The following is a 45,868-nucleotide window of genomic DNA, read 5'->3' as shown; positions in this document are numbered from 1 at the left end:
CGCAATACGTGTCGATCCGTTATACCGAACGTCTGGCACAAGCCGGTATTGAACCGTCTGTCGGCAGTCGCGGTGACAGTTACGATAATGCGCTGGCTGAAACGATCAATGGCCTGTACAAGGCTGAACTGATACACAGGAGAGCTCCCTGGAAAACCAGGGCTGCTGTGGAGCTGGCAACTTTGGAATGGGTTGCCTGGTATAACCATCAACGCCTGCTTGGATCTATCGGGTATATTCCTCCAGCTCAGGCTGAAGAAAACTACCGACAAACCCAGGATAATAAGACATTGATGGATATTTTACTTTAACCAAATAGCCTCCTCGATTGTCGGGACGGTTCAGAAGTGAGTGTGAAGCAGTAAGTGCCCAGTCAGGCAGAGTACATTTGGAAAATTAGAAATGCAGGATGGCACTGCCCGAAAGCAGTATTTGGTCATTGTCTGTGCCATCCCTGAATATGTCATGATGAACTGCCAGATCGTAGCGAACTTCAGAACGTAACGTGATTCCGGCGATGGGTTTGTAGTTTAATCCTGCTGTAACACCGATGAAATCCTCATCGTTGCCATCACCCATTACACGGGTTCCGTTCTGGTCGTGGAACCATTCAAAACGCAATCCTGCCCCAAGCTGGTTTGAAATATCGTACAGAAGGTACTGATTGATTCCATACCATGTAGCGGAGGAAGAATTCGGTGTTCCCGCTTCAATTCCGAAGTCATGTTGTACCACGTAATGCAGTTTATCAGTGATACTTCGTTCCAGCTCGATGCTGTACATCGTACGATTATGGTCATGGTTCAGAGGGCCGGTTTTTACATCACCCGTGATCAGTGATGCGGAAAGCATGGTTTTTCTGTCATCGGTGATGTAATTCAGCCCTCCCAGATAGTCAGGAGAGTGCCTGGAAAAGGCATCCCATCGGGTAACAACTCCGCTCTTGATGGTGAGATTGTCATTGACCGGATAGGAAAGCATGATACCCATGTGTGTAAAAGGTTCAGCGTACCGCATGGTGTAGGCGTGTGAGAAAAAGAAATTGTTGGGTGACATCGGAGACTCATACCCGATAATCGTATAAAAATGACCGATCGACATGCTCACACCATTCCCGATCGGTGCATACAGGTTGACATACAGTTGAGGAAATACCAGTTGATGTTTCGGGTTATCTCCCAGAATGGTTGAGTCGAAACTGGAAGTTTTGACAAATTTTGCATCTGTACCGTACAAAAGGTCGGCGCGCATGCCGATATCCCACGAATTTCTGCCGGGATCTATTTCTTTTTCGATATAGGCATAAACCTGGTGGAGATTGAACTGGTTGGCACCATCATTGAATGCCACCGGGAAGTTCGAACGATTATGTGGATCCCCGGGATTGCCGGTAAAGCCGGCTTCCACCCATCCTCTAAATTTCAGTTTGATTGATGGGGCAGGCGTGATTTCATTGATGTTGTAGCCGGTCAGCGTGTTGATTAACCCGGTTTCTTCGGCAGAAGCTGAAGTGGCAGCGAGCAGGCTGAATATCAGGAATAGTGAGGTGCCGGTTCTGTTGTATCGAGATGGATGCATAGAGTGATCTCCTGCTGGTTGTTCTATCGATCAGGAAGACATGAACTTTTTATTCAGATTTACGATGTTTGGATAAAAATGCTGCCATTTGTCGCAGATAGGATCAGGATCCGGATTCGTCAGGGCTGGTTATTCTGAAGCGGCAATATTTTCCATTTCTGACGATACATTCCGTATGTTCGATATCGGCTTTCAGCAGATGCTTCAGGAAACTGATGTCGAGCTTGCAAAATTCCTGATGCTGCTGGGCGAGTTCCTGAAAAACACAATTATTTGCAACGATTTCTGCCTGATTTTCTGATATCCGATATATTTCGGTATCGTAACCAAGCTCGCTCATGATGGTAATGGCTTCCTGAAGTTTGTCGCTGCGGGAGGTATGCTGCGTAAGGCGATGTTCCAGCCCGCTTGCCATTTCTTTGCCAAGCTCGGTCAAACAAACATCAAGCTCATGTTCGCCCATGTTTTTGTCTATCCAGGAAAGCAGCAGCTTTGCCAGAAATGAGTATCGTCGCTGGAACAGCTCCAGGCCATTGGGTGTCAGCGTGTATACCCGGCCCGGCCTGCCGCCAGTGCTTTCCTGCAAGGCACTCTGAATGAAACCGCTGCTGCCCAGATGAGTAAGATGCTGGTTGACGGCATTACGGGAAATAGTCAGCAGACTGGATAATTCTTCTACCGTTAGCCCTTTACGATGATGCAGCAGGGCGGTGAGCAGGGATTGCTGGCGTTCTCCCAGCAACGACAAGGCAGATTTCATGACTTATGATGAACCGTTATTCCAAGTTTTGACATATTTATATTGCGAAAGTATTTTAACTTGCAGTATAGTGGAATCCTCTCGGTAAAAAAAGAGGAGGAGACTGAGATGTTGAATATTTCAATTCTGATTTTTGCAATTGCTGCATTAGGGGGGGTATTTCTGGCTTCCAAGGTGCTTGCTGGTAAGCTGGCTCCATGGCCTGTTTCCATCGTACATGCTTTGCTGGGTGCAGCAGGATTGGTAACACTGATACTGGTGATAATGGAAGGACCGGAAAACAATCGTCTGACTGCTGCACTGGCTCTGCTGGTCGTGGCTGCATTGGGGGGATTTTATCTTGCTTCACTCCATGCAAAATCAGCGATAGCGCCTAAGGGCGTCGTCTTCATTCATGCTGGTGTGGCAGTTGCGGGCTTTCTCACGCTGTTGAGCGTATTGTTGTAAGTTCCGAAAAGGAGAGATTGATATGAGACACCCCATTCATCCGATGCTGGTTCATTTTCCTGTTGCGACCTTGTTTCTTGCAACGCTGGGAGATATTGCCAGCTTGTTCATGGACGAGCAAGTCAGTCGGGTGGCTGGGGTGCTGCTCGTTATCGGTACGATCACCACATTGCTTGCCATGGTGGCGGGTCTGATGGAACTTGGAAAAATTGATCAGCAGAGTCCGGCCATGAAGGTTGCCAATCAACACATGATGCTGATGATGGCCAGCTGGTCGTTTTATGCAGTCAGTCTGTTTCTGAGACTGGATGGAACCCGTTTGGGTCAGCCGGGCATGGTTGCCGTTGCCATGTCTGTTGCAGGGTTGATCGTTCTCTGTATCGGGGGCTGGCTGGGAGGCAAGCTTGTTTATGAATATGGCGTGGGTACCCGTTCCAGTCAACCCTGACTGAGTCAGGTAATAATAATTTTGTATTGGCGCTGGTGTGCTGAATGAACGGCTGAGGGAAGGTGCTGAACCCGTTCTTCGGGTTTTTGTAGTATGTTTTCAGGTGATCGTACTGTCCAGGCCATTCTCGGCAATTTCTGCCGCTCGCAGGACAGCCCTCGCTTTGTTGCAGGTTTCGGTCCACTCACTTTGTGGAACAGAGTCAGCTACGATACCAGCTCCCGCCTGCACATGCAGTATGCCGTCCTTGATCAGGCCGGTACGGATTGCGATGGCCAAGTCCATGTCGCCATTGAATTCGAGATAACCGACTGCGCCAGCATAAATACCGCGCTTGGAGATTTCCAGCTCATCGATGATTTCCATTGCTCTGACTTTGGGTGCGCCGCTGACGGTACCCGCAGGGAAGGTGGCGCGTAGTACGTCGATCGCATTCAAACCCGATTTGAGCTTTCCTTCAACATTGGAAACAATGTGCATGACATGCGAATAATATTCTATCTGCATGTTCTCAGTGACTTTTACGCTACCGGTCTGGGCAACCCGGCCGATATCGTTGCGTCCCAGATCCATCAGCATGATATGTTCCGCCCGCTCCTTGGGATCGGCCAGCAAATCTGCCGCCAGTGCCAGGTCAGCCTGGGTATCCTGGCCACGTGGTCGGGTACCGGCAATTGGACGGACGGTAACTGTATCCTTTTCCAGTCTGACCAGAATTTCCGGTGAGGCGCCAACGATATGAAAATTTCCCAGATGATAATTGAACATATAGGGTGATGGGTTGAGGCTGCGCAGCGCACGATACAGTGCCAATGGTGAAGCAGAGTAGGGTTTGCTGGTACGCTGCGAGAGGACAACCTGCATGATGTCGCCCTCCAGGATGTAATGCTTGGCTTTTTCCACTGCGGCAATGAAGTCGGCTTCGGGAAATTCACTCACAGCTACTTTGGAGGAAGTAGATTTCTCGACTGGTATCGAGAGCGGCTCTCGCAGTTTGTGCAGCAATTCCCGGAGCCGATTTTTGCTGGTCTGATAGGCATTTTCCAGTGTCGGGTCGGTATAGATGATCAGGTAAAGCTTGCCGGAGAGATTGTCCATGACAACCAGTTCTTCCGACAGCAGTAACAGAATATCCGGTGTTTGTATCGTATCCGGCCGTGCATGCCCTGCTAGTTTTGGCTCGATGTAACGAATGGTATCGTAGGAAAAATACCCGGCCAGTCCTCCGCTGAAACGAGGCAATTCCGCATGGGGTGCTACCTTGAACCGGTTCAGGAAGGTGCCAATGAAACCCAGCACGTCGCTGGTATCGATTTCTTCCTTCGTTTCATTGCCACTGATGACGCGAACACGGCTGGAACATGCTTCCAGCCGTATTTCTGCAGGTAATCCGATGACCGAGTAACGCCCGAACCGCTCCCCTCCCAGGATCGATTCCAGTAAATAGGAATAAGGCTGGTTCGCCAGCTTGAGGTAAATGGAGAGGGGCGTATCCAGATCAGCGAATGTTTCCAGCACCAGAGGTATCCGGTTATAGCCTTGTGCTGCCAGATCGTTGAATTCACTTTCAGTTATGCAATGATTCATGGAAAACAAGGTATTGCTGAAATGGTCGGGTTAATGAGATGAAGCTTTACCGGTCGATAAAAATCGAGGTTGCTGCGGCCAGCGAAAGTCTGCCGTAAGCTGATCAAGTGTCGTGCTGGTAGGTGATCAACCGGGTGGCATCCACGATGGTATCGACTACTGCATCGCAATCGAGCTCACGCACATCATGCCCTTCGTTATAGCCATAAGGTACACAAAAAATATGGCAACCCGCTGCACGTGCAGCAATGGCGTCGTTTGATGAATCACCGATCAGCAATGCGGCTTTGGGCAATATGTCGAAGTGTTTGCAGGCATGCAGCAATGGCAGTGGATCCGGTTTTCTCTTCGGCAGGCTGTCGCCCGATAATACCAGTTCGAAATAATCCAGCAGGCCGGTTTTGTGCAGCAACGGCAGGGTGAAAATTTCGGTTTTGTTGGTAATGCAGACCAGGCGGAATCCACTCTGCTTGAGTTGTTCGAGTCCTTCGACGACACCGGGATAAGGGCGTGTATGTACATGCAGATTTTCCGCATAACAACGTTCATAAATCGGTAGCGCTTGTTCGAAGAGTTCGGGATCCGGTTCGCCATCCGGGCTGTTGGTGAGTGTGCGCTTGACGAGCTTGGGAACGCCCTTGCCAATGAAAGTTTGGATGGTCGATGATGGCAGTTCCGCCATACGCAGCTCACGCAACATTTCATTGGCGGCCAGTGCCAGATCTTGTGCAGTGTCGAGCAGGGTGCCATCCAGATCGATGATGATGGCTTTGAGTGGTAACGGGAACAAGCCTGAGTCAGATGGTTGTGTATTGAGTTGAGTCATGAGAGTAACTGGTTCCTGATCAGGCGACTTTTGCCAACTCGGCGCGCATGGCGGCAATGATGCTGTCGTAGCGGTGGGGATCACTTTCTTTACCCGCACCATAAATGGCAGAACCAGCCACGAAAGTATCTGCGCCGGCGCGGGCGATTTCCGCAATGTTATCCACTTTTACACCACCATCGATTTCCAGCAGAATGTCACGGCTGCTTGCAGTGATACGTTCCCTGGTCAGGCGTAATTTATTCAGTGCTTCAGGAATGAAAGTCTGTCCGCCAAAACCGGGGTTGACTGACATGATCAGGATCAGGTCGAGTTTGTCCAGGACGTGGTCGAGATACGAAAGAGGGGTGGCCGGATTGAAAACCAGTCCTGCCTTGCATCCCTGCTCCTTGATGAGTCCGATCGTACGATCGATGTGCCGCGAGGCTTCCGGATGGAATGAAATGATGTTGGCGCCTGCCTTTGCGAAATCCGGAATGATGCGATCAACCGGTTCCACCATCAGGTGCACATCGATCATCGCTTGGGTTAAGGGGCGGATTGCCTCACACACCAGTGGACCGATCGTCAGATTGGGAACGTAATGGTTATCCATGACATCGAAGTGAATGATGTCTGCGCCGGAATCCAGGACTTGCGTGATTTCTTCACCCAGTCTGGCAAAATTGGCGGAAAGAATACTCGGGGCAATACGATACATGATTGGACCTCATAAGGAAATGTCACATTTTAACCATAAATGGAAACGGGGAGTTAATAATGCTTTTGAATGGATATCTGTGTTCACGGGGTTGGCAAGATGTGCAGCTGTTTCTTTGCTTTCTTCCATGATTCCTGCAAGAATCTGACGATATGACTCCGATCCAGACCTTCATCGACCGCAGAAAGCATCTGCTGTCAAAAATACAGCATGGCGTTGCGGTAATTGCTACTTCGCCGGAAAGATACCGTAACCGGGATACACATTATCCTTATCGTTTCGACAGTTATTTTTATTATCTGACAGGTTTTCGCGAACCCGAAGCAGTGCTGGTACTGGTTGCAACCGGCGACGCAAGTACTTCGCAGCAGATTTTATTTTGCCGTGACAAGGATATCGAGCGTGAAATCTGGGATGGATTTCGTTATGGGCCGGAGGCTGCACGGGAGGTTTTCGGTTTCGATGCAGCATATTCCATTGCCCGGCTGGATGAGCTGGCCGGTGAGCTTCTGGCGGATCAGCCCGTAGTATTTCATGCCTTCGGTCATGATACTTCCTGGGATCAGCGTGTGGTAGGGTGGATCAGCCGGGTACGGGAACAGGTCAGAAAGGGGGTATCGGCGCCTGCTGAAATTCGGGATATCCGCCATTTACTCGATGAAATGCGTCTGATCAAGGATGAAAATGAATTGGCGGTAATGCGTGAAGCAGCCGGAATTTCAGCTGAGGCACACAAGCGTGCCATGCAGGCGACCCGCCCCGGCAGATATGAGTATGAAATAGAAGCCGAACTGCTGTATGAATTTCGCCGGCAGGGCGCTGAAGCCCCCGCCTATACATCAATCGTGGCAGGCGGTGCAAATGCATGTGTACTGCATTACATCCAGAACGATGCGCAACTGCAGGCGGGTGATTTGCTGCTGATCGATGCAGCTTGTGAACTGCACGGCTATGCGGCGGACATCACACGTACCTTTCCGGTGAATGGCAGATTCTCCGCTGTACAAAAAGATGTCTATCAGCTAGTACTTTCTGCGCAATCCGCTGCAATTGACGCGGTTCGGCCCGGCAGCAACTGGGATTCACCGCATCAGGCTGCTTTGCGGGTACTGGTGCAAGGCTTCATCGATTTGAATTTGTGCCAGGGTAGTCCGGATGCCGTCATCGAAACGGAATCCTATAAACGTTTTTATATGCACCGGACCGGGCACTGGCTGGGATTGGATGTACATGATGCCGGAGAATATAAACAGACTGGCCAGTGGCGTGAATTGGTACCGGGAATGACGTTGACGGTCGAACCGGGCTGTTACATTCGTCCGGCCGAAGATGTTCCGAAACATTTCTGGAATATAGGCATAAGAATCGAGGATGACGTGGCAGTTACACCGGCCGGACATGAAGTGCTTACCGGAGCGGTGCCTAAAAGTGTGGCTGAAATAGAGGAGTGGATGCAATGTACGACGATTTCAGAAAGATAATCATCAGGCGGATCGTATACCGTGGACAGACCGGCCCGGAGGGCGATCCCCTGAAAACACCACCGGCCAATAAATGGTTGTTTTATCTGACACTCATACCGGCAGTGGTCGTAGTAGTAGTGCTGGGTGCATTCTTCTTTTCAATCGTGCTGGCACTGTTTGTCGCCGTGGCTGGTGTGATTGGTGCACGGTTCTGGTGGTTGCGGCGTAAATTCCGGAAGTCGATGTCTGCTGCGGCCGAGCAAAAAAATAGCATGATTGAAGATGCTGAAATCATTGAAATCCGGGAAAACGATAAAAGCGACCGTGGGCACCATTAATTATTTTCAATCGTTATTGACGGGGCAGCCATGCGTAAGTTTGCAGCGTTCATCCTGTTTTCAGTAGTTGGCACATCCGGCTGGTGTGGAGATACCATTCGGCCCGGGTTATGGGAAGTCACGACTCGATCGGATTTGCTCGGGCTGATTGCACATGTTCCATCCGAGCAAATGCAGCAGATCACCAGTCTGGCCAGGCAATATGGATTGAAAGTGCCTCGCATTCAGGAGGGTGCTGCCATTTCGAAGGTATGTATCACCCCGGAGATGGCAGAACAGGATATTCCCTCGCATTTTTACGAGAATCAGTCCGGATGTTCGGTCGTAAATGCCAGCCGGTCCGGAAATCGCTATCAGGTGGAACTTGTCTGCGACAATCCCCGTTTCAAAGGGAACGGTCACGCTGAAGGTATTTTTTCCACTCCCGAGCGTTTTACCGGAAAAACGGAATTCAACAGTACGGTCCAGGGTACACCGCTGTATGTCTATGCCGAAACGAGTGGCCGGTGGATTGGCGCGCAGTGTGAGCCGATGCGTTGAGCGATACAACATAATCAAGAGAGCCTGAATACGCTGACGAAGCGTTACGCCATCAACCCCAAGACAGTGGCAAAGTGGAAAAAGCGCAGTTTTACGCACGATCTTACTGAGGGAGATAAAAGGCAGGCCACGCGTATTAGTAAGGACGCACTCCAAGAAGCAGAGCTACCTAGGTGTTTAGTCCCACTTTGTGAGGAGATGACAATGAAAAAGATTCTGGGTATTTATGATGCACCGCCTCTTCATTGGGTGGGTGATGGTTTCCCGGTGCGCTCGCTGTTTTCTTATAGCAATCATGGAAAACTGCTGAGTCCATTTCTGCTGCTGGATTATGCTGGCCCGGTTGACTTTGCTCCAGCAGAGCGACCGCGTGGAGTGGGGCAGCATCCGCACCGCGGGTTTGAAACGGTAACGATTGTTTACCATGGCGAAGTGGCCCATCGGGATTCGACTGGTCAAGGAGGGGTGATCGGCCCGGGTGATGTGCAGTGGATGACTGCAGGTGCGGGCATTCTGCACGAGGAATTCCACTCGGAGTCCTTTACACGCTCGGGTGGTCAGCTTGAGATGGTGCAGTTATGGGTCAATCTGCCTGCTAAGGATAAGATGATTGCTCCGCATTATCAGGCCATCCTTTCTGCGGATATTCCGGTAGTTGCTTTGCCGGATGATGCTGGCAGTATCCGGGTAATTGCAGGTTGTTATCAGGATCATACGGGACCAGCCCGTACTTATACACCGATGAATGTCTGGGATGTGCGGCTGAAACGAGGGAAAGTCACTGAGTTACCGTTACCGGAGGGATGGAATACGGCACTCGCCGTTTTGCATGGCAAAATATCAGTCAATGGCAGCCCGCTTGTCCAGGCTGCACAACTGGTATCGCTCGATCGTGCAGGTGATACGGTATCACTCGATGTTCGGGAAGATGCCACAGTACTGTTGCTCAGCGGTGAGCCCATCGATGAACCAGTCGTCGGATACGGGCCTTTTGTCATGAACAGTCAGACAGAAATCGATCAGGCAATCGCAGACTTTAACAGCGGGCATTTTGGGCAGTTGTCCCGCTAATCTCTACCGGTAGGTAACAAAGAGATCGAGCTACCAGCCGAGAGTATGTTGAGATGACCAGGCCAGGCGATTGGATGGTAAGCATTCCTGAGCGCTGGTCAAATACATGAAACTACATCCGGTTGGCGTAATATTCCACGACCTGCTGTACATCGATAGGAAACGGAACATCTTCGGCAGTAGGCAGGTGGGTAATTTTGCCGGTTTTATCTTTTTCATCCCAGAGCAGCCATTCAGGGCGGCTTAGTGGTAAGTCCTGCAATGTTCCCAGTACGATGGGCAGATTCAGGCTTTCCGGTTTGATGGTGATTTCATCACCTACATTCAGACGGATGGACGGAATGTTAACAGGTTTGCCATTCAGACGGACATGGCGGTGTGATACCAGTTGCCGTGCTGCTATGACGGTCGGTGCGAACCCGGCGCGAAACACTACATTATCGAGCCGGCGTTCCAACAGCTGCAATAAAGTTTCGCCTGTCGGTTCGGTGCTTTTGCGCGCGTTCAGCATCAGATGACGCAACTGGCGTTCAGACAGCCCGTAATTGAAACGCAATTTCTGTTTTTCCTGCAGTTTGATACCGAAATCCGATTTTCTGCGGCGTACCAGCTTGGCGCCATGCTGACCCGGTGGAGTCGGCCTGCTTGCGATGGTTTTGCGCGATAAACCAGGCAGATCGACACCCAGTGCTCGCATGATTTTCAATCTTGGTCCTGTAAACCGTGACATAACTGCTCCAGCGTTAATTGATGAATCGGTTGCCCGGTATGATCATACCGGCAGCCCTTGCTTGTACCTGTTGATATAAAACCTGTTTCCACTGCCTGACCAGTTGCTGTGCCACTTCAGTGATCAGCTCCGATTCCGCATACTGCGGTGCGGTCAGCTTATACGCAAGATCCAGCGCCAACTTTGCCAACTCCGTCGACGGCCTGCTTGCATACTGTGCTGCCACGCAGCACAACGATGCCATGACGGCATTCGCTGTAGGTAAATCCGGATCGAATTGTGCATCTGTTTCAGATTGCTGATTCATACGAATGACCCTGTCAGACATTTATTTCGAGCAATGGTAATAATTCGTATTTATTAAGTCAACTTCTAATCCTCGATCAAATCAAACAAAATACAATGTTGTGGTATATATTCGGCTGTTTGCTGGTATATCCTGGCTCGGGTACAAAAAATTGCCAGCTTGTTCTGCGTTATCATCCTAAGCAAAGTTCTTTTTCATCCATTTATCCATGATGACGACAGCAGTCAGATCACCAGTAACGTTGATGGTCGTGCGACACATATCGAGAATGCGATCGACGCCGAAAATGATGCCGATTCCGGCAGGTGGCACACCGATGCCCGATAAAATGGTAGCCAGTACGGCAATACCGACACCCGGCGTGGCCGGTGTGCCGATCGAAGCACCAACCGTGGTGCATAACAGCAGGATCATTTCTGTGAAACTCAGATCCACTTTGAAGATCTGGCACAGGAAAACAGCGGCTACTGCCTGGTAAAGTCCGGTACCGTCCATATTGATCGTCGTCCCGACAGGAATGACAAAACGACTGATATCTTCACTGACACCAAGATTTTCTTCTGCTGCACGAATGGATAAAGGCATGACGGCAGCTGAACTGGAGGTGGAGAAAGCCAGCAGTTGCACATCACGTATGGCGCGCAAAAATTCGAATGGCGGACGATGGCCGAAAACGGCTGCTCCGAACAGATACAAGCCGAGAATGATCACGAGTCCCAGCAATACACAACCCATATACCAGCCGATCGCTGTCAGTATATCGAAGCCCAGCCGAACCATGGCATCGACCATCAGACCGAATACAGCATAAGGGGCCAGTGCCATGGCCCAGCTGATGATCTTCATTGCGGCCACTTGTCCGAACAGGCATAAATCCTCGAATGGTTTTGCGATTTCACGTGGAATGGTCAACGCGGCTACACCGAGAAAAATCGCACCAATTACGACTTTGAGCATGTCGGTTTGCATGGCTGCTTCGACGAAATTGGAAGGGATGAGGTTAACGATGCGTTGCGGGACAGTCAGATCGTCAAATGTTTTTATACCACCATCAGCCGTCATGGCAGCCGCCAGCGTATCGATACTGGTGCCGACCGTATGCCCGGGCTGAATGATGAGCGTGATGGCAAGGCCGATTCCTACGGCAACGAAAGAAGTGATGATGAAGTACGGCACGATGAATGCTCCCATTCGCTTCAACTGGTGCGGAGAGCCACTGGTCAGAATACCGAGTGCAATGGAGCAGATGATCAGCGGAATCACTACCATTTTGAGCATTTCCAGAAAAATGACTCCGGGCAGCGCAATCCATTCCGCTGCCATGAGCACAGTATCGTTTTCCAGTAATGCCAGACCGCCAGGAGATAGTACAAGGCCTGTGAGGGTGCCCAGTACCATCCCCAACAGAATTTTTGCCCATAAATGCTGGGCGATCAGGGCGCCGATGGATTGGCTTAAAGATTGTTCACGTCGGGAAAATGCCATGGGCGCCAGCATATCATCGTTCTCACACTGACAGGTTCCAGAAAATAGCTGGGAGATGCCTCTCGATTGTTTTCACCAGTTGAATCGTATACCACCATAAATTGCCCGGCCGTAGCCGGAGTTGAAGAGTGCCGAAGTGGCATCGGCCGTACCGGAGGTGATCGTGGTCGAGATGTAGCGGGTATCGAGCAGATTACGTCCTTCGAGGTAGCCGGACCATCCTTTACCCGGGTCATAGCCGATTCTGAAGTTCAGGAGCGCGTATGAGCCGATGGTGAGACTGTTGGCGTTATCGGCGTAATAGGCTCGTGGCATCCATTCGACATTCGGGCCGGCGTGGAATCCATTCGGGTATTTGTAGAGCACTTCTGCGCGCAGGTAGTGGGGTGGTACGCCGGGCAGCTTGTTGTTTCCATAAAGGGTGTCATTGTCAAAAAAGAAATCGTTGTAGGTGTAGGCTACGTCGAGCCAGAGAAGATCTTTCCGGGTGGCGATTCCCTTGAGAAATGCGGCACCAAATCCCAGTTCGATTCCCTGATGTACGGTACGATCCGCATTGACTACCGTACACGGGCTGAACGGCGACGTTCTCAGGCATTGCAGCTCATTTCTGAGATGGGCGCGATAGAAGGCGATATCCCATTTGAAATCGGCTTTGCGCCCGCGTGTTCCGATTTCGTAGGTGGTGGCAGTCTGGGCATCGAGTTCCGAGCTGGCAGGTGTCATGAATGTATTCGTGTCGAAGGTCGGTACTTCCGCACTGCGTGAGATATTGGCAAAGATCTGTACATCAGGAGCAATGTCCCACAACAATCCTCCTCTGGGGCTGAAGATGCTGTAAGCGCGGCGACCCGACTGGTCGCCATCCGTCAGGAAACGGTCATTCCGGTCGCGAATCGCATGCAGGAACTGCCCGCCGGCAACAAGCGCGACGTTCTGCAGGAAGTAGAAACTGTTTTCCGCATAGATTGAATAGTTCTGTGATTTATCCACCGTGGACATGGCCAGTGCCCCTTTCACCGCATCTCCCGGGTTGATATATTCTTTGTAGTTGATTTTACCGTTATGAACATTTGCACCCGCGACAAAGCGGTTGCGGAAGCCGGCGATCAGACGGTCATCGGTTGCACGGGCGAAGCCGCCGTAGTCATGGACATAGTAATCCAGGTACCGGTAGATAGGATGATCCACATGACGATGGTGGCCAAAGAGACCAAAGTCGACCGTGGTGGAGCCGAAGCGTAGCGTAGTCTTGTTGGCGAGCCGCACTGAGTCGATGTTGCGTTGCTGATCCTGCCGTATGAACTCGGGATCGGCGCTGCGTGGTGAATCCAGCGCCATGCTCCTGGTCAGCTCGCCTGGTAAACGCTGGCGCCATGTATTTGCGTTCAGGTAAAAGCGTGTCTCGGCATCCGGTGAGAATCGATAACCGAAGTTGGCGCTGCCCAGTACCATGTGGCCGTTGCTGTGATCGCGATAGCCATCCTCGCGCTGTGCCGATGCAGTGATGAAATAATCATACGGACCGTGGACTCCGCCTGTGCTTGCCTGCCCTTTCATATAGCCGAAACTGCCTGTATCCACTCGCCCGCTGAACCGGGAAGCATCATAACCTGTCGGTGTGACGAAGTTGATTGCGCCACCGAGAGAGTTGGCTCCGTAACGCAGTGCATTGGCACCCTTGAACACTTCGACGTAGCGGTAAGCACCTGGATCGATTTCGAAGACATCGAACAGGCCATCGGCAGTGTTGATCGGGATGCCGTCCATATACATATTGATGCCACGGTTGCCGTAGTTGCGCGTCAGTCCGGAGCCGCGGATCGATATCCTGTTGTCGATATTCGATTTGGGTTGGGCGATGACACCGGGTATCCAGCCGACGATGTCCTTGATGGTTTGTGCCGGTGTACTTTTGAATCGGGTATCGGATATGACTTCGACGGCACCGGGTGTGTACTGGATATTGGCCGTTGCCTGTGCGGTATTCGGAACGGTTAGTGAGGCTTCGTTACCGGCCGCGGATGAATCAGTGGTGATGGTGATTTCGGGTAAAACCGTATTGGCAGCAGCCTGGCTGATGACGACCATGCTGTTATCGACCATCTCGTACTTCAACCGGTTTTTATTCAGTACCTGGTTCAATGCTTCTGCCAGTGTGAAGTTGCCGTGTAGAGGTGGAGAAAGATGATTCCGGGTGATTTCATCTGCATAAATCAGCTTGATGCCGGTGATATTGGCCAGGTGATTCAGTGTGGAAGAAAGGGGCTGTGCAGGAAGATTGAAGGAATAGGTGATGTCATTTTGCGCATTGGCCGTATTCGCCCATAGCAGAAGCAGTAACGAAAATAATCCGGCAATAGATTTCATGGTGTTTTTCTCCAGTCAGGAAGGTATAAAGGTTTCTGATGTCCTGTCTGGTAAGACGTGAAAAACACGATGAACTGGTCACATTTTTTTATTTATCCGGTCGATCAGCAGGGTTTGCCCGTCCGGCAGTTTTTTTACCCTGACTGGTAAAGCCTTTTCCAGGCTGCTGAGGAAAAGTGGCAGATCACGGGTGCCGAATGTTCCGCTCAGCGTCTCGTGTGCAATGGCGGGGTCAGTAAAAATGAAGTGTACCGGGTGATAGCGTTCCAGCTCGGCTGTGACTGCTGCCAGAGGAGTCTGGCGGAATATCAGCCGCCCGTGCTGCCAGGCTGCGATCTGTTCGGTATCGACCGGGCGGAGAATCGCATGATCACTGCGAGAGGAATAATGTTGCTGATACCCTTCATCCAGACGTACACCATCGATTTCCACCGCACCTTCCAGTACCGTGATCGAGATATCGTCCTGCTGTTTGTGTATGTTGAACCGGGTGCCGATATCACGGATCTGCAATTTGTCCGTATGCACGACAAAAGGACGCCAGGTCTCGTGTGCAACGTCGAAAACGGCTTCTCCCGTATCCAGCGTGATTTTGCGCTGCAGGTAAGAAATGCGGACGTGCAGACGAGTGGCCGTATTCATGTTGATACGGCTGCCATCCGCCAGGGAGATGAGGCGCTGCTCTCCTAATCGGGTGGAATAAGTGACGGTTTCAGCGCTGTATTCCAGCCAGCCGATACTCATCAAAGCAGATGAAATCAGGAAGAACAGTGCCCAGCCGAGTATGCCGGCCGGCTGGTGTTTTGGGCGGCGCTGTCTGGCTTCACGTAAACCGGGGATATCGGGTGTTTCTTTCAGCCTGTCTGTTTCAGACCATAAGCGTTCAGCATGCGCATAGGCTGTCTGATGAGCTTCATTTTTACAGAACCAGCGGTTGAATTTTCGCCTGTCCTTATCCGTACAGTGTTCAGACTGTAATAGAAAGAACCACTTCAGTGCCTGTTTGAGCAGCTGTTCGTCAGGAGGGCCGGAAGCGGGCATACAGTATCACCGGATGACTATCTGGTTCATGCTGCGGTGGCAACGCAGCATGGCCTGTACCAGACGTCGTTGCACGGTTTTTTCGGAAATATTGAGGCGGATGGAGATTTCACTGTAACTGAGCCCATCGATTTTACGCAGCAGAAAAACATCGCGGCAACCTTGCGGCATGGAGGCAATCGTGTCCAGCAATAGTCTGCACTGCTGCCGGAGGCTCACGATTTCATGCGGCTGGAGCAGCGGGCAGGGCAGTGTCTCATCGAGCAGCAGATATTCTATTTTATTTGCAGGATCACGCTGGTGATCCATGGCCAGATTATGGCCGATCCGGAACAGATAAGCGGACAGGCTCAATATATTCGATAAATCGCGGTGGCCCAGTAACCGGATATAGGCTTCCTGGGCAAGATCAGCTGCGGTTTCACGGCAACCGACCAGGCGAGTGATGCGACTGATCAATTGTGACTGGTATTGTTTATAAAATGTTGTAAATACAGGGGAATCCGATGAAGACATGATGCAGTCGCGAAAAGAAGTGTGTAACTATTGTTTGTCCGGATCAAATTATCCGGACAAAAGCAGGAAATGAGAATGCGACAAATTGTCGCAGGGAAGAATGCCCGGGTAAGTGTCGGTAATCGGATCATCGATGTAGTGCTCATTCTGCACACAATCGAGTGGTATCCCGGGCACCTTGCGTACTGATCGCTGGAAGGATGACGGCTTATCTGGACGGTATCCCGAGATGCGGATAGGGAGAAAGTGTCCCGGGCGGGACCAGCGGATCATTGCCCCAGGCGGGATAGTCATCCGTCAGGGTATTCATGAATGCGATGAGTGCTGTTCTTTCTTCGGCTGTCAGATTCAGATTGCCAAACTCGTTACTGACGTTTCGCCCGACTTCGGGCAACGGCCAGCACTGAGATGGAAAACGGGGTGAAGTGTTATCGCAATCGTGCGGCAATGCATCGCGTGTATTGTAAAAATGCACGATCATTGCCAGAGATGCAAAAACACCATTATGGCCATAAGGGGCGGTAACCGCCACGTTGCGCAAGGACATGACTTTGTGTTTGCCGATTTGTAAACCTGATTTGTCGCGTTTCTGAATATCTGCCCGTCCGCCAAGGCCCAGATCAGGTTCGGGCGATCCGGGGATTTTCATGTTGCGGGGTGCACCGATGTTTTCATAGCCAAAGTTGGTGAACAAGGGCGGAACAGTGATGTTCCCTTTTTTATCGAATGTACTTTCCACGGGATGACAAACTGCGCAATTGCCTTTCTGCGGATCTTTGAAAAGATCGAATCCCAGTTGTTCGACAGGCGTAAATGACGTTGTTCCGGCGAGAACATAGTCAAACTTGGAGTTGAATTTACTGAATGATCTGTCTCGTTCGAAGGCGGCAACAGCCTGAGTCATGCTCTGAAAAACTTTCTCTACCATCCTGTCCGACTGTTTTTTGAGTGGTAGTGAAATACCGTAAATCTTTTTGAACAACTTGCGGTAAGTCGCATTTTCACTTAGGCGGTTAACAACGTCAGCAGCGTTGGGCATGGCCATTTCAACCGGATTCAGGAAGGGCTGTTTGGCCTGCTCTGCGAGATTTCTGGCGCGGCCGTTCCAGAAGAATCCTCCGCTATAGGCGTTCAGGCTTTTATCCCATTTGAACTTCGGGCTGAAGGCCGCATAGCCGACACTGGGTGTATTCAGTGTGCCGTTGAAAGGCAAGTTGGTTTCGGGATCGATGTCGGAGCCTTTCGATACGGGAGAGCCTGCGGTGACATTGTCAGGATCGACGAAGCCTGGCACCGCCGGCAGACCCGGCTTTGCGACCGGGCTCAGGCTGTGGCAGGTTTCGCAAGACTGATTCCTGTTCAAGGATAAATTTTTATCCTTGAAAATAAGTTCTCCCAGCATTATTTCTTCAGACCGCATCGCTTTTTTGTCACCTGCAACGCTCAAACCGGTATAAAACAATAAAAAGACAACCAGTATTTTGTACATAAACTCGATAATCCCTCGTTGGAATAATGACAGCGCGTGAAATTATCCGGACAACGAAAGGAAATGAGAATGTGACAAATTGTCGCAGAGAGGGGGCGGTGGAACACGAGCTGCTGCCGGATTGCCGATGCGATAACATCATTCAAGGGCTGCCAGCCATAGCGATTTTATCTGATGCACGTATACTGGGTATTGTCGGCATGCAGCTATCGGTCCGGCGATTTTCCAAGGAGCAGAATCATGAAAGCGACACAACTTTTGCATAATCTCGGCCAGAGTCTCTGGCTCGATAACATTACACGTGATTTATTGACTAACGGCACACTCAAGCGTTACGTCGACGAGCTTTCGGTAACGGGATTGACTTCGAACCCGACCATATTCAACCAGGCAATCAGAAACAGCAGTGCTTACGAAGCGGGAATTCGTTCAGGTTTGGAACAGAGTAAATCGAGTGAAGCGATTTTTCTTGATCTGGCGCTGGAAGATCTGACCCGGGTTGCCGATCTGTTGAAGCCGGTTTACGATCGTACCCATGGTGTTGACGGATGGGTGTCGCTGGAGGTATCTCCCCTGTTGGCCTACGATACCGCCAGTACCATAGTGGCTGCAAAGGAAATCTGCAACCGGGCGGCCCGGCCGAATCTGCTGATCAAGATTCCGGGAACCCGGGAAGGTCTGCCTGCCATTGAAGAAGCTATCTTTGCAGGTATACCGATCAATGTGACGTTGCTGTTCAGTCGTGAACAGTATGTGGATGCAGCCGAGGCGTTTTTGCGCGGTATCGAACGGCGCATCGATGCCGGTCTCAACCCTGATGTGATGTCCGTTGCTTCTTTGTTCGTCAGCCGATGGGATGTTGCAGTTGCCGGCAAGGTTCCGGAGACGTTGCGCAACAGGCTGGGTATTGCGATTGCCGGACGTACTTATAAAGCTGCTCGTGATCTTTTTGACTCACCGCGCTGGTTGCGTGCCTACAATGCCGGTGCACGGCCGCAGCGCCTGTTATGGGCAAGCACGGGGACCAAAGATCCTGCTGCTTCGCCAGTTCTGTATGTGATGTCACTCGTCGCTCCCTTTACGGTCAATACGATGCCTGAAGCTACCTTGAAGGCACTTGCGGACTATGATGATCAAAGCCTCGACTATATGCCTGATGATGGCGGAGATTGCGAACAGGTTCTGGAACAGTTTGCCAGAGCGGGGGTTGATATCGATGCGCTGGCAATTCGACTCCAGCAGGAGGGAGCAAAAGGATTCGTGACTTCCTGGCAGGAATTGATGGCGGTGATTGATTCGAAATGCACTGCCCTGAAGAGGGGAAAAACGGATTGAGGAACCTCTGAAAAAACTACCTGCGTTGCCATTTCTGCGTTAAAAGTCGGCTCAAAAGGTTCGTTTGCCATGTATAACTCTGCTTTTTACTCGGCATTGGCGCCTCGCCCTACGGGCCAGCCTCATGGCTGTCCGCTACGCGTTGCTTGCGTCGCCGATTTTGCCTTGAACTGACTCTGTCTTGCTGACGTTTTTCAGAGGCTCCTCAGAGCCTGTTTAAGATATCAGATGTGCTGACGGTGTCCGCTATTATGGTCGGGAACCGGCAGAAATACCGGGTGGCCATTCGTTATCACCATCAGGGTGCAGTCCATTTCCAATCCCTGATTTCCGGCATATCTTCACCGTGACGATTGATGTATTCGCGGTGCTCGACCAGTTTGTCACGCATGATTTGTCTGAGATAGGCCGCTTTGTATCCCAGATGGGGAACACGGTCGATGACATCATCGACCAGATGGAAACGATCCATGTCGTTGAGTACCGTCATATCGAACGGTGTAGTAGTGGTTCCTTCTTCTTTATAGCCGCGCACATGCAGATTGGCGTGGTTGGTACGGCGGTAGGTCAGGCGGTGAATCAGCCAGGGATAGCCATGGTAGGCAAAGATGATAGGTTTGTCTGTAGTGAACAGGGTATCGAATTCCCTGTCGGAAAGTCCTTGTGGATGTTCCCGGTCATGCTGCAGCGTCATCAGATCGACGACATTGATCACACGGATACGCAGGTCGGGCAGATGTTCCCGCAGGATGCTGACAGCGGCCAGGACTTCGATGGTGGGAACATCTCCGGCGCAGGCAATGACGACATCCGGTTCGCCAGCCTGATCATTGCTGGCCCATCCCCAGATACCAATGCCGGCCGTGCAGTGTTTGATCGCAGCATCCATATCCAGCCATTGCAGTTGTGGCTGTTTGCCGGCGACGATGACGTTGACGAAATTGCGGCTGCGCAGACATTTGTCCGTAATGTACAGCAGGCAATTCGCATCAGGTGGCAGATAGATGCGGATGGTATCGGCTTTTTTGTTGATCACATGATCGATAAAGCCGGGGTCCTGGTGAGAGAAACCATTATGATCCTGACGCCAGACATGGGAAGTCAGCAGGTAATTGAGTGAGGCGATGGGTCTGCGCCATGGAATTTCCTTGCTGACTTTCAGCCATTTGGCATGCTGGTTGAACATCGAATCGACGATGTGAATGAAGGCTTCATAGCAGGAAAACAGGCCGTGTCGCCCGGTCAGCAGGTAACCCTCCAGCCAGCCCTGGCAGGTATGTTCACTCAGGATTTCCATTACCCGTCCATCCGGTGCCAGGTGCTCATCCTCGGGCAGCGTTTCGGCAAGCCAGGTTTTGGGTGTGACGTCATACAGGCTTCCCAGCCGGTTGGAAGCTGTTTCATCCGGTCCGAATACTCGGAAATTACAGGTTTTCAGATTCAGGCACATGATATCCCGCAGGAAACTGCCCATGATCCGGGTCGATTCGGCTTCGATCTGGCCAGGTTGCACGATTTCGACCGCATATTTCCGGAAATCCGGCATACGCAATTGCTTCATCAGTGATCCACCATTGGCATGAGGGTTGGCACCCATTCGACGATTGCCGAGTGGTGCCAGTGTCTGCAGGGGTTCGACCAGCCGGCCTTGAGTATCGAATAGTTCCTCCGGGCGGTAACTTCTGAGCCAGGCTTCGAGTTGCTGGATATGTTCCGGTTTTTTTGCCAGCTCCGAGAGCGGTACCTGATGGGAACGCCAGGAGCCTTCCGTTTTCAGTCCATCGACTGTTGCGGGCCCGGTCCATCCTTTCGGGGTACGCAGGATGATCATGGGCCAGCGAGGGTATTGCGTCACACCATCAAGGCGAGCTCTGGTCTGGATCGATCTGATTTCAGCGAGTACCTGGTCCAGTGTACCGGCCATGAGCTGGTGCATGGTCAGAGGATCTTCTCCTTCGACGATATAGGGCTGATAGCCATAGCCCTGGAACAGCTGATCCAGTTCTTCACGGCTGATACGCGCCAGAATGGTGGGGTTGGCAATTTTATAGCCATTCAGATGCAGGATCGGCAGCACGGCACCATCATGAACCGGGTTGAGAAACTTGTTGGAATGCCAGGCAGTTGCCAATGGCCCGGTTTCGGCTTCTCCGTCACCTACGACACAGGCTGCGATCAAATCCGGGTTGTCGAACACTGCCCCAAAGGCGTGAGAGAGTGCATAACCGAGTTCACCTCCTTCGTGGATGGAACCGGGAATTTCCGGTGTGGCATGACTGCCGATCCCGCCGGGAAAAGAGAACTGGCGAAACAGGTGTTTCATTCCCTGGATATCCTGCGAGATATCGGGGTAATGTTCGGAGTAAGTGCCTTCCAGGTAGGTATTGGCGACCAGTGCGGGTCCGCCGTGGCCGGGACCGGCGATGTAGATCATGTTCAGATCATCACGCCGGATGATGCGATTGAGATGGGCATAAATGAAATTGAGCCCGGGTGTCGTTCCCCAGTGCCCCAGCAAACGAGGCTTGATATGCTGCAATGTCAGCGGGGTCTGCAGCAGTGGGTTATCAAGCAGATAGATCTGGCCGACTGAAAGATAGTTGGCAGCGCGCCAGTAGGCGTCGATTTTCTGCAGTTCATCCGGAGTGAGGGGTTGCGGGAGTTGAGTCATGGCGAATTACCTCATTAAGGTCAAGTCATGGGAGGTGTCCCGGTTCATGCCGCGATGAGTCGCAATGTGTGGCGGGCGATGATGGTTTCTTCATCGGTTGGCAGAACGAGGACCGGCGTATGGCTGTCGGCAGTGCTGATACGGATGGCATTGGCCTGATTGGCAGATTCATCGAGCTCGATCGACAGCCATTTGAGGCGGGCACATATCCGTGTACGGATCTGCGATGCATGCTCGCCGATACCTGCAGTGAAAACCAGACCATCGATCCCTTCCAGTAAGGCTACCATTGCCCCCAACTGACGGCATACCTGCCAGACGAACAGGTCAACGGCCCGTTTGGCGCCGGGATCATCGCTGGCCAGTAACGTGCGCATATCGGCGCTGATACCGGAAACACCCAGTAACCCAGCTTGCCGATGTAACAGATTCGTCAGAGTATCGTGGTCCATTTGTTGTTCCCGCATCAGGTAAAGCAGTACCGCCGGATCGAGGTTGCCGCAACGTGTACCCATCGGCAAACCTTCCAGCGGTGTGAATCCCATGGTCGTGGCGATACTTTTGCCCTGCCGTAAAGCGCACAGGCTGGCACCGTTGCCAAGATGTGCTACTACGATACGTCCTGTTGCCCGATCGCCCAGATGATTGGGCAGGATATGGGCAATATACTCGTAGGACAACCCATGAAAACCGTAACGCCGGATTCCCTGGTCTGTCAGATGGCCGGGCAGCGCATAAATCTGTTCCTCATCGGGCATGGTACGATGAAAACTGGTATCGAAACAGGCAACCTGTGGTAAATCCGGTCTGAGTCGTCGTAATGCGCTGATTCCTGCCAGGCTGTCGGACTGATGCAGCGGTGCCAGTGGAACCAGTTGCAGCAGTCGGGTGATGACCTGTTCATCGATGAGGACCGGTCGGTTGAATAGCATGCCGCCATGGACGACACGGTGACCTGCTACTATTGGCTGTCGCTTGTCCGTTCGTGTTTCCAGCCATTGTAAAAGTACCTCTATCGCGTTTTCATGATGGGTAATGTGAAGAGACTGCTGCCAGAGTAGCTCTCCCCGGGAATCCTTGACTTGAAACCGGGATGAAGCATTACCGCCGATCTCGATTTTTCCCCGGCAGATCATCGATATGCTTTCATGTGTCGTTTGATAGAGTGCGAATTTGAGACTGGATGAGCCGGCATTGAGGACGAGAATGGTTTTGTTCATAGTAATTCTCCTGAAAAACAGTTGCCGGGTATCGTTGTCGATTTGTGCGATTTTGCTTTTCACCCGATAGATCATTAAAAACGATTCTTATGTCATCATAGGATGGAATGATCGTATGAAGGGTGTATATTGCGGGGTTATATCTGCCTGATTGGCCGGGCATGGCTCGGTTGGTTCAGGAAGCGGGAATTTTCAGGCCTGGTTTTAGATATCCGGGAGATTCATTGATTTTTTCATGAGGAGGTTCGGGAATGAAAGTGATAAATCTTGATCGTTTTGCAAAATGTGTTCTGATGCTATCTTTGGTTGCGTTTGTAGCGGGTTGTGGTGATGAGCCGGAAGAAACCACCGCGCAGAATCAGATCGGGGTAACCGAAGAAGCTGTCCAGAGTGATGAGATCGTGACTGGATCAGTACCCGTTGAATCGGGTGAGACCGAGTCTGGCGAGGTCATGGAAGAAGAATCACTGGAATCGATTCTGGCAAAAGCAGATGAAATTATCCAGCGTACTGGTGGTGCTTTAAATGGTGAAGTAGAACCTGAACCGGAAGAAACGACTGCGAGTGGCGCTGAAGAAACCGGGTCTGTAGCAGCAGCCCCTGCAACAGATTCAGCAGCAGGATCTGCTGATGATGGTCAGGAAGTCGTCAAAGCCACACCGGATCTGATCCGCAAAGTTCAGCAGGCTTTGACAGATGCCGGTTTGAATCCGGGAGTGGCGGACGGTAAACTGGGGCCACGCAGCAGAGGTGCATTGATCGATTTCCAGAAACAACATGGTTTGGCTGAAGGCAAAATAACCAAAGAAACACTGCGCGAACTGGGGATCGATTTCTGATTGTTCTCAGGTTTTATGGAAATGTCATGAGTCTGCTGAAATCAGTCCCCTGATCTTTACGATCTGGTTCTACAGGTAGCGGCAGACTCATATTTTTGGCTTTCGTCTGGTCTGGAAATAGAATTCTTTCAGAGAAATGTGTAGAATTCACCGCCGTTCAGGCTGTTTGATCATTTATTCCTGAGAAAAAATTTCGTGGCGTTCCTCGTTCAAAAATATGGTGGCACTTCGGTAGGCAGCACCGAGCGCATTAAACAGGTTGCGCATCGTGTGGCTGAGTTTCGGGCGCAGGGGCATGAGCTGGTAGTCGTCGTATCAGCCATGAGCGGAGAAACCAATCGTCTGATTTCGCTGGCAAAAGAGATTCAACCCAATCCTGATCCCCGTGAACTGGATGTCATTCTGTCCACCGGCGAACAGGTAACGATCGGATTACTGGCGATGGCTTTGCGTGAGCTGGGGATCAAGGCAAAAAGCTATACCGGTCCTCAAGTCAGTATCACGACTGACAGTGCCCATACCAAGGCGCGTATCCTGAAGATCGATGAAGACCCCATTCGTGCCGATCTGGCAGCGGGTTACGTGATTATTGTGGCCGGATTCCAGGGCGTTGATGAAACGGGTGATATTACGACGTTGGGGCGGGGTGGCTCAGATACTACGGCGGTTGCACTGGCTGCAGCGCTCAAGGCGGACGAATGCCAAATCTACACGGACGTCAACGGTATTTATACCACTGATCCGCGTGTGGTGCCGGAAGCCCGGAAACTGGATACCATTACATTCGAAGAAATGCTTGAAATGGCCAGCCTGGGCTCCAAGGTGCTGCAAATACGTTCGGTGGAGTTTGCCGGTAAATACAAGGTCAAGCTCAGGGTTCTTTCCAGCTTTGAGGAAGGCGAAGGTACGCTGATCACGTTTGAGGAAGATAACAAGATGGAACAGCCCATAATCTCGGGGATTGCATTTAATCGTGACGAATCGAAAATCACGGTGGTAGGTGTGCCGGATCACCCTGGTATTGCCTATCAGATACTGGGCCCGGTGGCAGATGCCAATATAGACGTCGATATGATCATCCAGAACGTTGGGCATGATGATACCACTGACTTTTCATTTACGGTTCACCGGAACGAATATGCCAGAACGATGGATGTACTGAAACAACAGGTATTGCCTCATATCGGTGCGCGTGAAGTCATTGGCGGGGATAAAATCGCCAAGGTCTCGGTGATCGGGGTGGGAATGCGTTCCTATGCCGGTATCGCCAGCAAAATGTTTCGTGTTCTGGCAGAAGAGGGAATCAATATTCGTATGATTGCAACTTCAGAAATCAAAATTTCTGTCGTAGTTGATGAGAAGTATATGGAATTAGCGGTCCGGGTTCTGCACAAAGCTTTTGATCTGGATCAGGTGAATAACACCAGCACAAAAACGTGTTAGTATTACCGACTTTTGCAGCGTAAGCTGATATAAGAATATCACCCACGGAGAGATGGCCGAGTGGTCGAAGGCGCTCCCCTGCTAAGGGAGTATAGGCTCAAAAAGCTTATCGAGGGTTCGAATCCCTCTCTCTCCGCCACCCACCAAATAGTGGAATTCTGGCAGGATCAGTATCCTGCCCGACGAATTCCTAACTACGATCAAAGTATCGAAATATATCCCGATTGAAAGCCGAAGGTCACCATCAAGCGGCCTTTTATGGTGTTCTCGCTCTCCAGTTCATGTAAGTCGCCTGTCTGTGGGCGTTCAGCCATGGACACTACGCAACTGCCTGCAACACGCACTGGCCATCGACTATGTTCTGCACCCGAACATCATGCTGAACACGGCTTGCTATCATTATCAACAGAAGGATATCGTTGCTGGACCTGACTCAAGTCGGCTGGCAAAACTGATTGCGCCTCAACTTCATGGCTGGTTTTTAGGCACGATCTGAATCATCAGTGGCGACATGCCTTCTGTAAGGAAATTGTGAGATTGAGAGTACAGTGGCTGGGTGCTTGCTTATCGTAGTGCGGTGGCGTGAGTATAGCGATTATTATCGCTAGGGCTGTGTCCACCAAAGGGCTGAGCTGTCATCATTCTGTCATTATTGCTCTGTATGTTCCGGATGTGGGTTATATCCCTTTTTCCAGTGAGGTGAGAAATGTCTGCAACAGTTCTGGTAGTGGAAGATGAATCGGCGATTCAGGAGCTGATCGCCTATAACCTGCGCAATGCAGGCTATACCGCTGTATGTACAAACAGTGCCGAGCAGGCGGCAGCCATGGTGAATGAGGTGTTGCCCGATCTGGTATTGCTGGACTGGATGCTTCCTGGGAAAAGCGGTATTGAGCTGGCGCGATCGCTGCGACGCGATCCGCGTACCAAACCGATTCCCGTCATCATGCTGACTGCTCGAGTGGATGAGAGAGATAAGGTAATCGGATTGGAAACCGGGGCGGATGATTACGTTACCAAACCGTTCTCCCCGCGTGAGTTGATTGCCCGGATAAAAGCAGTATTACGCCGGAGCCTGCCTGAAGCTTCCGATGAAATTCTCGATATCGGGGGGGTACAGATCAACCCGATGACACACCGGGTGACCGTTACCGATCTGAACGATGGCACGCACGAGAAAGAGTTGCTGCTCAGTCCTACCGAATACCGTCTGTTGTATTTTCTGATGGCGCATGCTGAACGTGTGCATACCCGCGCCCAGCTACTGGATCGGGTGTGGGGAGATCATGTTTTTGTCGAAGATCGTACGGTTGATGTGCATATACGCCGGTTGCGCAAGGCGCTGGATGTAGCAGGAAAAGCTGATCTCGTGCAGACAGTCAGAGGGGCAGGGTATCGTTTTTCCACGCGCGGTGAGAGTGAACTCTGAAGGCTGGCCTGTACTGGTCAATGGCAGGGCGGTAGGCTATACTGCGCTGACAGGGACCGGGCGAGTTTAGCTGTGGTTGGTAAGTGCAAGAGATTTCCCGGCTTTTCATCTTTTCAAGTGTGACTTAGTTCTCTATAACGGGATGCAACACAGACCGGTTGCGTCCGTCAATCAGTTATTTCCATTTGCAGAGCCATTTCAGGAGGAGTGTTTTCACCTGAAAGCCGTGGCTTTTTTCTGCAACAATTCATGTGGACGATCCAATACGAGGAATTAAAATGAGTATCAAACCCAAAATCATGATTTCTTCGCTCGATGCAGAGCGCCTGGAAATATTGCTGGAAACTCTCTCGCAAAATGCGTTTCCGGGCAGGGATGATCTGGAAGCCGAGCTTGCCCGGGCAGAAGTGGTAGATCCGGAGGAGATTCCACCCACCGTTGTGACGATGAATTCGACTGTCAGATTCAGAGTCGAATCCTCTGCCGAAGAATTCTGCCTGACGCTGGTTTACCCGAAGGATGTCGATACCAGCGGGGAAAAGATTTCGATCCTTGCGCCGGTAGGAAGTGCACTGCTGGGACTTGCACAGGGAGATGAAATCGAGTGGCCCAAACCGGGTGGTGGCGTATTGCGTGTGCGCATCGTGGAAGTGACTTATCAGCCGGAGCGTTCCGGTGAATATTACCGGTAAACGGGCTCTTTTCCGGGAGATTCCATGCTGACTGAAGACAGGCCGACCGGGTGACTTGCAAATGATATTTCCTGTTTCTTTCGTACGAAACTGACCATGAATGATCAGCCGACGATTCTGGCCATCGATCAGGGGACGACCAGCACTCGTACCATTCTGTTTTCGGCGGAACTGAAAATCCTTGCAGTGCAACAGAAAGAGCTGAAGTTGCATTATCCGCGCAAGGGCTGGGTCGAGCAGAATCCAGAAACCATCTGGCAGGATACGCTCGAAGTCTGCCGTGCGATCCTGGAACGCACTGCCGGCAGGGCGGAAGCGGTTGCTGCCATTGGCATCACCAATCAGCGCGAAACGACCATTTTATGGGATCGTAAGACAGGCAAACCTGTTTATCCTGCCATTGTCTGGCAGGATCGCCGCACTGGTACTGTTTGTGAGCGATTGAGAGCACAAGGATTTGAGCCGATGGTAACAGCCCGAACCGGCCTGCTGTTCGATCCCTATTTTTCTGCAACCAAGATTGCCTGGATATTGGATAACGTTGAAGGCGTGCGTGCCCGGGCAGTAAGGGGTGAACTAGCGTTTGGTACGATCGATTGCTATCTGCTCTGGCATCTGACAGGCGGTCGAGTACATGCCACTGATGTAACGAATGCTGCACGGACATTGTTGTTCAATATCGTCGAACAGCAGTGGGATGCAGACCTGTTGGCATTGTTCGATATTCCGGCAGCGATTCTGCCGGAAGTCCGCGATAATGCTGCCGGATTCGGGGTGACCGACCCGGCTTTGTTCGATCGGGAAATTCCTGTTGGCGGCATGGCAGGAGATCAGCATGCGGCGCTGATCGGACAAAGGTGCTTCCGGCCGGGCATGGTCAAATCCACCTATGGTACCGGTTTTTGCGCTCATGAATATCGGTCCGGATTTCAGGCTTTCACGACATCGTTTACTGACCACGCCGGCGTATCGTCTGAATGGCAAGATGGTTTATGCTGTTGAAGGATCGATTTTCGTTGCGGGTGCAGCGATTCAGTGGCTGCGGGACGGGCTGGAATTCTTTCAGGATGCAGCAGCTAGTGAGGCACTGGCGCGCAGTGTGCCGGACAGTAATGAAGTGTATTTCGTACCTGCTTTTACCGGCTTGGGCGCACCCTACTGGCGACCGGATGTGCGCGGTATGATCAGTGGGTTGTCACGTGATACGACCCGGGCGCATATTATCCGTGCCGCACTGGAAGCACAGGGCTACCAGACCCTGGATCTGATGGCAGCAATAGAGGAAGATGGCGGCCATCAGGCCGACGTCGTTCGTGTGGATGGAGGGCTGGTGGCAAACGGATTCATGTGCCAGTTTCTCGCTGATATGTTGAACAGACCGGTGGAAGTACCGAAAGTAACGGAAGCAACGGCACTGGGTGCGGCAATTCTGGCCGGATTGGCAGTGGGGCTGTTCGCCAGGCTGGAAGCAACTGAACATTATTGGCAACGGGATATAATCTACACTCCTGTGATGACAGAAGCTGAAAGAAAACGACTGTATGCCGGCTGGAAAACGGCGGTTCAGTCGTTGTTACATGCTTCCGGAAATGCTGCTGCTGAACCTGCCGTATCAGATTCCCGCCAGTAGGAGCGAGTGTGTGGAACATGCAGAATAAAGCGGAGAAAACCCGTGGTGAATCTGGTATCGCGGATTATCAACCTGACAGGATGAAAACAGACTGGAGTGCGTTTGGTTATGCTGATGAATCTTCCCAATTTTCTGACGTGGCTGCGTATCATGGCAATTCCCCTGTTTGTCGGTATTTTTTATCTGCCGACGGACTGGATGTCTCCGGCCACGCAGAATCTGGTTGCCACCATCGTATTTGCCGGCGCCGCGTTGACCGACTGGCTGGATGGCTACCTGGCGCGGGTGCTCAACCAGACTTCCGCATTTGGTGCCTTTCTTGATCCGGTAGCAGACAAACTGATGGTAGCCGCCGCCCTGATCGTACTGGTGTATCTGGACCGGTTGGATGCCCCGGTTGCTTTGATCATCATTGGTCGTGAAATTACAATTTCCGCACTGCGTGAATGGATGGCGCAAATTGGCAAATCCAAGAGTGTGGCAGTGTCTTTTCTGGGGAAGATCAAAACGGCTGCACAAATGGTGGCAATTCCCCTGCTGCTCTACCACGACAGAATCAATGATGCGTTCGATTCACAGACGGCTGGCACCTGGCTGATTTACATTGCAGCCATTCTGACATTGTGGTCGATGATCTACTACCTGAGAGCAGCCATTCCACATGTGATTCATCACAGCCAGCATTGAGATTACTGGAATGGACCACTGGACAGCTTGATAGGGCAGCGATCGATTTATAAAGATCGATTTAGCCGGAAGTTATCGGGGGAGCGAAGGAGCCGTGTCAGGTGCCTGTTCAAACTCGATCATTTTCAGTCCCGATCAGAAATTATTTTCTCCCGGGTAATTTCTCTAATACTGGCTGTGCCGGTAAGTGCCATGGTCATTTCCAGTTCATCCCTCAGCAGGCGGATGACATGGGCCACACCCAGAGCACCGACCGTTGCCAGCCCCCAGATGTAGGGACGGCCAATCAGTACGGCATCGGCTCCGAGCGCCAGCGCTTTATAAATATCGCGCCCATTGCGGATACCGCTGTCGAACAATACCTTTCCCCGGCCGGATACAGTGCTGACGATTTCCGGAAGACACGCCAGGCTCGCAGGAGCGCCATCCAGCACGCGCCCGCCATGGTTGGAGACTACTAGTCCATCGTATCCCAGATTTATCACCTTCCTGGCATCCTCCGGATGCAGGATGCCCTTTACCAGCAGTGGCAACGAGGTTTGCGCTCTCAGCCAGGCAAGATCCTCCCAGCGGGGCGCTTGCGCCATCCAGCCATTGAATACCTGGCTTTGATGCGGCAGAAGTGCCGGAAACGGCGCTGGTGTATCCAGATTGACCGCGCTGATGCTGGCGGGCAGTTGAATGGTTGCCTGTTTGATCGGTGCATCCACCGTGAATACGATCGCCTGATAGCCCGCGGTAACGGCCCGGCGCAATAGTTTCAGTGTTCTCGGACGATCTTCCTGCCAATACAACTGAAACCATAAAGGCTGCCCGGCTGCAGTGATGATTTCTTCCAGTGTCTGGCTTGCCAGGCTGCTTACACACAGTTGTCCCCCCTGTGCGTTGGCCGCCATGGCGCTGGCCGATTCTCCATGCGGGTGATACAGGCGCTGGTAGGCGAGTGGTGCCAGGATGACAGGATGTGCCAGTGTCTGGCCAAACAGGGTGATACGGGTATGACCGTCTCGCACATCGGCCATGGGCCGGGGTATAAGCCGGATCGAATCGAATACGCAGTTATTGGTGTGCAGTGTTACCTGATTGCCGCTGCCTTCTTCCAGGTAGTGCCAGACTGCCGGCAGCAGGCGTTCTCTGGCTAAAGGCAGGTAATCGGCTGCGCTTTGTATTCCTTCCGGAATGGTTGCAAGCTTAGGCAGTAACTCGCCCACTAACTGTCAGCCCACTGTCGCAGCAGGTTATGGTAAGTGCCGGTCAGGCTGACGACGGCGGGTGTTTCACCAATATTCTGGCGCAGCTGCAACAATGCCATATCCATCTCATACAGAAGGCGTCGTTGATCGGGGTTACGCACCATGCTCTGGATGAACATGAAGCAGGCCAGCCGTTCTCCGCGGGTGACCGGTGTGACTTGATGGATCGAGGAAGAAGGATAGATCACCATACTGCCTGCCTGCAGTTTCACACCATGCTGACCGAAAGTATCGTTGATGACCAGTTCTCCGCCATCGTATTCCTGCGGATCAGACAGAAACAATGTGGCGGATACATCGGTGCGGACATATCCACTGCCATCCGGCAGCAGGCGCATGGCATTATCCACATGAAAACCATAATGATTGGTTTCCCCGCTGTAGCGATTGAAGAACGGCGGTACGATTTTTTCAGGCAGAGTCGCCGTGAAAAACAGGGCGTTGCGGTTGAGTGCTCCCAATACCAGGCGGCGCAGGTTGACTATTTGCGGATCGTTTTCCTGCACTTGCTGATTGTTTTTCACCTGGGCAGCCTGGGTACCGGCCGTTACCAGCCCGCTTACCCAGGCAGATCTGGCCAGCATACTTCTTGCGATGGCCAGTTCCTCTTGTGTCAAAACATCATCGATAGTCAGAAGCACTCAGTTGGATTTCCGGTTAAAAACGATATTCAGCAGTCATGATCGCTCTGCGACGCTGGCCTGGGATGACAAACCCGCCATTGTCGTAGACAGCATCATAATACAGCTTGTTGAATACGTTCTGAACATTCAACCGTACCGCCCATTTTGGTTGTTCATAGGCAACCATCGCATCCCAGCGCATATAGGAAGGCGCAGTGTTGGGATGGAATTCGGTTTCACCCGGCAGGGTGGGGATAGGGCCGGCACCGCTTGGGTTGTAGGCGTAACGCTTGCCTTTTACTTCGACACCTCCACCTACTCTCCAGCCATAGGGCAGTTTATAGGTCGTCCACAGGTTGAATGTATAAGGGGGAGTGTTGCGTGAGCGTTCACCCTCGTATGCCGGGTTGCCCGAAGTCAGGGCACCGGTATTCGGATTGACGTTGACAGCCACTTTCCGGACTTCTGAATCCATCACAGTGAAACCGGAGAATACTTCCCAGTTGGGGGTGATGCGGCCTGCCATTTCCAGTTCGATTCCATCGGTGCGGCGTTTTCGGGTAAGGACAGATGCGGTTGATTCCAGATCGGTATTGCGTTCCCATTGCTTGTCGGCACGGTACAGTGCTGCACGCAGTGCCAGATCGCCTTCAAACAACAGCCATTTCGCACCGACTTCCTTGACCTGACTGCGTTCCGGCGGGAGAGGCGCAACGTTGAGCTGATACAGATCAGCCGTCGGACTGAATGAATCGCTATAGGCTACATAAAAATGTGACTGATCTGAAAAATGGTAGGACAAGGCTCCGCGTGTACTCCACTCGCCATATCTCAGTCTGGGAGAGAGTGTATTCGAATATATCGCTTTCATCTCGTCGCGTCGCCCGCCCAGTGTGAGTTTCCATTTAGGAATGAACTCGATCGTATCCTGCATATAAACGGCATAGGTGCGGGATTTGAAATCGACTGGGTTCCCTGCTGAATTAATCTCGTAAGGGCGATACAGAGGAGGATTGGCCGCTGTCGTCCCGCCGAAATTCTGTAAGGAATGACGGAAGCCGTCTTCATTGAGATATTCTGCACCGGCGAGGAATTCGTGGTTCATTCCAAACAACTGGAATTTTTTATTGTAATCAGTCTGAATGGCTAGTGTTTCGTAGTCCATTGCGCGCGTCGGCCCGCCATTACAGTTAGGTGTACAAATCGTGCCTCCGATATTAGGAGCAACAGTGAGGCTGGGAGTACGTGCCCAGTAACTGCGTTCATAATCGCCGTAGCGTAACTGGGTGCGCCACTCACTGTCAGGCGAAAAACGGTGAGTAAAGCTTGCTGTGGTGATATTTACCGTGCTTTTGTCAAAATTACTGTTGGTTCCCCAGTAATATTTTGCTGGAAATCGTTCTTGTGGTCTGCGCGTCGTCGCATCAAAGCTGACACCAAAATCTGGTTTGTCATTCGTTGTCGTGCGGATATGGCTCAGGATGAATTCATTAGCAGTGTTGAGACCTATCCCGGCACTGATGGCAAATCCATCACGATCCAGGCTGGCTCTGTCATCTGCCGCCGGATTCTTGCGCCAGCTGTCTTCGGTACGTTTCATTCCATTGAAACGGATGGCAATGGTGTCAGTGATCTGCTTGTTGAAATCACCGGTCATTTCGTAGTAACCGTACATCCCGACGCTACCGGTGATTTTGCCTCTATCCCCAATGTGTGGTGCCTTGCTGACCTGGTTGATGACACCACCGGCCTGACCACGTCCGAACATCATGGCGCCCGCTCCGCGCAGTACATCCACTTGCTCCATATAGAAGATTTCACGGTTGTACTGTGCAGTATCGCGGATACCGTCCAGATACATATCACCAAAGGTGTAGAAACCGCGCAACATCATATTGTCACCGGAACGCCCGCCCTCTGCAGCGTTGAAAGACAAGCCGGCAACGTGGCGCAGCGCATCCCTCAGTGAGCTTGCCTGGTAGTCTTCCATGAACTGGTTGGTAATAGTGGTCACTGCCTGTGGAATATCGTGCGGATCCTGCAATTTTTTACCGACACGAGTCGCAGTGGCACGGTAACCATCCTGCTCTTCGGCGCTCGTCTGCACCTTGATGGTAGGAAGAACGGCAGCTTCGGATGATTCACTCCCTTCCGCTGCAAAGGCGCTGATCGACAGCCCGCCGGCCATCAGTGCTGCGCCCAGGGGGAGCAGCGTTTTTTGCTGTTGCGACATTTCATTTCCCTCTAATGAGATTGTTGATTGGTTTGCTGCTGGTAATTAAAAAATTGTTATTAAGGGTTTCTGGTTCAGAAAGACCACTGTTCAGATCAATCCCGATTTGCTGCTCATCAGTTGAGACGCTGCTGATAATTGGTATTACAGCCAAGACACATACTAAAAAACCGGAAAACTCGCTCACAAAGCAAATTTACTGGAACTTTTTAATAAAAAAACAAATATTAGTGAGAATTATTATAGTTATAGTTAATATTAATATCAATATTTCCTTTATGACGAGCGGGAAAGATTTACAGGGGCTTGTGTCGCCGGATCAGAAGAGCTCAGAGGTCGGTGGGGTAGGGAGAAGGCGAGGAAGGTGAGAACAGCAAACCCGGCAATATATTGAATTTTCCTTGTTTTTACTTCCGCCAAAAAACAGGCTGAACCAGTCGTTCAATTACGAACAGTCGATTTCGTTTCCGGATATGGGTGCAATATGTTGAGCGCTACACTTATCCCGGCTTTTTCGACGATACGTATGTGCTCCCGGCGCAGTTCGCGGGCGTGCTTTAATCCGCAGGAATGGGCGATCATATTGATTTCATGATTGACGTTGAGCGCGTAATTGGCTACTCGCAGGTATTTTTCTTCTACTACCAGGCCGCGCTGTAAGCGCGGATTGTGGGTAGTGATGCCGGTCGGACAGGTGTTCAGATGACAGCGCATGGCCTGGATGCAACCCAGGGCAAACATGAATCCGCGGGCGGTGTTGATGAAATCTGCGCCAACGCACAATGCCCAGGCACCCTGTGCAGAAGTAACCAGTTTCCCTGCCGCCACGACGCGTATGCGCTGTTTCAGACCGGATTCGATCAGGGCATCGACCACTCGTGGCAGTGCTTCCGTGATCGGCAGGCCGGCATGATCGAGCAGCGTCTGGGGCGCCGCTCCACTGCCGCCTTCTCCACCATCGATCGTCAGAAAATCAGGTGCATATTCCAGACCGCGGCGCAGGATGGTATCACACAGTTCGTTGATGAAATGCCAGCCGCCAATGGCGGTTTTGACGCCCACCGGTCGTCCGGTCAGTTCCCGGATGAAAGCTACCTGATCCAGCAATTCATCGATATTGCCAATATCATGATGCCGATTGGGGCTGATGGAATCCTGATAAGGCGGAATTCCCCGGATAGCAGCAATTTCCGGGTTGACCTTGGAGGCGGGCAGTACACCTCCTTTACCCGGTTTTGCTCCCTGGGAGAGCTTGATTTCGAATGCTTTGACCGACTGAGCGATTTCCTTTGCACGGGTAGCAGAAAAATTTCCCTGTATATCCCGAATACCGTATTTGGCGGTACCAATCTGCATGATGCGATCACATTCCCCTTCCAGATGGCAGGGAGCCAGCCCGCCTTCACCTGTATTCAGCCAGCATCCGGCTTTGGCTGCACCGCGTGATAGTGCGCGCACAGCAGGTGTGGAAATGGCGCCATAGCTCATGGCGCTGATATTGATGATGGATCGCGCCAGAAAAGGCTGGTCGCAGTATCCTTCGCCAATGGATAAGGCCGGGGTGGGTAACTGATCTTCTTCCAGTATGGGAAAAGCAGCATTGACGAAAATGAATGCGCCCGGTTCACGCAGATCGTAGGTGGAACCAAAGCCGATGATACCGCCTCTGTTCTTGGCATTTTTGTATATCCATTTCCGGGTGGCGCGGTTGAACGGCATTTCATCGCGATCACCGGAAAAGAAATACTGGCGGAAATATTTTCCCTGGATCTCGAAAAAATAGCGCAACCGGCCAATAATGGGATAATTGCGCAGTATGGCGTGTTCTTTCTGGGTGACGTCGCGGATGAAAAAGGTCACGATGGCGCCGACGACGATCAGCCCAAGAATGGTGCCGACGCTGTAAATGATCAGATCGATCAGGCTGTCAGGCATGGTTCCCCGTTTTCTTGATTGTTGAAAGGATCGAGTTTGAAGCATGTTGCAAAGTGAAGCAATCAGTAACCAGGTTCGCCTGGCATTGAGTGAGGATATCGGTACGGGGGATCTGACTGCTTCCCTCATCCCGCCCGGCAAATGCCTCAGTGCGCAGGTAATCGTGCGGGAGGCCATCGTCATCTGCGGTATCCCGTGGTTCGATGAAAGCTTCCGCCAGCTGTCGCCCTCTGTCAGGATCGACTGGCATGTCAGCGAAGGGCAGCAAACCAGCGCTGGCCAGACGTTATGCGTACTCGATGGAGATGCCCGGGCATTGTTGACTGGGGAACGCACCGCTCTGAATTTTCTGCAGATGCTTTCGGCAGTGGCGACACGTACCCGCAAGTTTGTCGAGGCGATCGAAGGCACTGGCACGCAAATCGTCGATACCCGCAAAACCCTGCCTGGCTTGCGTCTCGCGCAGAAATACGCCGTGCGGTGCGGAGGCGGGGTCAACCATCGTACGGGTCTTTATGACGGTATCCTGATCAAGGAGAACCATATCATTGCGGCCGGCAGTATCGAGGCTGCCTTGCGTAAGGCGATCGAAATCGCTCCTCCCGAAGTGTTCATCCAGATCGAAGTGGAAACACAGGGTGAGCTGATGCAGGCCCTGTCTGCCGGAGCGCGCATGGTTCTGCTGGATAACTTCGATTTGCCCGCTTTGCGGGATGCGGTTGCTTTTAACCGGCAGTTCCCGGGTGGGCCGGCGGTGCTTGAAGCTTCCGGTAACGTCACGCTCGATACTGTGCGTGCGATAGCTGAAACGGGAGTGGATCGTATTTCGATCGGCAGCCTGACCAAGGATATCCGGGCAGTCGATTTGTCGATGCGTTTTTATGAAGCGGTATTGTGATAAAAAATGAGCGGCTGGCTGTCATATCTCATCAAATGATGGGATATGTCCGTTATAAATTGATTGGTGAAAAGGGCAAGGGCTCAATCACGCAAACAGCTCTACATCGAAAGCCACCACGCTGCGGCTGTCCTTGCTGAATTCAGCACCGATGAGGTAAATCGGCTCATTACGGATTTTGTATTTCTCTGCATAACCTTTTGTCTTGAGTTGTTCCAGGGCATGACCTTCTGGCACCAGTTCCACCACCTTGAATTCGAACAGATAAACATTGGCGTTAAATGTAACTGCCATATCAATGCGGCCATGATGGGTCGTATCCTCCACCACGATATCCAGCCCCAGCGCAGCAAAGTGACTGTAAAACACGCTGGCGTAATAGCCTTCGTATTGCGCAATCGGGTTGTTGCGGTACCAGTCGTGCGGAATACTGGCAAAGAAGCTGGTAAACAACTGCTGCAACCCGGCAAAATTATTGGCCCGCAATAACTCAAGCAACCTGATGCGATGGGTCAGCACCTTCTGGCCTTCAATCCCGAGTGCTGGCAGCAGGGCATTGTTCAGACTGATTTGCACTTCCTTATTGGGATAACCCAGCCAATAAATGCGCTGTCCCGGCAGATATTCCTCCACACCCTGAAGGGTGGTATAGCCGGTTTGAAACAACAGTGCTTCCGGTTCAATATGGTCAACATCGAAAGCGGAAAGCAGCTCAAGACTGGAATACTGGCGGCTGAGGCTGGGCGTGAAGTACCCTCGTTGCATCAACCAGTCAACCAGAAAAGTCGGCGTACCCGTTTCGAACCAGTAGGCACGGAACTCGCGTTTATCAAACAGCAGCAACAGATCAAACGGGTTATAGACCGGCTGACCTGTCCAGTTATAACCATTGTACCAGTCCTGGATCTGTTGACGATCCAGCCCCGGCAATTCTGGTGCGAAAACGGTATCCACATCCTCATCGGTGTAGCCGCAAATGGCCGAATAATCAGCGTCGATCGTGATGTCATTGAGATTGTTCAGCCCTGAAAAAATACTGACCTTGCTGAACTTTGACACCCCCGTGAGAAAGGCAAATCTGATATGGGCATCCTGTCCCTTGATGACTGAATACAGGTTACGTAATCCCTCCCGCATGGCACGCGCAATTTCCGGTTCAGTAATGTTGTCAAGAATCGGTTTGTCGTACTCATCGACCAGAACAACACAGCGCTGGCCATATTTTGCTTCAGCATTTTGCAGCAGTTCGGCGAAGCTGCCCGGGATATCACTTTCTTGTTTGCAAGTCACTCCCAGACGTTGCTGATTCTGTTCCAGCAGCCAGCAAATGCGCTTATCCAGTTGCGCCCGGCTTTCCAGCCACCCTTCGGCAAAGCTCAGACGAATTATCGGATATCTGACTGACCAATCCCACCGGTCATGACAGTAAAGCCCGTGGAATAAGGCTTCATTGCCGGCAAAAAGCTCGGCAAGCGTATCAAGAAACAGGCTTTTACCAAACCGGCGCGGGCGGGAGAGAAAATAGTACTTTCCCTCCATTGCCAGTTTCAGGGCAAACGAAGTTTTATCAACGTAGTAATACGATTCTTCGCGAATTTCGCGGAAGGTCTGAATGCCAATAGGTAGCTTTTTTGTCATTACCGCTCGAGATCGTGAGGTAAAAAGATTGGAACCTTTGGTAAACTCCAGCTCCGATGAGGATTTTTATGCTGACGTGGTGCAAAAAGAAGTGACAGATAGCCATTTCTGGCGTGACTGATGATTGCACACATGCTGACGAACGATAGCACACCCCACCGGATCATGGAATGTTGGGATGTGTCCAGTACGAACTGTTCCAGAGCACAATGTACGCCGAAACGAGGGTGGATCGTGTTTCGATCGGCAGCCTGACCAGGGGCATCCAGGCAGTCGATTTGTCGATGCGTTTTTACGGAGCAGTCCCCAGCGCCGTGATGACTTGATCGTCATCGATCTGTGGAAACGAATGATAAAACTGGCCTACTGAATAAAATACTGCTGGTGTTTCCAGACAGATGATCTCGTCCGCAAGCGGCGTGATGTCAGCCAGTGTTCCGGCAGGTGCAACAGGTACAGCGCATATCAGTTTACGCGGCCGCCGGCTGCGCACGGTGTGCAGTGCCGCAATCATAGTGGCACCGGTTGCCAGGCCATCATCCACCACGATCACGATCCGGTCATGCGGATCAGCAGGCGGGCGAACGGGCGTATAGCGCAGGCGACGTTCACGTAATAATTCGAGCTGGGCAGCTTTTTCGGTTTCGATGTATGCGGGAGTGGCACCGCTTTGTGCAGCATGGCCGGCCAGATAAACCTGCCCGTTCTCATCGATGGCACCAATCGCGAATTCCGGATTGCCGGGCGCGCGCAGCTTGCGTACCAGCACGACATCCAGTTCACCACCCAGCTTGTCTGCGATGATGCGGGACATAGGTACCGCACCGCGTGGAATCGCCAGTACCAGCGGGTTCTGTCCCCGGTAGATTTTGAGCTGTTCTGCCAGCCGGATGGCGGCTGCGGTACGATCTTCGAACATTTTTCCCTCCTTCGCAGCAATTGATGACCATATCCTACACCGGCAGATGCCGGTGAGCGATAGCTGCTTTTTTGCACTGGTAACGTGTGGGAAGCGTTCAGGAAAGATAAAAAACAGAAGCTGGACGGAGAAACTCAGTGAGGAAGATGAGGAGCGGGTGTTTGTCACCGGGAGAGCAGTTCAACGTATGCCTGGTAGCTGTAGCTGCGGTTCTTTTTCTGCCCGGTCATCTCCGTCACGATGCCTAAATCTTCCAGTACCCTGACGGCCGCAGTTGCGGTGGGGAAGCTGGTATCGAGTTGCCGGCGCACGCGTTCGATGGTGAAGCGCGGCATCATCGGCAGCATTTCGAAAAGCCGGTAGCTCGCAGGGCCGGCCTTGGTGGATTGCAACATGCGTTTGCGGTCTGTAGCGATGAGGCTGGCGACTTCAATGATATTTTTCTCCGCATCGCCAGTGGCGGTTGCTACCCCCTCCAGGAAGAAAGTCACCCAGGATTCCCAATCCCCGTCAGTGCGGATCGCCGACAAGCGGCGGTAGTACTCGGCCTGGTGTTGCTTGAGGTAGCCACTGAGATACATCAGGGGCTCGGTCAGCAACTCCCAATGCTCGAACAGGGCCGCGATCAGCAGCCGTCCGATGCGCCCGTTGCCATCGAGAAAGGGGTGGATGGTTTCAAATTGAGCGTGGATGAGTGCCACCTTCACCATGGGTGGCAAATCGGTTGCAGTGCTGTGGATGAACCGCTCCATATCGGCCAGCAGCGCAGGAACGTGCCCCGGCGGTGGCGGTACAAAGACCGCGTTGCCGGGCCGTGTGCCACCGATCCAGTTTTGCGACCGCCGCAACTCGCCCGGTTGCTTGCCAGCACCGCGCGCACCATCCAGCAGGCGTCGGTGCGCCTCGCATAGTAGCCGCACACTGATGGGCAGCCCTTTGGGATCGCGCAGCTGCTCCTGAGTCCAGCGGAAAGCACGAAGGTAGTTGGTTACCTCCTCCACATCATCGGTATTACTGACTTTGAAGCCTGCTTCCTCATCGAACAAGTCGGTCAGTGTGGCCTGCGTGCCCTCAATCTGCGACGTGAGCAAGGCTTCCTTACGGATGGCGCTGTACAACAACCAATCCACTGATGGCGCCAAACCGGACACGCCTGCCAAACGCGCAAGCGCCAATTCGGCCTGCTGGTTGAGGTCGGTGAACATCTTGGGTGACAGATCTGGATCAGACGGAGGCAGGGAATGGGGCACGAATGCGCGCACCGATTCGCCCAGATTCGTGGAAATCGAGTAGATCCCTGTTGTGCGTGTCATTGAAAGCGGCCTTTAGTAGTGCATCTGAAGATTAAAGCATTCTTTAATTTAATTGACAACAATTAAAGATGGCTTTCATTCGCTCATGACACATCACTTCACCCGTCGCAGGCGCTTGATCAACTCGGTCACCCACACCCCAGCTGGTGGCGGATTTGGTTGTTTTCTTCGTGGCCATATCAGCTACTACATTCGAACTTTTCGAACAACGGCACGTTATCGGCATCCAGCATCACATACACCTGAGCGGATACTCGCTGCGTATGCGTATAGTCACGGTTGGCCAATTGCTCCAGGGTCAAACCAAAGTAGCCTGCCATAACGCTTCAGCTGTGAGATCAGCCAGCTGCAGGTTATCAATTACACCGACTGCGCGCATCAGCCGGTTTCGGACTTCGGCCAACGCAACCGGGCGTTTGGTATCCTGATCCCACTGATGCTTGTGAAGCACCGATTCCATCAACGCTGTGGACAGGTCGCGGCCAAGATAGAGCACACCATAGTTCCTGGCCGGAGAATCAAAACGGTTGTGCCGTCTCGGCCATAGTACAGTGGTGTGTCACGATAGACGACCCAGCTCACATGTTGAAGTAACTCACCCGGGTCAATACACTGTGTGGGAAGCGCGATACCCACATTGACTCCGTCAATGCACGCCGAGCACGTTGAAGACTGCCTTCGCTACCGCATCGATCGAATCAGCAGTTACCGCTTCTACCGGCGAATGTCCGGCTAATCCTTCGAGTGGTTCGGCCAGAGCGCGGTACTGCGTCCAGGCATCAACCTCGGACGCACCCCGCAGTACGATCTGGGTCAGTCGTTGTTTTACCGGATCGAGCACTTTAGGCAAGTGATCAGCAATGAATTCCAGCGTCCTGGTCATGGATAGCTCCCTCCAATAAAGTGGGGATAGATTAGGCACCTTTGTATACTTTGCCAACTATGACAACTTGTATCTATCAAAGCCCTCCGGATCATAACTTCCGCGGGTAGGTGAAGAGCAATTAGACAAAGGAAAAGGTATGGAAAGCGAAGCATTTTTTGCCGAACTATTTTTCACTGATGGGAGTAAAACACTGGAAGTAGCCATTATGGATATAATAGGCTTTTCAGGAGGATCTCGTAATGAAAGCCATTACCGCTAAGGATGCAAAAAATAAATTTGGGGAAATGCTGGATACTGCGCAGCGGGAACCGCTTACCATCGAAAAACATGGACGGGCGGTTGCCGTGATCATGTCAGTGCAGGAATATCAGCAAATGAAACTCGAAAGATTACGTGCAAAACTGGCAGCAGGTGAGGAGCAACTGGACAGGGGAGAAGGCGTGGAAGGCGAAACATTCTTTGCCGAACTGTTAAATGAGAAATGAAACACTACCTCCTCTCACCGGAAGCAAAAACGGATATCACCAACATACGTCAATACACAACCCAGCAATGGGGAAAAACGCAGGCAGACAAATACATATTGCGGCTTCGAGAACGAATGCGATGGCTGGCAGACAATCCAATGCTTGGGCGAGCAAGAGATGAAATAAAGGAAGGCTACCGCAGTTTCAGTGAGGGTGACCACGTAATATTTTATCGCATGGCTGGAAGCGCAATCGAGGTTATCGGTATTCCGCATCAGAACATGGATATTGAACAAAATTTAAGCAGTGGAAATCTTCTCCTTCCAGATATTGCGGATTATGAACCTGAAGATGGCTGAAAACGAAGTACCCGGATGTGATGAACTACACTTAACTCATAGAGAGTGCGAATGCGATACCCGGAAATGCCCTCAGCAATTTGCCATCCATCGTTACCAGCTTTGCACCCAGTTTCATTGCCAGTGCGACAAATTCGCAGTCATGAGCTGAGCATTCGCTGTCACGCACCAACTCCAGAATACTGGGTGAATTCACTTCATACTCGGCGCTAGCGAGTAAATCCTCTGCCTCACATTGGAGGTTATATGCCTGTAAAAATGTCAGGTTTCCACGCTTGAGATACCCGGCCAGAATGTTTCGAAACTCACTCCACCACAAAACCGGTGCTACCCAATCAGGATCATGTTCAAACAAGGCTTCTGCAGTGGCGGTGTATTCGCCGGGCAGATAAAAATAAGCCAGCACGTTTGAATCCACGACGATCATGGGCGCCCCTGTCGTTTCATGATAGCAATATCGCATGCCTGAAATTTTTTGGGGTTCAGCCCGGCCCGTAGCTGACGGGCACGCTCCAGTCGTTCGCTGGGGGAGATTCTGGTTGGCATAAGCACAGTCTCAAGGCACACAATGATTTCACTGTTGAGGCTGCGACGGTGTATTTCTGCGGCAGCTTTGAGTCGCTCATACACATCATCCGGAATATTTTTCAGTGCGCTTCGTCATCGCGGCAGCGAATGAAATGAAGCGGGAAGCAGAAAGCGATCCAGAAACAATGTGACAGGATGTGATGCAAAGGACTATTTCGAGTAATCGTATCTAACAATTCAGTCAACAGGACAGCCAGCAAACTGGCGCTTGTTGGTGCCCTTCGCTTCGGCTACCTGTTGCCTCAGATGTTAGCCCGCATTTCAGGCATTCGCGTTGAATTCGAACGGATTGAAAATCCTGACGCCGAACGACGAGAAGTCAGAGACATTACGAGTCACCACCGTCAGACCGTGAATCTTGGCAATGGACGCGATCATCGCATCTTCAATGAGTGTGTTGGACTTCTTATGTGTCAGCTTCGCCCAGCAGCGGAATGCTGGACCGTCCATGACCAATACGTTGTAAGAGTCGCTCACAAGGTCCAGCCAAGACTCAATTTCAGCTGCTTTGGCCGGATCTTGTTCGCGGGTTAACTCAATGCCGGCCTGAATTTCACCGAGCGTTACGGTGGCCAGATGGAGGCTGGCGTCATCCACGGAATTTATCCAGGCGAGTACAGCCCCATGTGGGCGCGGTTTGCGGAGTTCTGAAACAACGTTGGTATCCAGCAGATACATTGTGTTCACCGCAGGGGTTCAACCTGGCGTCGGCGGGCTTTGCCTCGCTCGGGAACGAGCATCTCAGTGCGGGCTGAGTCAGAGAGCAACAATTGCTTAAGCGAGGGGCGTGCAGCCGCTTGCAGGCGCCGCCATTCTCCAATGGGCACCAATACCGCTTCTTCGGCGCCCCGGCGGGAAACAATCTGGGGTCCTTCGGTTATGCAGGCGTCCAGAAACTCGCTAAAGCGAGCCTTGGCATCTTGAACAGGCCAGACATGCATCAGAGGCCTCCATTAAGTATAAATAACTAGATATATAACTAGTTTATTCTGTCGGGTGAGTAGGGTCAATCCGTAACGTACGCTACGGGCTAGCCATTTGCTGCAGGCGCTACATAGCCTTCGCAGCCAGGGTTGGCAAAGGAAGAACAGGTATAACATCTCCTGTCAGGGCAGAACGTTTGGCCTTGGCATAGAGGCCGTATCCAATTCTGACGAGTTTTCCGGCAGCCGCAAGCTGGCGCAGAATACGGCCAATCTGGTTTCTTCAAAATTCAAGCTTAATCAGGGTGAGGAACCTTGGTTTTCAGTTGTTTGATAAATATGTTTTAACCGGTTAGATCGAGTGTAATCGGGTATTATCGGGTACGGAACCGGATATAGAAAACTTTCATGCAAGAACCCAGAATTCTCATTACTCAAGAATTATTAAAGCTCATTGCCGAGATTGATGAATTTAAAGGCAAGTGGGAAGTTTTGAAAAATCTATCCCCGGAGCGGTTGCGCCAGCTTCGCAAGGTGGCAACCATTGAAAGTATCGGTTCGTCTACCCGGATCGAGGGGGCTAAGCTGACAGATATGCAGGTGGAAACCCTGTTGTCCAATCTATCGTCCATGTCCTTCAAGACCCGTGACGAGCAGGAAGTGGCCGGTTATGCCGAGGCGATGGATATCGTCTTTCAAGCTTACGAGGATATGACCATTACCGAAAACCATATCCGACAACTTCATCAAACGCTCTTGCGGCACAGCAATAAAGATGAACGCCACCGGGGGGAATACAAGAAAATTGATAATCACGTTGTCGCTATAGATGAGCATGGCAAGGAAATTGGCGTGGTTTTTGAAACGGCCACGCCCTTCGATACCCCTCGCAAAATGGAAGAACTGGTGCGATGGGTCAATAAGGCGATTACGGAGAACAGCTTTCACCCGCTTTTGATCGTGGCGGTTTTTGTGGTGGTGTTTCTGGCCATCCACCCGTTTCAGGATGGCAATGGCAGGCTGTCACGCATCCTGACGACGCTTATGTTGCTTCGGGCCGGGTACAGCTATGTGCCGTATGCTTCTCTGGAAAGCGTGGTGGAGGATAACAAGGATTTATACTACAAGGCACTCCGGCGCACACAAACCACCCTAAAAACGGACAGCCCGGATTGGGAGCCTTGGCTTGGTTTTTTCCTGCGCTGCCTGAAAAAGCAGAAAGCCAATCTTGCCGCCAAGATAGAAAAAGAGAAAGCTGCGGATGATACGATCTTGCCCGCCTTAGCTGTTCAGATCCTGGAATTGCTGAAAAAGCACGAACGGCTCTCTATCGCGGAGATGGTGGAACATACAGGCGCAAACCGGAATACGCTTAAAGTCCGTCTGAGAGAACTGGTTTCCACGGGACGAATTCAGCGTCATGGCAAGGCCAGAGCGACCTGGTATGTATTGAATCGAAAGTAAAGAAATGCCCCCAGACCAAAATATACTCCTTGATACCGAAGTTGAACGAAGCTACTTCGCGGCGCGGATTAATTCGGGCGTTAGCGGTCACCTACGTTAGCGTGTTTTCTGAAAAGGGTACAATGTCCGACATAAACAATATTTCTATTTCCGATACAAGAGCGTATTCGTCTTGTTGAGCTTATCTGGGACAGCATTGCAGCGGTGCCTGAAGCCGTGGAGATTTCGCCTGAACTAAAAATTGAACTCGAAGCACGAATGGCAGAGTTTGAGGCAAACCCCGAAGCTGGTTATTCTTGGGAGCAGGTGAAATCCTGCCTTAAAGATGGCTCATGGCGTTTCGCCTAAAATTCTCTTCGTGAGCGTTGCGTGAAATTGGCGAAGCTCAAGAGTGGTATGAATTGCAAAGCTTCGGTCTCGGTGAAGAGTTCGTCGCCGCAATGAATCGCCCCGGGTTTTGAGGAGGCTCCAACTTTTGAGAGAATGGAGCCATGAGCAATCAAACAAAGTTTTCCCCTGAAGTTCGTGAACGATCTGTTCGTCTGGTACAGGAACATCGAGGCGAATATCCATCGCTATGGGCGGCGGTTGAATCAATTGCACCCAAGATTGGCTGTGTGCCCTCCACGTTGCTGGAATGGGTTAAACGTAGCGAAATTAACAATGGCGCACGCGAAGGTCTGACAAGCAGTGAACGTGATCGCCTCAAGGCGTTGGAGCGTGAGAA

Annotated in this window: 50 protein-coding genes, 1 tRNA gene and 1 pseudogene; 25 read left to right on the top strand and 27 right to left on the bottom strand. The window is 51.7% G+C overall.

Features of this window, described 5'->3' with window-relative positions; translation table 11 throughout:
- Window positions 1-311 (top strand): integrase core domain-containing protein (locus tag B5D58_RS08580; protein WP_143779560.1); only part of this gene is annotated, 311 nt, incomplete at its 5' end.
- Window positions 312-396: 85 nt separating this feature from the next.
- On the opposite strand, the gene B5D58_RS08575 is transcribed toward B5D58_RS08580, so the two are convergent.
- Window positions 397-1,578: a porin gene (locus B5D58_RS08575; protein ID WP_011112654.1), complete on the bottom strand. Its 1,182-nt coding sequence runs from the start codon at window positions 1,576-1,578 to the stop codon at window positions 397-399.
- Window positions 1,579-1,681: 103 nt separating this feature from the next.
- The gene (locus B5D58_RS08570; RefSeq protein ID WP_011112653.1) at window positions 1,682-2,338 is read right to left on the bottom strand and encodes a helix-turn-helix transcriptional regulator; all 657 of its coding nucleotides are present in this window, start codon (window positions 2,336-2,338) and stop codon (window positions 1,682-1,684) included.
- Window positions 2,339-2,446: 108 nt separating this feature from the next.
- On the opposite strand from B5D58_RS08570, the gene B5D58_RS08565 reads away from it, so the two are divergent.
- Window positions 2,447-2,785: a hypothetical protein gene (locus B5D58_RS08565; RefSeq protein WP_011112652.1), complete on the top strand. Its 339-nt coding sequence runs from the start codon at window positions 2,447-2,449 to the stop codon at window positions 2,783-2,785.
- Window positions 2,786-2,807: 22 nt separating this feature from the next.
- On the top strand, window positions 2,808-3,233 hold the full coding sequence (locus B5D58_RS08560) for a DUF2231 domain-containing protein (RefSeq protein WP_011112651.1): 426 nt from the start codon (window positions 2,808-2,810) through the stop codon (window positions 3,231-3,233).
- A 99-nt stretch (window positions 3,234-3,332) separates the two neighbouring features.
- Here B5D58_RS08560 and trpE read toward each other — a convergent pair whose 3' ends face one another.
- The 3 genes from trpE to rpe all read right to left on the bottom strand — a co-directional run bounded on the left by trpE (window position 3,333) and on the right by rpe (window position 6,346).
- Window positions 3,333-4,820, bottom strand: coding sequence for an anthranilate synthase component I (gene trpE, locus B5D58_RS08555; RefSeq protein ID WP_011112650.1), 1,488 nt, complete (start codon window positions 4,818-4,820; stop codon window positions 3,333-3,335).
- A gap of 103 nt (window positions 4,821-4,923) precedes the next feature.
- Entirely contained in the window at window positions 4,924-5,646 is a 723-nt protein-coding gene (locus B5D58_RS08550; RefSeq protein ID WP_011112649.1) for a phosphoglycolate phosphatase, read from the bottom strand.
- Between the two features lie 19 nt (window positions 5,647-5,665).
- Window positions 5,666-6,346 (bottom strand): ribulose-phosphate 3-epimerase, encoded by a 681-nt coding sequence (rpe, locus tag B5D58_RS08545; RefSeq protein WP_011112648.1) that lies wholly within the window; start codon window positions 6,344-6,346, stop codon window positions 5,666-5,668.
- A 152-nt stretch (window positions 6,347-6,498) separates the two neighbouring features.
- Here rpe and pepP point away from each other — a divergent pair, with 152 nt between their 5' ends.
- From pepP to B5D58_RS08525, 5 genes and pseudogenes are all read left to right on the top strand, one after another.
- Complete coding sequence (gene pepP, locus B5D58_RS08540) at window positions 6,499-7,827, top strand: Xaa-Pro aminopeptidase (protein WP_011112647.1); 1,329 nt, start codon at window positions 6,499-6,501, stop codon at window positions 7,825-7,827.
- Window positions 7,803-8,147: a hypothetical protein gene (locus B5D58_RS08535; protein ID WP_011112646.1), complete on the top strand. Its 345-nt coding sequence runs from the start codon at window positions 7,803-7,805 to the stop codon at window positions 8,145-8,147. The genes pepP and B5D58_RS08535 overlap by 25 nt, the downstream gene beginning before the upstream one ends.
- Before the next feature lie 30 nt (window positions 8,148-8,177).
- Window positions 8,178-8,687 carry a DUF3617 domain-containing protein gene (locus B5D58_RS08530; RefSeq protein WP_011112645.1) on the top strand — a complete coding sequence of 170 codons (510 nt, stop codon included), beginning with the start codon at window positions 8,178-8,180 and terminating at the stop codon, window positions 8,685-8,687.
- 3 nt (window positions 8,688-8,690) lie between these two features.
- Window positions 8,691-8,825, top strand: a pseudogene (locus tag B5D58_RS14125) (IS481 family transposase); the annotation flags it as partial.
- A gap of 66 nt (window positions 8,826-8,891) precedes the next feature.
- On the top strand, window positions 8,892-9,758 hold the full coding sequence (locus B5D58_RS08525; RefSeq protein WP_011112644.1) for a pirin family protein: 867 nt from the start codon (window positions 8,892-8,894) through the stop codon (window positions 9,756-9,758).
- A gap of 112 nt (window positions 9,759-9,870) precedes the next feature.
- On the opposite strand, the gene rpsD is transcribed toward B5D58_RS08525, so the two are convergent.
- The 7 genes from rpsD to B5D58_RS08490 all read right to left on the bottom strand — a co-directional run bounded on the left by rpsD (window position 9,871) and on the right by B5D58_RS08490 (window position 17,696).
- Window positions 9,871-10,488 (bottom strand): 30S ribosomal protein S4, encoded by a 618-nt coding sequence (gene rpsD, locus B5D58_RS08520; RefSeq protein ID WP_011112643.1) that lies wholly within the window; start codon window positions 10,486-10,488, stop codon window positions 9,871-9,873.
- 13 nt (window positions 10,489-10,501) lie between these two features.
- Window positions 10,502-10,795 carry a hypothetical protein gene (locus tag B5D58_RS08515; protein ID WP_143023737.1) on the bottom strand — a complete coding sequence of 98 codons (294 nt, stop codon included), beginning with the start codon at window positions 10,793-10,795 and terminating at the stop codon, window positions 10,502-10,504.
- A gap of 177 nt (window positions 10,796-10,972) precedes the next feature.
- Window positions 10,973-12,280 (bottom strand): dicarboxylate/amino acid:cation symporter, encoded by a 1,308-nt coding sequence (locus B5D58_RS08510; protein ID WP_050731316.1) that lies wholly within the window; start codon window positions 12,278-12,280, stop codon window positions 10,973-10,975.
- Between the two features lie 72 nt (window positions 12,281-12,352).
- Window positions 12,353-14,650, bottom strand: a complete 2,298-nt coding sequence (locus tag B5D58_RS08505) for a TonB-dependent receptor domain-containing protein (RefSeq protein WP_011112640.1) — start codon at window positions 14,648-14,650, stop codon at window positions 12,353-12,355.
- 78 nt (window positions 14,651-14,728) lie between these two features.
- A complete protein-coding gene (locus B5D58_RS08500) occupies window positions 14,729-15,691 on the bottom strand; it encodes a FecR family protein (RefSeq protein WP_011112639.1) in 963 nt (320 codons plus the stop codon).
- A gap of 6 nt (window positions 15,692-15,697) precedes the next feature.
- Window positions 15,698-16,207: an RNA polymerase sigma factor gene (locus B5D58_RS08495; RefSeq protein WP_011112638.1), complete on the bottom strand. Its 510-nt coding sequence runs from the start codon at window positions 16,205-16,207 to the stop codon at window positions 15,698-15,700.
- 208 nt (window positions 16,208-16,415) lie between these two features.
- Window positions 16,416-17,696 carry a cytochrome-c peroxidase gene (locus B5D58_RS08490; RefSeq protein WP_011112637.1) on the bottom strand — a complete coding sequence of 427 codons (1,281 nt, stop codon included), beginning with the start codon at window positions 17,694-17,696 and terminating at the stop codon, window positions 16,416-16,418.
- Between the two features lie 26 nt (window positions 17,697-17,722).
- Between B5D58_RS08490 and B5D58_RS08485 the strand changes: the two genes are divergently transcribed.
- Window positions 17,723-17,962, top strand: a complete 240-nt coding sequence (locus tag B5D58_RS08485) for a hypothetical protein (protein ID WP_041356845.1) — start codon at window positions 17,723-17,725, stop codon at window positions 17,960-17,962.
- Complete coding sequence (gene tal, locus B5D58_RS08480; RefSeq protein WP_011112636.1) at window positions 17,937-19,031, top strand: transaldolase; 1,095 nt, start codon at window positions 17,937-17,939, stop codon at window positions 19,029-19,031. The genes B5D58_RS08485 and tal overlap by 26 nt, the downstream gene beginning before the upstream one ends.
- Window positions 19,032-19,329: 298 nt before the next feature.
- Here tal and B5D58_RS08475 read toward each other — a convergent pair whose 3' ends face one another.
- A complete protein-coding gene (locus B5D58_RS08475; protein ID WP_011112635.1) occupies window positions 19,330-21,702 on the bottom strand; it encodes a phosphoketolase family protein in 2,373 nt (790 codons plus the stop codon).
- A gap of 44 nt (window positions 21,703-21,746) precedes the next feature.
- Window positions 21,747-22,922 carry an acetate/propionate family kinase gene (locus B5D58_RS08470; protein WP_041357281.1) on the bottom strand — a complete coding sequence of 392 codons (1,176 nt, stop codon included), beginning with the start codon at window positions 22,920-22,922 and terminating at the stop codon, window positions 21,747-21,749.
- 251 nt (window positions 22,923-23,173) lie between these two features.
- On the opposite strand from B5D58_RS08470, the gene B5D58_RS08465 reads away from it, so the two are divergent.
- The 8 genes from B5D58_RS08465 to pgsA all read left to right on the top strand — a co-directional run bounded on the left by B5D58_RS08465 (window position 23,174) and on the right by pgsA (window position 29,642).
- Complete coding sequence (locus B5D58_RS08465; protein WP_011112633.1) at window positions 23,174-23,761, top strand: peptidoglycan-binding domain-containing protein; 588 nt, start codon at window positions 23,174-23,176, stop codon at window positions 23,759-23,761.
- A 195-nt stretch (window positions 23,762-23,956) separates the two neighbouring features.
- Window positions 23,957-25,204, top strand: a complete 1,248-nt coding sequence (locus tag B5D58_RS08460) for an aspartate kinase (protein WP_011112632.1) — start codon at window positions 23,957-23,959, stop codon at window positions 25,202-25,204.
- Between the two features lie 46 nt (window positions 25,205-25,250).
- Window positions 25,251-25,343 (top strand) — tRNA-Ser (locus B5D58_RS08455).
- Between the two features lie 567 nt (window positions 25,344-25,910).
- Window positions 25,911-26,633 carry a phosphate regulon transcriptional regulator PhoB gene (phoB, locus tag B5D58_RS08445; RefSeq protein ID WP_011112631.1) on the top strand — a complete coding sequence of 241 codons (723 nt, stop codon included), beginning with the start codon at window positions 25,911-25,913 and terminating at the stop codon, window positions 26,631-26,633.
- 278 nt (window positions 26,634-26,911) lie between these two features.
- Window positions 26,912-27,325, top strand: coding sequence for a nucleoside diphosphate kinase regulator (gene rnk, locus B5D58_RS08440; protein WP_011112630.1), 414 nt, complete (start codon window positions 26,912-26,914; stop codon window positions 27,323-27,325).
- Between the two features lie 96 nt (window positions 27,326-27,421).
- Complete coding sequence (locus B5D58_RS14120; RefSeq protein WP_234989044.1) at window positions 27,422-28,327, top strand: FGGY family carbohydrate kinase; 906 nt, start codon at window positions 27,422-27,424, stop codon at window positions 28,325-28,327.
- Window positions 28,311-28,955, top strand: coding sequence for an FGGY-family carbohydrate kinase (locus B5D58_RS14115; RefSeq protein ID WP_234989043.1), 645 nt, complete (start codon window positions 28,311-28,313; stop codon window positions 28,953-28,955). Before B5D58_RS14120 ends, B5D58_RS14115 begins: the two co-directional genes overlap by 17 nt.
- Before the next feature lie 108 nt (window positions 28,956-29,063).
- The gene (gene pgsA, locus B5D58_RS08430) at window positions 29,064-29,642 is read left to right on the top strand and encodes a CDP-diacylglycerol--glycerol-3-phosphate 3-phosphatidyltransferase (RefSeq protein WP_011112629.1); all 579 of its coding nucleotides are present in this window, start codon (window positions 29,064-29,066) and stop codon (window positions 29,640-29,642) included.
- 125 nt (window positions 29,643-29,767) lie between these two features.
- Here pgsA and B5D58_RS08425 read toward each other — a convergent pair whose 3' ends face one another.
- The 4 genes from B5D58_RS08425 to B5D58_RS08410 all read right to left on the bottom strand — a co-directional run bounded on the left by B5D58_RS08425 (window position 29,768) and on the right by B5D58_RS08410 (window position 35,686).
- On the bottom strand, window positions 29,768-30,853 hold the full coding sequence (locus B5D58_RS08425) for an alpha-hydroxy acid oxidase (protein ID WP_011112628.1): 1,086 nt from the start codon (window positions 30,851-30,853) through the stop codon (window positions 29,768-29,770).
- On the bottom strand, window positions 30,853-31,536 hold the full coding sequence (locus B5D58_RS08420; protein ID WP_011112627.1) for a Fe2+-dependent dioxygenase: 684 nt from the start codon (window positions 31,534-31,536) through the stop codon (window positions 30,853-30,855). The genes B5D58_RS08425 and B5D58_RS08420 overlap by 1 nt, the downstream gene beginning before the upstream one ends.
- Before the next feature lie 16 nt (window positions 31,537-31,552).
- On the bottom strand, window positions 31,553-33,751 hold the full coding sequence (locus B5D58_RS08415; RefSeq protein WP_011112626.1) for a TonB-dependent receptor: 2,199 nt from the start codon (window positions 33,749-33,751) through the stop codon (window positions 31,553-31,555).
- A 441-nt stretch (window positions 33,752-34,192) separates the two neighbouring features.
- Window positions 34,193-35,686, bottom strand: a complete 1,494-nt coding sequence (locus B5D58_RS08410; protein WP_011112625.1) for an FMN-binding glutamate synthase family protein — start codon at window positions 35,684-35,686, stop codon at window positions 34,193-34,195.
- Window positions 35,687-35,729: 43 nt separating this feature from the next.
- Here B5D58_RS08410 and nadC point away from each other — a divergent pair, with 43 nt between their 5' ends.
- A complete protein-coding gene (nadC, locus tag B5D58_RS08405; RefSeq protein WP_011112624.1) occupies window positions 35,730-36,584 on the top strand; it encodes a carboxylating nicotinate-nucleotide diphosphorylase in 855 nt (284 codons plus the stop codon).
- An 87-nt stretch (window positions 36,585-36,671) separates the two neighbouring features.
- Here nadC and B5D58_RS08400 read toward each other — a convergent pair whose 3' ends face one another.
- The 5 genes from B5D58_RS08400 to B5D58_RS08380 all read right to left on the bottom strand — a co-directional run bounded on the left by B5D58_RS08400 (window position 36,672) and on the right by B5D58_RS08380 (window position 41,337).
- Window positions 36,672-38,222 (bottom strand): ATP-binding protein, encoded by a 1,551-nt coding sequence (locus B5D58_RS08400; RefSeq protein ID WP_011112623.1) that lies wholly within the window; start codon window positions 38,220-38,222, stop codon window positions 36,672-36,674.
- Between the two features lie 292 nt (window positions 38,223-38,514).
- Entirely contained in the window at window positions 38,515-39,141 is a 627-nt protein-coding gene (locus B5D58_RS08395) for a phosphoribosyltransferase (RefSeq protein ID WP_041356842.1), read from the bottom strand.
- 164 nt (window positions 39,142-39,305) lie between these two features.
- Entirely contained in the window at window positions 39,306-40,454 is a 1,149-nt protein-coding gene (locus tag B5D58_RS08390) for a Fic family protein (RefSeq protein WP_011112622.1), read from the bottom strand.
- Window positions 40,455-40,752: 298 nt separating this feature from the next.
- Window positions 40,753-40,950: an RES domain-containing protein gene (locus B5D58_RS14560; protein ID WP_425311372.1), complete on the bottom strand. Its 198-nt coding sequence runs from the start codon at window positions 40,948-40,950 to the stop codon at window positions 40,753-40,755.
- Between the two features lie 150 nt (window positions 40,951-41,100).
- Entirely contained in the window at window positions 41,101-41,337 is a 237-nt protein-coding gene (locus B5D58_RS08380) for a hypothetical protein (protein WP_041356841.1), read from the bottom strand.
- 139 nt (window positions 41,338-41,476) lie between these two features.
- Between B5D58_RS08380 and B5D58_RS14315 the strand changes: the two genes are divergently transcribed.
- Genes B5D58_RS14315 through B5D58_RS08370 form a run of 3 tightly spaced genes read left to right on the top strand, consistent with a single transcriptional unit; the run spans window position 41,477 to window position 42,166 of the window.
- Complete coding sequence (locus tag B5D58_RS14315) at window positions 41,477-41,599, top strand: hypothetical protein (protein ID WP_256335813.1); 123 nt, start codon at window positions 41,477-41,479, stop codon at window positions 41,597-41,599.
- Window positions 41,580-41,825, top strand: coding sequence for a type II toxin-antitoxin system Phd/YefM family antitoxin (locus B5D58_RS08375; protein ID WP_011112621.1), 246 nt, complete (start codon window positions 41,580-41,582; stop codon window positions 41,823-41,825). The genes B5D58_RS14315 and B5D58_RS08375 overlap by 20 nt, the downstream gene beginning before the upstream one ends.
- Window positions 41,822-42,166, top strand: a complete 345-nt coding sequence (locus B5D58_RS08370) for a type II toxin-antitoxin system RelE/ParE family toxin (protein ID WP_011112620.1) — start codon at window positions 41,822-41,824, stop codon at window positions 42,164-42,166. Before B5D58_RS08375 ends, B5D58_RS08370 begins: the two co-directional genes overlap by 4 nt.
- 31 nt (window positions 42,167-42,197) lie before the next feature.
- On the opposite strand, the gene B5D58_RS08365 is transcribed toward B5D58_RS08370, so the two are convergent.
- The 4 genes from B5D58_RS08365 to B5D58_RS08350 form a co-directional block, all read right to left on the bottom strand.
- Window positions 42,198-42,593, bottom strand: coding sequence for a type II toxin-antitoxin system VapC family toxin (locus tag B5D58_RS08365; RefSeq protein WP_011112619.1), 396 nt, complete (start codon window positions 42,591-42,593; stop codon window positions 42,198-42,200).
- A complete protein-coding gene (locus B5D58_RS08360; RefSeq protein WP_412458336.1) occupies window positions 42,590-42,808 on the bottom strand; it encodes an Arc family DNA-binding protein in 219 nt (72 codons plus the stop codon). Before B5D58_RS08360 ends, B5D58_RS08365 begins: the two co-directional genes overlap by 4 nt.
- A 207-nt stretch (window positions 42,809-43,015) precedes the next feature.
- Entirely contained in the window at window positions 43,016-43,432 is a 417-nt protein-coding gene (locus B5D58_RS08355; RefSeq protein WP_011112618.1) for a type II toxin-antitoxin system VapC family toxin, read from the bottom strand.
- Between the two features lie 5 nt (window positions 43,433-43,437).
- Window positions 43,438-43,695 carry a type II toxin-antitoxin system Phd/YefM family antitoxin gene (locus B5D58_RS08350; protein WP_011112617.1) on the bottom strand — a complete coding sequence of 86 codons (258 nt, stop codon included), beginning with the start codon at window positions 43,693-43,695 and terminating at the stop codon, window positions 43,438-43,440.
- A 390-nt stretch (window positions 43,696-44,085) separates the two neighbouring features.
- Here B5D58_RS08350 and B5D58_RS08345 point away from each other — a divergent pair, with 390 nt between their 5' ends.
- The 3 genes from B5D58_RS08345 to B5D58_RS08335 form a co-directional block, all read left to right on the top strand.
- A complete protein-coding gene (locus B5D58_RS08345) occupies window positions 44,086-45,141 on the top strand; it encodes a Fic family protein (RefSeq protein WP_011112616.1) in 1,056 nt (351 codons plus the stop codon).
- Between the two features lie 138 nt (window positions 45,142-45,279).
- Window positions 45,280-45,489: an addiction module protein gene (locus B5D58_RS08340; RefSeq protein WP_041356839.1), complete on the top strand. Its 210-nt coding sequence runs from the start codon at window positions 45,280-45,282 to the stop codon at window positions 45,487-45,489.
- A gap of 143 nt (window positions 45,490-45,632) precedes the next feature.
- Window positions 45,633-45,868: transposase (locus tag B5D58_RS08335; RefSeq protein WP_327183957.1), on the top strand; the 236-nt coding region annotated here is incomplete at its 3' end.

Origin of the sequence: Nitrosomonas europaea (assembly GCF_900167395.1) — a bacterium.
In the GTDB taxonomy this organism is placed as follows: Bacteria; Pseudomonadota; Gammaproteobacteria; order Burkholderiales; family Nitrosomonadaceae; genus Nitrosomonas; species Nitrosomonas europaea.
Note: the sequence above shows the minus strand (reverse complement) of the source record. Positions and strands in the feature narration are given on the sequence as shown.

Excerpts from the sequence above, each read along its gene's own strand:
- B5D58_RS08575 (WP_011112654.1), bottom strand. The coding sequence starts at position 1,578 with ATGCATCCATCTCGATACAACAGAACCGGCACCTCACTATTCCTGATA.
- B5D58_RS08570 (WP_011112653.1), bottom strand. The coding sequence starts at position 2,338 with ATGAAATCTGCCTTGTCGTTGCTGGGAGAACGCCAGCAATCCCTGCTC.
- B5D58_RS08565 (WP_011112652.1), top strand. The coding sequence starts at position 2,447 with ATGTTGAATATTTCAATTCTGATTTTTGCAATTGCTGCATTAGGGGGG.
- B5D58_RS08560 (WP_011112651.1), top strand. The coding sequence starts at position 2,808 with ATGAGACACCCCATTCATCCGATGCTGGTTCATTTTCCTGTTGCGACC.
- trpE (WP_011112650.1), bottom strand. The coding sequence starts at position 4,820 with ATGAATCATTGCATAACTGAAAGTGAATTCAACGATCTGGCAGCACAA.
- B5D58_RS08550 (WP_011112649.1), bottom strand. The coding sequence starts at position 5,646 with ATGACTCAACTCAATACACAACCATCTGACTCAGGCTTGTTCCCGTTA.
- rpe (WP_011112648.1), bottom strand. The coding sequence starts at position 6,346 with ATGTATCGTATTGCCCCGAGTATTCTTTCCGCCAATTTTGCCAGACTG.
- pepP (WP_011112647.1), top strand. The coding sequence starts at position 6,499 with ATGACTCCGATCCAGACCTTCATCGACCGCAGAAAGCATCTGCTGTCA.
- B5D58_RS08535 (WP_011112646.1), top strand. The coding sequence starts at position 7,803 with ATGTACGACGATTTCAGAAAGATAATCATCAGGCGGATCGTATACCGT.
- B5D58_RS08530 (WP_011112645.1), top strand. The coding sequence starts at position 8,178 with ATGCGTAAGTTTGCAGCGTTCATCCTGTTTTCAGTAGTTGGCACATCC.
- B5D58_RS08525 (WP_011112644.1), top strand. The coding sequence starts at position 8,892 with ATGAAAAAGATTCTGGGTATTTATGATGCACCGCCTCTTCATTGGGTG.
- rpsD (WP_011112643.1), bottom strand. The coding sequence starts at position 10,488 with ATGTCACGGTTTACAGGACCAAGATTGAAAATCATGCGAGCACTGGGT.
- B5D58_RS08515 (WP_143023737.1), bottom strand. The coding sequence starts at position 10,795 with ATGAATCAGCAATCTGAAACAGATGCACAATTCGATCCGGATTTACCT.
- B5D58_RS08510 (WP_050731316.1), bottom strand. The coding sequence starts at position 12,280 with ATGGCATTTTCCCGACGTGAACAATCTTTAAGCCAATCCATCGGCGCC.
- B5D58_RS08505 (WP_011112640.1), bottom strand. The coding sequence starts at position 14,650 with ATGAAATCTATTGCCGGATTATTTTCGTTACTGCTTCTGCTATGGGCG.
- B5D58_RS08500 (WP_011112639.1), bottom strand. The coding sequence starts at position 15,691 with ATGCCCGCTTCCGGCCCTCCTGACGAACAGCTGCTCAAACAGGCACTG.
- B5D58_RS08495 (WP_011112638.1), bottom strand. The coding sequence starts at position 16,207 with ATGTCTTCATCGGATTCCCCTGTATTTACAACATTTTATAAACAATAC.
- B5D58_RS08490 (WP_011112637.1), bottom strand. The coding sequence starts at position 17,696 with ATGTACAAAATACTGGTTGTCTTTTTATTGTTTTATACCGGTTTGAGC.
- B5D58_RS08485 (WP_041356845.1), top strand. The coding sequence starts at position 17,723 with ATGACAGCGCGTGAAATTATCCGGACAACGAAAGGAAATGAGAATGTG.
- tal (WP_011112636.1), top strand. The coding sequence starts at position 17,937 with ATGAAAGCGACACAACTTTTGCATAATCTCGGCCAGAGTCTCTGGCTC.
- B5D58_RS08475 (WP_011112635.1), bottom strand. The coding sequence starts at position 21,702 with ATGACTCAACTCCCGCAACCCCTCACTCCGGATGAACTGCAGAAAATC.
- B5D58_RS08470 (WP_041357281.1), bottom strand. The coding sequence starts at position 22,922 with ATGAACAAAACCATTCTCGTCCTCAATGCCGGCTCATCCAGTCTCAAA.
- B5D58_RS08465 (WP_011112633.1), top strand. The coding sequence starts at position 23,174 with ATGAAAGTGATAAATCTTGATCGTTTTGCAAAATGTGTTCTGATGCTA.
- phoB (WP_011112631.1), top strand. The coding sequence starts at position 25,911 with ATGTCTGCAACAGTTCTGGTAGTGGAAGATGAATCGGCGATTCAGGAG.
- rnk (WP_011112630.1), top strand. The coding sequence starts at position 26,912 with ATGAGTATCAAACCCAAAATCATGATTTCTTCGCTCGATGCAGAGCGC.
- B5D58_RS14120 (WP_234989044.1), top strand. The coding sequence starts at position 27,422 with ATGAATGATCAGCCGACGATTCTGGCCATCGATCAGGGGACGACCAGC.
- B5D58_RS14115 (WP_234989043.1), top strand. The coding sequence starts at position 28,311 with ATGGTTTATGCTGTTGAAGGATCGATTTTCGTTGCGGGTGCAGCGATT.
- pgsA (WP_011112629.1), top strand. The coding sequence starts at position 29,064 with ATGCTGATGAATCTTCCCAATTTTCTGACGTGGCTGCGTATCATGGCA.
- B5D58_RS08415 (WP_011112626.1), bottom strand. The coding sequence starts at position 33,751 with ATGTCGCAACAGCAAAAAACGCTGCTCCCCCTGGGCGCAGCACTGATG.
- B5D58_RS08410 (WP_011112625.1), bottom strand. The coding sequence starts at position 35,686 with ATGCCTGACAGCCTGATCGATCTGATCATTTACAGCGTCGGCACCATT.
- nadC (WP_011112624.1), top strand. The coding sequence starts at position 35,730 with ATGTTGCAAAGTGAAGCAATCAGTAACCAGGTTCGCCTGGCATTGAGT.
- B5D58_RS08400 (WP_011112623.1), bottom strand. The coding sequence starts at position 38,222 with ATGACAAAAAAGCTACCTATTGGCATTCAGACCTTCCGCGAAATTCGC.
- B5D58_RS08395 (WP_041356842.1), bottom strand. The coding sequence starts at position 39,141 with ATGTTCGAAGATCGTACCGCAGCCGCCATCCGGCTGGCAGAACAGCTC.
- B5D58_RS08390 (WP_011112622.1), bottom strand. The coding sequence starts at position 40,454 with ATGACACGCACAACAGGGATCTACTCGATTTCCACGAATCTGGGCGAA.
- B5D58_RS08380 (WP_041356841.1), bottom strand. The coding sequence starts at position 41,337 with ATGACCAGGACGCTGGAATTCATTGCTGATCACTTGCCTAAAGTGCTC.
- B5D58_RS14315 (WP_256335813.1), top strand. The coding sequence starts at position 41,477 with ATGGAAAGCGAAGCATTTTTTGCCGAACTATTTTTCACTGATGGGAGT.
- B5D58_RS08375 (WP_011112621.1), top strand. The coding sequence starts at position 41,580 with ATGAAAGCCATTACCGCTAAGGATGCAAAAAATAAATTTGGGGAAATG.
- B5D58_RS08370 (WP_011112620.1), top strand. The coding sequence starts at position 41,822 with ATGAAACACTACCTCCTCTCACCGGAAGCAAAAACGGATATCACCAAC.
- B5D58_RS08365 (WP_011112619.1), bottom strand. The coding sequence starts at position 42,593 with ATGATCGTCGTGGATTCAAACGTGCTGGCTTATTTTTATCTGCCCGGC.
- B5D58_RS08355 (WP_011112618.1), bottom strand. The coding sequence starts at position 43,432 with ATGTATCTGCTGGATACCAACGTTGTTTCAGAACTCCGCAAACCGCGC.
- B5D58_RS08350 (WP_011112617.1), bottom strand. The coding sequence starts at position 43,695 with ATGCATGTCTGGCCTGTTCAAGATGCCAAGGCTCGCTTTAGCGAGTTT.
- B5D58_RS08345 (WP_011112616.1), top strand. The coding sequence starts at position 44,086 with ATGCAAGAACCCAGAATTCTCATTACTCAAGAATTATTAAAGCTCATT.